Consider the following 57,671-nt stretch of genomic DNA (forward strand, 5'->3'; position numbering starts at 1 on the left):
GCGATAACACGCTCGTAGTCAAGACGCAACACAAGCGGTTCACAGTCGTGCCGAGACGCGGGCAGGGCGGCCCGTCCCCGCCCGCCGGACGCGGGCAGGGGCGGACCACCCCGTCACGGATGCGGCGTGGCCGGGCCGGTCAGAGGCCGCGGGACAGCCGGTAGTATGCCTGGTTCCAGCGGATCTCGTCGGCGAACCGGCGGGGCTCGGTCTCGGCGTCGATGACGACCAGTTCGGTCCGGCTCATCTGCGCCAGGTCGTGCAACTCCTCCACTCCGACCGCCTGTGACAGCACCGTGTGGTGCGGTGCGCCAGCGGTAATCCACGCCTCCGCCGAGCTGGGCAGGTCGGGCCTCGGGCGCCACACGGCGCGGGCGACCGGTAGCCGGCGCAGCGGCTGCGGCGGAGCCACCACGTCGATCTCGTTGGCCACGAGCCGGAAGCGCTCCCCCATGTCGGCCAGCCCGAGCACCACCGCCGGGCCCGGCGCGGCGTCGAACACGAGCCGGACCGGATCCTCCCTGCCCCCGATGCTCAGCGGATGGATCTCCACGTTCGGCACTCCGGCCGCGATGGTCGGGCAGACCTCGAGCATGTGCGCACCGAGCACCAACTCCTCGCCCGGGGTGAGGTCGTAGGTGTAGTCCTCCATGAACGACGTACCGCCATCCACACCCACCGACATCGCCTTGAGGGTCCGGACCAGCACGGAGGTCTTCCAGTCACCCTCACCGCCGAAACCGTAGCCGTCCGCCATCAGCCGCTGCACGGCGATGCCGGGCAACTGGCGCAGCCCGCCGAGGTCCTCGAAGTTCGTGGTGAAGGCCCGGAACCCGCCCGCGTCCAAGAAGGCGCGCATGCCGAGTTCCAGGCGTGCGGCGTACCGCAGCGAGTCGTGCCGCTCGCCTCCGGCAAGCAGCTCACCGACGATGCGGTAGGTGTCCTCGTACTCCTTGACCAGCTCGTTCACCTGCGCGTCGGTGACCTCACCGACCACCTGGACCAGATCGTTGACGCCGTACGTGTTGACCGACACCCCGAAGCGCAGCTCCGCCTCGACCTTGTCACCCTCGGTCACCGCGACGTCACGCATGTTGTCGCCGAAGCGGGCCAGGCGCAGCGACCGCATCGCCGACCAGCCGAGCGCGGCACGGGCCCACGCCCCGACGCGGGCGGTCACCCGCGGGTCGCTGACGTGCCCGGCCACGGTCTTTCGGGCCACACCGAGACGGGTCTGGATGTAGCCGAACTCGCGGTCGCCGTGGGCCGCCTGGTTCAGGTTCATGAAGTCCATGTCGATGTCGGCCCACGGCAGCACGACGTTGGCCTGGGTGTGCAGATGCAGCAGCGGTGTCTGCAACGCGTCCAGGCCGGCGATCCACATCTTCGCCGGCGAGAAGGTGTGCATCCACGCGACAACCCCGATCGCGCCCTGCGCGGCGGCGTCGCGGCAGACCCGCAGAATCTCGCCGCTGTTGGTCAGGACCGGCTTCCAGACCACCCGGGCGGGAATCTGCGGCGATTCGTCGAGCACGGCCGCGATCAGACGTGACTGCTCGGCCACCTGCCGGAGAGTGTCCTCGCCGTACATGCCTTGGCTGCCGGTGAGAAACCAGACCTCGGGTTCGGTGTGTGATGCCATGGGGCTGCCTTCCGCGAGAGGGACGGTCACTTGTAACGGATTCCGATGAGTCGCTGGAAGAGGATGAACACGAAGAGCAGACCCCCGATCACAATTTTGGTCCACCAGGAGCTGAGACTTCCATCGAAAGTGATGAGAGTCTGGATCACGCCCAGGACCAGCACGCCGAGCACCGTGCCGAAGACGTACCCCGAGCCACCGGTGAGCACGGTGCCACCGATCACGACCGCCGCGATGACGTCCAACTCCATGCCGACGGCGATCAGTGGGGCGCCGGAGAGGGTGTAGAAGGACAGCAGGATCCCGCCGATCGCGGAGCACAGGCCGCTGATCGTGTAGACGGCGATCCGGGTCCGCCCCACCGGCAGGCCCATGAGCAGCGCCGACTGTGGATTACCGCCAATGGCGTACACGTTGCGGCCCAGCCGGGTGTAGGCCAGCGTGTACGCGGCGATGGCCACCACCACCAGGGTGATCAGCACGCTGATCGAGACGAAGTTTCCGCGGGGATCACCGATCCGCTCCTGCGACATCCTGGTCCAGAACCCATCGGTGATCGGGATGGACGAACCGGAAATGAACGTGCACATCCCTCGGGCGAAGAACATCCCGGCGAGCGTGACGATGAACGGCTGGATCTCGAAGAAGTGGATGGCGCAGCCCATCAGCAGGCCGAGCGTCGGACCGATGAGCAGCGCGATGACGAGGACGAGCCCCGCCGGCAGGCCCTCCTGGAGCAGCCAGGCCGACACCATCGCCGTCATGGCGACGACGGAACCGACCGACAGGTCGATACCGCCGGTGAGGATCACGAAGGTCATACCCACCGCGACAACGAGCAGGAAACCGTTGTCGATGAAGATGTTGAAGATGACCTGCACGTTGGAGAACGCCCGGTACTGGGACACGCCGATGCCGTACATGACCAGCAGCAGGGCGAGCGTGGCCAGGACCGGCACCTGTTTCCTCGGCAGCCGGATCCAGGACGGACGCGCGGTGATCGATCCGCTGGTCATGCCGTCACCTGCTCCTTCGGCTCGGCGGCGATGGTGCTCGGCGGTGGCGCGCTGGTCCTGCGACGACTGAACCGAGCGCGGAAGGCCGGCGCCTGGATGAGACAGACGGCGATCACGACGACCGCTTTGAACAGCAGCGAGGTCTGCGGTGAGATGTTCATGGCGTACACCGTGGTGGTCAGGGTCTGGATGATCAGCGCGCCCAGGATGGTGCCGCTGAGGAAGAACCGGCCGCCCGCGAGGGACGTGCCGCCGATGACTACCGCGAGAATGGCGTCGAGCTCCACCCAGAGTCCGGCGGCGTTGCCGTCGGCACTGGAGACGTTCGCCGTCATCATGAAACCGGCGATCGCGGCGCAGCCGGCGCTGAGCACGTACGCGAGGAACACGACCCGGCCGGAGCGGATGCCGGACAGGCGGCTGGCCTCGGCGTTACCGCCCACCGACTCGATGATCATGCCCAGTGCGGTGCGGCGGGTGAACGCGGCGACGAGCAGGGCCGCCGCCAGCGCGATGAAGATGGCCAGCGGCAGGGTCAGCACGTGGCCCAGCCCGATCGCCCGGTACGGCTCGGAGTTGATGGTGATGATCTGGCCCTCGGTGACCAGCTGCGCGAGTCCTCGGCCGGCCACCATCAGGATCAACGTGGCGATGATCGGTTGGATCCCGATCACGGCGACCAGCACCCCGTTCCAGGCGCCGAGCACGAGCGCGACCCCGAAGGCCATCGCGAGGGCGGTCAACACCACGGCGAGGCTGTTCTGGTCGGGTTGCCGGCTGATGTACATGCAGGCGATCGCCCCGCTGATCGCGCACAGTGAGCCGACCGACAGGTCGATTCCTCCGGTCGAGATGACCAGGGTCATGCCCAGGGCGACGAGGATCAGCGGCGCGCTCAGCCGCAGGATGTCGATCGGGGCGCCGTACAGGTGCCCGTCCTTGAGCTCGATGGACAGGAACCCCGGCCGGTAGATCGTGTTCGCGGCGAACATGACGACCAGCACGGCGGCGGGCCAGAACAGCCGGTGACCGATCATCGTCCGGTAGCGGCCCATGGTGGCGTTCATCGGTCTGCCTCCTCCCGGTGGGATCCGTTGGCGATGGTCTGCATGATGCGATCGGCGTCGAGGCTGTCGTCGTTGGCGAGCTGCGCGACCATCTGCCGGTCACGCATCACCACCACCTTGTGGCTGAGACGCAGCACCTCCTCCAGCTCGGCGGAGATGAACAGCACCGCCATGCCGCCGTCGGACAACTGCGCCACGAGCTTCTGGATCTCCGTCTTCGCGCCGATGTCGATGCCCCGGGTCGGTTCGTCGAGGATCAGCAGTCTTGGCTCGGTGATCAGCCACCGGGCCAGGAGCACCTTCTGCTGGTTGCCGCCGGAGAGATTGCGTACCGGCACCTCCGGGTCGGACGGCCGGATGTTGAGCGCCTTGACGTACTTCTCGACCAGCTCGTCCTGCCTGCGACGAGGGATCGGCCGCAGCCAGCCGCGGGCGGCCTGCATGGCGAGGATCATGTTCTCGCGGACCGACAGGTCGGCGACGATGCCCTCTGCGCGGCGGTTCTCCGAACAGAAGCCCACGCCCTGCTCGATCGCCCGCGCGGGGGTACGCAGGCTGCTCGACGTGCCGTTCACCGCGACCTGACCGCCGTCGGCCCGGTCGGCACCGAACAACAGCCGGGCCACCTCGGTGCGGCCGGAGCCCAGCAGCCCGGCCAGTCCGACCACCTCCCCCGCGTGAATGGTGAGGTCGAACGGCTCGACCGCCCCCGAGCGGCCGAGCTTCGACACCGCCAGCAGCGGGCTGCCCTGCTGTCGGGCGGCCACGTCGAGCCGCGAGTGCTCCTCGATCCCGTCGAGTACGTCGAGTTCCTTGCCGATCATCTTCTCGACGAGGGTGAGCTGGGGCAGTTCGGCGGTCGGATACTCACCGACCAGCCCGCCGTTGCGCAGCACGGTGATCCGGTCGGCGATGCCGTAGACCTGGTCGAGGAAATGGGTCACGAACACGATCGCGATGCCCTCGTCGCGTAGCTGCCGCATGATGCGGAACAGCTGGGCGACCTCACCGGCGTCAAGACTGGAGGTCGGCTCGTCCAGGATCAGCACCCGGGCCCGGATGTCGATCGCCCGGGCGATGGCGACCATCTGCTGGATGGCGAGGGAGTACGTCCCGAGCGGCGCGCCGACGTCGAGATCGAGGTCGAGGCGGGCCAGCAGCGCGCGGGCGCGGCGGCGGAAGTCACCCCACCGGACGGCACCGAGCAAGCGGGGCTCGCGTCCGATGAAGATGTTCTCCGCGACCGAGAGGTTGGGGCAGAGGTTGACCTCCTGGTAGACGGTGCTCACACCGGCGGCCGTCGCCTGCATCGGCCCGCTGAAGGACACCGGCTCGCCGTCGAGCGTGATCGCGCCCTCGTCGGTGTCGTAGACGCCGGTCAGCACCTTGATGAGGGTCGACTTGCCGGCGCCGTTCTCGCCCATCAGGGCGTGCACCTCGCCCGGAAAGAGCCGGAAGTTGACGTCGTGGAGTGCGCGCACCCCGGGAAAGGACTTGGCGATCCCGGTCATCGTCAGGACCGGACGGCTATCCGTCATCCCATCAGACCTCTTCTGGGTTGTCGACAGGGAAGGGCCGCTGCGCTCCCGTACGCCCGCCCGGTCGTCGCTGCGGATCGCCCGGGCGGGCGTGGTACGGGGGTGATCGCGGGCCACGCCCGGTCCGTTGCGGGTAAGGGGGTGACGCAGCGGGGCCGCCACGCGAGCGCGGCGACCCCGGCGTCGGTCAGTACTTGCGGTTGGGCAGTGCCTCCTTGGCCTGCTCGGAGGTGAAGGTGGTCTCCTCGGTCTCGATTCGAGCCGGCACCGCCTCGCCTGCGTGGACCTTCTTCGCCAGGTCCATGAGCTGTGGGCCGAGCAGCGGGCTGCACTCGGCGATGAAGTTGAACTTGCCGTCGGCGAGGGCCTGCATGCCGTCCTTGACGGCGTCCACGGTGATGATGGTGATGTCCTTGCCGGGCACCTTGCCGGCGGCGGTGATCGCCTCCAGCGCGCCCAGCCCCATGTCGTCGTTGTGCGCGAACAGCACGTCGATCGTCGGGTTCGCCTTGAGGAACTGCTCCATCACGGCCTTACCGCCGGCCCGGGTGAACTCACCGGTCTGCGAAGCGATGACTTTCAGGTTCGGGTTGGCGGCGATTGCCTCGGCGAAGCCCTTCTTGCGGTCGTTCGCGGGCGCGGCACCGGCGCTGCCCTGCAACTCGACGATGTTCACCGGGCCCGAGGCGGTCTTCTTCTGCTCGACCAACCATTCCCCGGCGAGCCGGCCCTCCTTGACGAAGTCCGAGCCGAGAAAGGTCTTGTAGAGGGACTTGTCGGCCGAGTCGACCGAGCGGTCGGTCAGGATGACCGGGATGCCGGCGTCCTTGGCCTCCTTGAGCACGGTGTCCCACCCGGATTCCACCACCGGCGAGAAGGCGATCACGTCGACCTTCTGCTGGATGTAGTTGCGGATGGCCTTGATCTGGTTCTCCTGCTTCTGCTGCGCGTCGTCGAACTTTAGGTCGATCCCGGCGGCGGCAGCGGCGTCCTTGATCGAGGTGGTGTTCGCGGTACGCCAACCGCTCTCCGCGCCGACCTGCGAAAAGCCCATCGTGATCTTGCCGTCGTCGGTGGACCCGCCGCCGGTGTCGCTGTTGCCGCAGGCCGCCATGCTGCCGACGAGCAGCACACTGGCGACGACCGAGGCGGTACGCCATGCAGCGGAGTGCGTTCGCATCTTTCTCATCGGATCTCCTTGGGCTCGGTGTGGTGGATGCACCGCGCCTACCGCCGACGTGCGGGAAGTGGCATACGCGGCTGGTGCGTGCTGGTAACTCCGTGGTGCAGACCGGCGGGCTTTCGACCCGACCGCTGGCGGTCAGGAATCCGCCGGTGCCGCCGGTTGTTGGCCGTAGACGTTCTGGTACCGGTGGTAGAGGGCGTCGATGTCGGCCTGCGCGATCGGCACCGGCTGCCCGAGTGCGCGGGCCAGGTGCGCGGTACGGGCCACGTCCTCGCACATGACCGCCGCCTTGACCGCCGCGCGGGCGTCGGGGCCGATGGTGAACACGCCGTGGTTGCGCATCAACACCGCGGGCGAGCGGTGCCCGACGAGCGTGCCGACGATGCCCTTGCCGATGTCGTCGCCACCGATCAGGGCGAACGGGCCGACCGGGATCTCTCCACCGAACTCGTCGGCCTGCGCCGTGAGATGGCAGGGGATCGCCTCCCCGCGGGCGGCCCAGGCGGTGGCGTACGAGCTGTGCGTGTGGACGACCCCGCCGACCTCGGGCATGGCCCGGTAGACGTAGGCGTGGGCGGCGGTGTCGCTGGACGGCGCCAGATTTCCCTCGACGAGTACGCCGTCGAGGTCGCACACCACCATGGTTTCCGCGGAGAGGTCGTCGTAGCCCACTCCGCTCGGCTTGATCACCATCAGATCCCGGCCGGGGACCCGCGCGGAGACGTTGCCGGCCGTCCAGGCGACCAGGCGATATCGGGTCAGCTCGGCGTGCAGGCGGGCGACGATTTGCCGCAGCTCGCCGATCTGTCGGCGCACCTCGGCGTTCATCGGATCACCTCCAGCGCGGTCTCGGGCGTGACGGCGGCGGCATCGACCGCCTCGTTGCGGATCGCCCGGAGGCGGAGCATGACGTCGTTGCCGCCGCGTCCAAACTGGTCGTGCAGTGTCCGGTACTCGGCGTAGAGGGCGTCGTAGGCACGCACCCGCTCGGGATCGGGTCGGTAGACGGCCTCGTGCACCCGGCCCATCGCCTGCGACGCCTCGTGGATCGACGGGTATTCACCGGCGGCGACGGCGGCATGGATCGCCGATCCCAGCGCGGGACCCTGTGCGGAGCCGATGATGTTCAGTGGCCGGTTGGTGACGTCGGCGTAGATCTGCATCAACAGGGCGTTGGAGGTCAGACCGCCGGCGATCACCAGGTCGTCCACCGCCACTCCGGACGCCACGAACGCCTCGATGATCATCCGTGTGCCGTACGCCGTGGACTCCAGCAGCGCCCGGTAGATGTCCTGCGGCCGGGTGGCCAGGGTCATCCCGACGATCATCCCGCTCAGGTCGTGGTTGACCAACAGCGAGCGGTTGCCGTTCCACCAGTCCAGCGCGATCAGGCCGTGCGCACCGACCGCCTGGCTCGCGGCCAGTTCGCTGAGACGTTCGTGCGAAGCGACGCCGGCCGGGGCCGCGTGCTCGACGAACCAGCCGAAGATGTCGCCCACCCCGCTCTGCCCGGCCTCGTACCCCCACGCCCCCGGGCTGATGCCGCCGTCGACGACGCCACACATCCCGGCGACCTCCGCGAGGTGTGCGCCGTTGACCACGTGACAGGTGGAGGTGCCCATGATCGCAACCATCCGACCGGGCTTCACCGCCTGCGCGGACGCCGCGGTGACGTGCGCGTCGACGTTGCCGACAGCCACCGCGATCCCCTCCGGCAGACCGGTCCACGCTGCGGCCCGGGCGGTGAGCCCGCCGGCTCGGGCGCCGAGGGGTGACAACGGACCGTCCAGCTTGCTCACGAAGTCGCCGAAGTCCGGGTTGAGCGCGGTCAGGAAGTCCCGGGAGGGATGGCGACCGTCCTGCAGGATGCCCTTGTAACCTGCCGTGCAGGCGTTCCGGGTTTCGGCGCCGCCGAGCTGCCAGACAATCCAGTCGGCCGCTTCGACGAAGCGCTCGGCCCGGTGATAGACCTCGGGGTCCTCTTCCAGCATTTGCAGGCCCTTGGCGAACTGCCACTCGGCTGAGATTTTGCCGCCGTACCGGCCGATCCACGGCTCCGCACGCTCGTGTGCCAACGCGTTGATTCGGTCGGCGTGCGGTTGCGCGGCGTGGTGCTTCCACAGCTTGACCCAGGAGTGTGGACGGTCGCGCAGCTCGGGATCCTCGCAGAGTGGAGTGCCGTCGGCGAAGGTCGGGAGCACGGTGCAGGCGGTGAAGTCGATGCCGATCCCGACCACCGCCGAGGGATCCACCTTCGCGGCGGACACCGCCGCCGGAACCGCGTACCGCAGCACGTCGCGGTAGTCCTCGGGATTCTGGAGAGCCCAGTCCGGAGGAAGCGGTCGGCCTGCCGGAAGCGCCGTGCTGATGACCCCGTCGCCGTACTGGTGCACCGCGGTCCCCAACTCGACACCGTCACCGACCCGAACCACGAGAGCTCGTCCGGACAGGGTGCCGAAGTCGACACCGACGACGTAGCGGTCGCCAGCTCCGTCCACACGGTTCATGTTCACCTCCACCGTTGACGGGGATAGTGTTAACGCTCACATCCAAACTCGTCAAGACATCTGTACGCAACGGCTCCGTAACGGAGCCGAACAGTCGCCCCGACTCGGGCGCAGCGACATCGCGACGGCGCAAAGGATCCGTTCCGTCCCCTTTCCGAGGGACCGGGTCGACCGCCGCGCAGACCGGCGCCGCGAATGCGCGTTCGCCGGGCAGGGTGGCTCACACCGAGCGACAGCACCGCCGAGGAGACACGCCGCGCAGTCCGCCGACCCCGGCTGTCCAATCACGACCATCTGTCGGCAGTCCGCGATGTCAGCGATAACATCGGCGAAGCCAGCTATTCATCGCGGTCGAATCGATCGACCCGCCAGTGCGGCACCTCGCGCGATGCCAGGTTCGCGATTGGAGGACACCACGGATCGCCGGCCGCCGCGACCGTCCTCGTTTCAGGTACGCAGGGATTCATTTCCCCCGCGCCACTCAACCGGCCCAGGACCGACGGCTCCTCCCGCCGCCGAACGCTCGCAGCAGCCGACACCAGGGCCTTCCGGTCGGAACGGAGTCCTCCGTGCGCCACGGCCGGCACCGCGCACCCCATCTGCCGCGACGATCGACACCCGATCCGGCTCATTTCCGCACGACCGAATCGACCGCTCCGCAGGGCTGATGCCGACCTGGATCGAACGCACCACCGGGAGCGGCACACCAATGCGCAATTTGATTGTTATCGATAACATCCGCGTTTCCCGACCCGCGTCGTCGGCGCCCCTACGGTTCCGCGCGACACACGGATAAGGGCGGCCTCCAGGGACGGAAGTTACCGGTACGTCCCGTCCGGGGCCCGCCCCGAGGAGTCGGTCGGAGGGCCGGGCAGTTCGTCCCGGTGCGGCGGGTCGGCTCCCGGGCGGGCACAGGTGGCGGCGGCCACCGCGACGGCGTACCGCAGGGCGGCGCCGATCTCGTCGTCCGACCAGGCGGGCCCTGCGCCGGACCGGGAGAGTACGGCGAGCAACCCGGCGGTGAACGCGTCGCCGGCACCGATGGTGTCGACCACCTCGACGGCGGGGGCCGCCTGCCGGAGCAGCCGGTTGCCCGAGCGGGCGACGGCGCCACGCGGGCCGAGGGTCACGACGCCGAGTGTCACGCCCCGGTCGTGCCAGTGATCGAGGACCTGCTCCTGCGATCGCCCCGGGTAGAGCCAGCCGATGTCCTCCTCGCTGGCCTTGACGACGTGGGCATGGCGCACCAGCTCGTCGACCCGGGTGTGGGCCTCGGCGGGGGTGCCGAGCAGGCCGGGCCGGACATTCGGGTCGAGGCTGACGATCATGCCGTTGTCCCGCGCGGCACGCAGGGCGGCGCCGACCCGGTCCGCGCCGGGCGGCAGGAACACCGCCAGCGAGCCGGCGTGCACGATGCCCCGCCGGGCGAGTGCGACGTCCAGCTCGCCCGGCCGCCAGGCCCAGTCCGCCGTGCCTTCGACGTAGAAGTCGTACCCGGCGTTGCCGTCGGCGCCCAGGGAGACGATCGCGAGCGTCGCCGGCTCCTCGGCGTCGACGGCGTACCGGAGGTCGACGCCGTTGGCCGCCGCGTGCCCGCGCAGCCGGCGGCCGAGGGCCGTGGTCGAGAACCGGGCGAGCAACCGGGTCGGCACACCCAGTCGGGCCAGGCCGACGGCCACGTTCAGGGGGCTGCCGCCCGGATGTGCGGCGTACCGGCCGTCGGGCTCCGGTACGAGGTCGACGACCGCCTCGCCCAAGACGGTGACCGGTGTCGGGTCCGGGCTGACGGATCCGTCCCCCTGCTCCCGTGCTGTCCTCATGGCCGGTGGCCGACGGTGGCCCGCACGGTGTCGGCGTCCGGGCCCGTCCACGGGGGTCGGAACGGGACGGGGTCGGTGATTTCGCCGACGAACGTGCCGTCGACGTGGTCGAGGAACCCGATGAGCGCCCAGCCCCGGTCCCCGTCGGGGACCAGGCGGGGTGCGTAGAGGTGCGGGTGCGCGACCGGCCGCGCGCGGGATACGTCCCAGGGGCCGCGCACGCTCGGTGCGTCCACCACCCAGATTCGCTGGTCGCCGAGGCGGGGGTCCGCCACGGCGTTGGTGCAGAAGAGCAGGACGGGTTGGCCGTCGACAACGGCGACCTGGGGCACTTCGAGGTGGCCGAATCCGGCGGGCGTGGACAGCGGCGGCCGGGCGGTCCAGGTGACCAGGTCCGGGGAGGTCGCGTGGCCGACGACGCCGCGCTCGGACGCCAGTCCCTGGTTGGCGCGGGCGGTGACGAGCATGTGCCAGCCGTCCCCGGAGGGGTCGGCGAACACCCACGGGTCACGCCATGCCTGCTCGTACCACATGTCCCGGTCGAGCAGCTCGTACCAGGTCGGGTCGGCTTCGACGACGGGTTCGGTGCCGTGCCGGTGCCAGGTGGTCAGGTCGTCGGAGACCGCCCGACCGATCCGCTGGACCAGCCCGTCCTCGGCGCGGCTGACTCCGGTGTAGAACATGTGCCACCGGCCGTCCGGGCCGCGGACGGTACACCCCGTCCAGGTGGCCAGATCGTCCCAGCCCGGTGAGTCGGCCGGCACGAGCGCGTCGGCGACCAGGGTCCAGTCGCGTAGGTCGGTGGAGACGGCGTGCCCGATCGTGGCCCGCTGGTGGCGGCGGTTCGGGTCGTGCAGGGCGCGGGAGGCGCGCAGGAAGAAGACATGCCACCGGCCGTCGTCGTCCTGGACGTACCAGCTGTCCCACACCCAGTGGTCCGGCAATCGCAACATGCCGGCAACCTACCAGTGAATCGGTTTAGCTAGCACATCCCCTACCTCGGTGAGTGGGTTGTGCCGGCCGGCGCGGCGGTGGACCTGCGTCGACGCAGCGGCATGGGAACGTACGACGGCCCGGCCGCGCCGCCGTCGAGCACGAGTTCCACGGCACGGCGCCCCATCCGCTCGTGCGGCAGGGCGGCGCTGGTCAGGCTGGGACGGAGCCAGGCGGCGATGGGATCGTCATCGAAGGAGATCACGGAGATGTCGTCGGGGACGGTCAGCCCGGCCTCGTTGAGCGCCTGGTAGGCACCGAAGGCCAGGCGGTCGTTCATGCAGATGACCGCGGTCGGGCGTGGTGACCTGGATAGGAGGGTGCACATGGCGGCGTACCCGTGTTCGGGTAGCCACTCCACGCAGTGACACTCGGCGAACAGGGTGACGTCGGCGGCGGAGAGGGTTTTGCGGATACCGCGCAGGCGGGCCCGCGCGGCGATGGAGACCTCGGGGTCGTCCTCCTTGAGCCGGTTGCGGCCGATCAGCGCGATGCGGTCGCGATGGCCGTGTGCGAGGAGGGTCTCGGTGACCGTCACGGCGGCCTTCTCGTCGTCGGGCAGCACGCAGGGCAGGTCGTCCGAGCTGGTGGCGTTGAGCAGCACCACCGGGCCGCCGAGGATGGCGGGGGGCACCGTGAGCCGACGGGTCGCCATCGCCGCGTAGACCACGCCGTCGACCTGGCGATCGAGCATCGCCTCGATGGCGTACCGCTCGAACGCCGCGTCGCCCTGGGTCTCCGTGATGAGCAGTACGTGGTCGCGTTCCCGGGCGGCGTCCAGCGCGCCGCGGATCAGGTCGCCGGCGAACCTGGTGGTGGCGACGATGTCGGAGACGAACGCGATGGTCGCGGTCTTGCGGGTGCGCAGACTGCGCGCCGCCGTGTTGGGTCGGTACCCGAGCTCCTCGGCTGCGGCGAAGACGCGCTGGTGGGCCTCTGCGGAGAGCCGGGTGCCCTCGCGCCCGTTGAGCACCATCGAGGCGGCGGTCTTGGACAGGCCGGCCAGTCGTGCGACATCGGCCAGGGTCGCCCTGTTGCTGCCCATGACTCCTCCGAATCCGCGGTGCGTCACATGCGCCACCACATCTCATTCATCATCCGCGAGTCGCCGTGTCCGGCGCAGCCGGGACGGGCGACGGGCGCGCTCGGCCGTGTGGCCGAGCCGTTTCCAGGTCGTTACAGATCTCATCCTTGACAGGGTTCATGGGCCACGCGCATGCTCTGCTAAATCATTTTAGCGACGTCGTTCAGTGTTACGGAAGGGAAACAGCCCCCTTTCCCGTGATCGTGTCGGCCGACGTGGTCGCGGCCCCCGGGCCCCGGCCGCGCGACCGGGGCGAGGCGGTCGGGGCTGTGCCGCCCGACCGTCGGCGGCGTGACGCGGCATGAATCAAGGAGTGGTTGACGTGCCGGATTTTTCGACCAGGTTCTCGCGACGCCGGCTGGCACTGCTGGTGCCGGCCCTCACCGCCGGCCTGGTGATGACCGCCTGTAGCGCACCAGGATCGGACCAGCCGTCGTCGGCCGGGTCCGACGCCCCGGTCAGCACCGAACTCGGCACCGGGCCGATCACCCTGGAGCTGTACGCGGAGACCGGCTTCCCGCTGGTCAAGGCGCTGGCGGACGAGTTCACCAAGCAGCACCCGAACGTGAAGTTCAACATCCGCGAGGACCAGTTCACCGTGATCACCGAGAACGCACCCCGCGTGCTGGCCTCGGACAACGCGCCCGACATCATCCGGCTACCCACCATGGTCGACCTGGTCAAGGACGACCTGCTGAAGAACCTCGACCCTTACGTGACCGCCTACGGCTGGGACAAGTTCCCGGCCTCGCAACTCGTCCAACTACGGCTCGCCGACGGGGGCGCCGTACGGGGCTCGGGCTCGCTGTACGGGCTCGGCCTGGGCTACAGCGTGACCGGGGTGTTCTACAACAAAACCCTGGCCACGCAGGTGGGCATGGCCAAGCCCCCGACCACCATCGCCGAGTTCGAGGAACTGCTGGCCAAGGCGAAGGCCGCCAACGTGCAGCCGATCATGCAGTTCAACAAGAACACCGCCGGCATCAACTTCCCGCACCAGGCGCTGCAGAACCAGTTCGGGGACCCCACCCAGGTGGCCGACTGGATCTTTCAGAAGCCGGGCGCGACGTTCGACACCCCCGCCGCGCTGAAGGCCACCCAGACCATCCAGCGGTGGGCGCAGGCGGACTACTTCCCGAAGGACGCGAACGCCCTGGACTACGCGTCCATGGTCGGCGAGTTCCAGAAGGGCAACGGCCTGTTCATGTTCAACGGTGACTGGGAGTCCGGCAACCTCGACAAGAACATGGCCGGCAACGTGGGCTTCTTCCTGTTCCCCGGCGAGGCCGCCGGCAGCAAGCACGTGGCGATGTCGGCGCCGAACACGTTCGGCGTCGGCGCCCGGGCGAAGAACCCGGACGCTGCCGCGTTCTTCCTCAACTGGACGCACACCGACCCCAAGGCCCGGGAGATCTCGGTGACGGTCGGCGGCTCGCACCCCGGTGGCCCGTCCGACCTGCCGCTCCCGACCATCGCCGAGGGCACCGTGTTGTCCGAGACGCTCAAGGCGTCGCAGCAACTCGGCGCCGAGAACGGCGCGGTCGACTTCACCGCGAACGCGACCGGTGGGATCTTCGCCGCCGCGATCACCCCGGAGATGCAGAAGCTCGTCGCCGGGCAGCAGACCCCCGAGGGGTACGTGAAGGCGGTCCAGGCCGAGTACGAGAAGGAACTGTCCCGATGACCTCTGCCGTCGGCAGCACTCCCTCCGGCGCCCCGACCCGGGCCGGCGGCGAGGATCGGCAGGCACCCGTACGGCCTCACCGGAAGCGGTGGGGCCGTACGGCCGGCTGGCTCGGCTGGCTCTGGGTCCTGCCGGCCCTGATCATGTACGGGTTCTTCGTCCTGCGTCCGCTCGTCACCACGGTGCAGTACTCGCTGTACCGCTGGAACGGCATCGGTCAGGCCGAGTGGGTCGGCCTGCACAACTACCTGACCGTGGTCACCGACAGCGACCTCCTGAAGATCATCTCGAACGCGTTCATCCTGATCATCTTCTTCAGCTTCGTCCCGGTCTGCCTGGGGCTGCTGGTCGCCAGCCTCGTCCGCCGGCTCAGCGCCGGCCCCTTCGGCACCGTCGTGCGCACCGTGCTGTTCCTGCCGCAGGTGATCCCGCTGGTCGCGGCCGGCATCGCGTGGACCTGGCTGCTGTCCACCGACGGCCTGGTCAACCAGATCCTGCGGGCCGTCGGCCTGGGCGGGATCACCCGCGCCTGGCTCGGCGAGTTCGACACGGCGCTGCCCTCGGTGGGCGTGATCGGTACCTGGGTCATGCTCGGCCTGTGCACGATCCTGCTCGTCACGGGCATGAGCAAGATCGACCCGGCGCTGTACGAAGCGGCCCGCATCGACGGCGCCGGACCCGTACGGGAGTTCTTCGCCGTCACCCTGCCGAGCCTGCGCCAGGAGATCGGGGTCTGCCTCACCGTGACCATCATCGCCGCCCTCGCCAGTTTCGACATCGTCTACATCTCCACCAGCGGTGGGCCCGGCATCCAGACCACGGTGCCCGGTCTGGAGATCTACCGGCTCGCCTTCTCCCAGCGGCAGGTCGGACTCGCCTCGGCGCTGGCGGTGGTGCTCATGGTGCTGGTGCTGGCGTGCGTGCTGCCGATCCAGCGGCTGACCCGGGAGGACAAGGCATGAACCTCACCAGCCGCGGCGAACGCCTGACCGGACGGATCTTCCTGATCGCGCTCGTCGTCGTCACGCTCCTGCCGTTCCTGAGCATGCTGTCCGCGGCGTTGCAGCCGCGCGGCACCGTCCCCACCGGACTGGCCTGGCCGTCCGACCCGCAGTGGGGCAACTTCGGCGCCGCGTTCACCGCCGCCAACATGGGTGTGTTGTTGCAGTCCAGCCTGCTGATCGTGGTCGGGGTCGTGCCGATCGGCGTGGTCATCGCGACCATGGCCGGGTTCGGACTGGGTCACCTGCGGGTGCCCGGCGGTCCGATCGCCTTCGGTCTGCTCCTGCTCGGGCTGACCCTGCCACTCGAAGCCGTGGTCACCCCGCTGTATTACCAGATGCGCGACCTCGGCCTGCTCAACACCCGCTGGGCGATCATCCTGCCGCTGATCGGCCTGTACATGCCGTTCTCGGTGTTCTGGATGCGGGCACACTTCACCACCGTGCCGAAGGAACTCTCCGAGGCGGCGCGCGTCGACGGCAGCAACACCTGGCAGTTGTTCTGGCGCATCCACGTGCCGCTCGCCCGACCGGCCATCGCGTCGCTGACCATCCTGCTGTTCCTGTGGACCTGGAACCAGTTCCTGCTCGCCATCGTGCTCGTCGACGACGCCACGAAACGCACGATGGCCGGCGCGCTCGGCGCTTTCCAGGGCCAGTGGGGGACCGACCTGGTGCTGCTGTGCGCCGGGTCCCTGCTGATCCTCACCCCCACGCTCATCGTGTTCCTGATCTTCCAACGCCAGTTCATCAAGGCCCTGATCCAGGGGTCGCTGAAGGGATAGTGCGTGACCACGCATCCATCGATCCGGGGGGATGCCGACGAGGGCTTCGGCCGGGTCGTCGACATCTTCCGGGACAACTTCTCGTCGCGCGACGAGGTCGGCGCCGCCGTGGCCCTCTACGTCCGGGGCCGCAAGGTCGTCGACCTGTACGGAGGGCTCGCCGATCCCCGGTCGGGACGCCCCTGGGAGGCTGACACCCCGGCGGTCGTCTTCTCCTGCACCAAGGGGATCCTGGCCATCTGCGCGTACCTGCTGGTCCAGCAGGGCCGCCTCGACCTGGACGCGCCGGTAACCCGGTACTGGCCCGAGTTCGGTCAGCACGGCAAGGCGGCCATCCCGGTGCGCTGGCTGCTCACCCACCAGGCCGGCCTGCCAGCCCTGGACCGGCCCCTCACCCGCGAGGACGTGGTCGGCTGGAAGCCGGTGATCGAGGCGATCGAGGCGCAGACGCCACTGTGGGCGCCCGGCACCGCGCACAGCTACCACGCGATGACCTACGGTTGGCTGATCGGCGAGGTGATCCACCGGATCACCGGTCAGCTGCCCGGCGCGTTCTTCCGCGACGTACTCGCCGCGCCGCTCGGCCTGCGTACCTGGATCGGTCTTCCCGACGAGGAGCGCGACTCGGTGGCCTGGATGCTGGCGCCGCCGGCCGGCTCCTCGGTGCCCATGCACCCGGTCGCCGAGAGCGGACTCACCATGGGCGGCGCCTTCGCCTTCCCCGCCGACAACGACGGTCTGGTCAGCTTCAACGACCCGGTGATCCAGGCCGCCGGGATACCCGGAGCCGGTGCCGTCAGCACCGCCGAGAGCCTCGCCCGTCTCTACGCCGCCACGGTGTCCCCGGTCGGCACCGAACGCCTGCTCACCAGGGCTTCGGTCTACGACGCGACCCTCCCCCGGGTCGCCGGCCAGCAGCGGTACGGGCCGGCCGACACCGGCCAGCGGTGGGGAACCGGCTTCCTCCTGGACTCCCCGCCGGCGCGCCCCCTGCTCGGCGCGCTCAGCTTCGGCCACGACGGTGCGGGCGGCCACCTGGCCTTCGGCGACGACGCCTACCAGGTGGGCTTCGCGTACGTCGTCAACCAGATGGGCGGTGTCGACGACGACCGGGGCGACCGGCTCACGGCCGCCGTGCGAGCCTGCCTCGGGGCCTGACCCGCCCCGGAGGCCCACGGATGTCGACCCTCCGAACGAGGGCGATCGGGCGCCCGTACCTCCCGCGGCGCAGGGCGGTACGGGCGCCCGCCACTCAACTGCGCAGCCGCCACTGCTGGTTCGTGCCACCGTTGCAGGACCAGAGGACGAGCTTCGTACCGTTTGCCGTCGCGGCACCGGTCGCATCCAGGCAGAGGCCCGACTGCTCGCCCGTGATCGTGCCGTTGGCGTTGATGTTCCACTGCTGGTTGGCCTGGCCGTTACAGTCCCAGATCACCACCGTGGTGCCGTTGGTGGTGCCCTGGCCGGAGGCGTCCAGGCACTTGGTGCCGTAGACCATGAGCTGCCGACCGGCGGTCTGGGTCCAGCGCTGGTTGGTACCACTGGTGCAGTCCCAGAGCTGGGCCTGGGTGCCGTTGGTCGTGCTGGACCCGCCAATCTCGGCACAGCGGCCCGACTGGCCCCCCACGATCTGCACGTTCTGCGGGTTGGTGCCGCCGTTCTGGACACCGGCCGCGGTGATCACCGCCTGGGCGCCCGACGGCCAGTTGCCGTTGGTGACCGTGATGTTGCCGGAAACGACGTTGCCGCGATCGCCGTTGGTCACGTTGGTGCTGCCGTTGGTCGACCAGTTGTTGGTGACGGTGAAGTTGCCCATGTTCTCCGCGTACCAGTAATTGGCGGTGGCCCAGGTACCGGTGGAGGAGAGAACGTTGTTGCGGGCGCCGTAGTAGCGGGAGCCCTCGTCGAAGTAGAGCCCGAACCAGCCGTTGGTCCGCAGACAGTAGTTCTCGTCGATGGCCCCGTTCGGGTTCGCCGAAAGGGTGTAGATGCACCCTCCGTCGGTCATCTGCTGCATGACGTCGTGCACGTAGTTGCCGATGACCCGGTTGTTGGACGCGGTGGTGGGTGTCGTGTAGCGCGGCTGGTAGTTGTACAGGCCCCGATTGGCGTAGTGCTGACTGCCGCCGGCGTCGTTGGCGCCCCAGCCGTACCCGACCGAGAGGCCGGTGTACGGCATGTTGTAGACCTCGTTGTGGGAGATGGTGGCGGTGTTGACGTAGGTGGTCAGGATCGACACGACGCCCCGGTACTCCAGGCCGAGGTCGTGGACCCGGTTGTTGCTGATGGTGATGTCCCGGTTGACCATCCGCTGGTCACCGGGGTGATGCGCGTCGGCTCGTACGCCGCCGACCACGATGCCGCCGGCCGAGTTGCGGGCGATCTCGGAGCGGGTGACCGTGATGTTGCTGGCGCCCAGGCCGACGCCGCTGGCGTGGGCGTTGGCGTCGTTGCCGATGCCGATCGCCGTCTGCCCGAGGTTGACGAACTGGGAGTCGCTGAAGGTGATGGTGTTGGCGGCGGAGACCTGCACGGCGGCGGGCATCTGGTACCAGTTCGGCCGGGTGGCCTCGAACTGGGGGCAGCCGGCCTGGCAGGAGGTCAGGGCGTCGGACGGGCGGGCCCAGGTGCCGATGATGTGGGCGCCGGTCTGCTGGTCGGCGAAGCCCTGGTTGCTGCTGGGCCCGAGCCAACTGGTGCCGGTGAAGGTGATGCCGCGCAACGAGATGTGGTGCGCGGGCGCGTCGTAGGTGCCGCCGACGTTGACCAGGGACTGCAACTGCGGCAGTTCCACGTTGACGGTGGCCATGTTCTGCCCGGCGAGCGGGATGTAGTTGAGCGCGCCGGTGCCGGGGTTGAGATACCACTCCCCCGGCGAGTCGAGGAACTCGTACGCGTTGGTCAGGTAGAACGGGCCCGCCCGGTGCGGGCTGGACAGGGTGTCGAAGCCGAAGGTGTTGTTGTTCCAGGCGGGCTGCTGCATCGTGAGGAAGTTGCCGCTGATGCTCTGCACCGGCGAGTACCGGTCGGTGAACGAGCCCACGCTCTCGACCTCGACCCGGTTCTGGTTGCCGAGGTTGTTGAGGTAGTTCAGTGCGCTGTTGCTGAATCGCATGCCGGTCGTGGTGAAGGTGAAGTCGGCCCGGTTGACGGCGGTACGCGCCCGGGTGGCGACGGCGCCGTTGACGTAGAGCTGGCGGGTGTCGAGCCCGGCTCCCACGTTGGCCCGCCAGATGTTTTTCCCGGAGTCGACGAGCGACCAACCGGTGACCGCCCGCGCGCCGCTGATCGTCGGACGGGCCGAGGCGGCCGCTTGCCAGATCACCTGGTAGCCGTTGTTGCCGGAGTCTGCCGCCGTCAGTCGCAGCGGCGTCGTGAGCCGGTACACCCCGTCGGCCAGTTCCACGACGATGTCACCGGACATCGTGCTGTTGCGCGCCCGTACCGCAGCCTGTGCGGCGGTGAGCGAACACGGCTGGGAGGCGGAGCAACCGGTGCCGGTGCCGGAGGGGGACGCATAGAGGGTGGTGGTGGCGGCCAGAGCCGGGGACGCCGAGGCGGTCACGGCGACCAGGGCGGTCATCGCCGTGGCGGCGGCGCCGGCCAGCAGCCGGCGGACAAGGGGTAGGGACACGGGACGGTCTCCTGACCTGGGAGGGGTGGTGGTGGAACCGCCTCAACGCGGCGGGGCTCGGTGACGCGGTGATCGCGTTAGCGCTAACAACATGGACCAGCGGACCGCCGCTCCCGCGCAGCGACCCACCGCGGACGGTTTCCTGCACGGCCACCGGTCATCTCATGGCCTTCCGCAGGTGGTGCAGGCCGTCCAGGGCGAGACGGTCCTGCGATACGGCCAGCGGACGCCAGATCGACGCGGCGGTGGCGATGGTCTCGTTCTCCGCCGTGAACGACTCGATGCAGACCGCACCCTGATAACCGGTGGCTCGCAGGGTGTCGAAGAATCGGGGCCAGTCGAAGTGGTCCCGCCCGGGGGCGCCCCGGTCGGTCCCGCTGACCTGGACGTGCTTGATGTGCCGTCCGGCGACGGCGAGTGCCTCGTAGGGATCGGCCTCCTCGATGTTCATGTGATACGTATCGATCATGATGCCGACGTTCGGGGGCAGACCGTCGATCAGTTCGATCGTCTGCTCGATGGTGTTGACGACGCTCGTCTCGTAGCGGTTCAGCGCCTCGACACCGATGCTCACGCCGCACTCGCCGGCCTGCTCGGCCACCGGCGCCAAGGCCCGCCGGAAGTCCGCGTAGCAGGCGGCGCGTGCGGTCGCCGACATCCGCCAGGTGCGGCCGACCGCGGCGTACACGGGACCGCCGACGCACGGTGCGCCAACGGCCGCCGCGCTCGCCACGCAACCCATCAGGTACGCCACGGTCGACTCCACGACGGCCGGCGCCGCGTCCACCAGGTCCCGACCGGGCGGGGTGACCGCGCAGACGCCGGCCGCGACGAGGCCGTACGCCGCCAACAGGTCCCGGGTGCGGACCGGGTCCCAGTCGCCGGGCTGCTCGATCGGCAGTTCGACCGCGTCGAAGCCGAACGAGGCGATCCGTGGGATCAGCTCGGCGAGAGCCTCGTCGTCGACCGGCGAGGTCCACACCCAGGGGTTGACGCCGACGGCGTACACCGGAACCTACTTCCAGCGCTGCGGGTAGCCGGGCAGGTCGGTGCAGCCGCACATGGCGTAGTGCAGCGGCGGCATGCTCGGATCGAGGTACCGGTCCAGGTTGTCTTCGGTGATGGTCGGCTGGGGCAGCTTCCACGGACTGGACACCTCGGAGCCCTCGAGGATGCGCAGTGCGGCGATGATCGGGGTGCGCCACTGGTAGGTCGGGTAGGTCGGGGCTATCGCGGTGAGTTTCTGGTCCTTCCACATCTTCAGGAAGTCGAGCTGGTCCTCGCCGTTGATCGGCGGCACGGGCTTGCCCGCGTCCTGGAACGCCTCGACGGCAGCGACGGCGACCGCCCCCGCGTCCATCCAGACGCCGTCGATCGTGCCGTACCGCTGGATGTAGTCGTTGACGATCTTCTTGGTCTTGGCCGGGTCCCCGTCGGTGAACTCGACCCCGACGACGTCGACCTTCGCCTTGTCGAAGGCCACCTTCGCCGCGGACCAGCGGGTCTCCAGGACGTCGACACCGGGCAGGATCCGCAGGGCGAGCACCTTGCCACCGGGCTTCATCCGCTGGCTGACGAACTCGGCTCCGACGTGACCGAAGCCGTAGCCTCCGATCGGGTTGATGAACGTCACCGGGCACTTCGTGTTGACACCACGGTCGAACACGACAACCGGCAGGCCCGCCTGGCAGGCCGCCTCGACGGCCGGGGTGAGCGTGGCGGTGGTGTTCGGCGAGACGATGAGTGCGTCGCAACTCTTGCCGAGCAGGTCGTTGATGTCCGCGATCTGCTTCTGGTCCTTGCCTTCGGCGTCGACGTGCACGAACTCCTTGATGCGGCTGCGCTGCGCCTCGACCTCGGCCTGCATGGTCTTGAATCCGACCTGTCGCCAGGGATTGTTGAGCGCGGCGTTGGAGAAGCAGATCTTGTACGGGCCGTTCTTCTTGAACTTCCCGGTGTCCACCATCGTGGGGTTGAGCACCTGTTCCCACGGCTTGTCGGCCGGCCCGGTCGGGGCGGCGTCCAGCAGCGAGAGCTCGGCTTGGTGGTCGGCCTCCACGAAGAACTTCGACTGGTCCCCGGTGCCCGACCCGGCGGCGGAGGCGCTGCCCGAGGGGCCCGCGGTCGGCTCGTCGGTGGCACAGCCGGCGAGGGACAGCAGAGTGACGGCCGCCAGCGCCGCCATGGAACGTCGTACCATGATTCCCCTTATCTCAACGAAGATCGTGTTGCTGAGACCGCCACGGCGAGCAGGATGATCGCGCCCTGGACGGTCGACCTGAGGGCGCCGGAGACGCCGTAGAAATTCATGAGGGTGAACAGGAGTTCGAGGGTCAGCGCACCGAGCATCGCTCCGACGACCGAGCCGCGCCCCCCGCCCAGCGCGACGCCGCCGAGGACGACGGCGGTGATCGCACCGAACTCCAGGCCGGCGCCGGCCTGGAACGACACGCCGCTGTAGCCACCCAGCAGGATCGCCGCCACCGCCGCCGCGACTCCGCTGAGGACGAAGGCGATCGTCCGGGTACGCCAGACGCGTACCCCGCTCAGCTCGGCGGTGCGCGGGTTGTCGCCCACCGCGACCAGCGTCCGGCCGAAGTCGGAACGCATCAGCAGCGCCGCCAGCGCCGCGAGGACCACCAGGACAACCAGGGCGTACGGGAGACGTCCGAGCACCGGGACGTCCTCGATCGAGCGCCGGCCGAACTGACGGAACTCCTCGGAGAAGCCGCCCTTCGGTGCGCCGTCGGACCAGAGGTAGACCGCGCCGACGAGGATCAGGAACATGCCGAGGGTGGTGATGAACGACGGCACCCGCAGTCGCGTCGTGATCAGGCCGTTGACCAGCCCGACGAGCGCGCCGCCGACGAGCAGCACCAGCACCACCGGCCACGTCCGCGACGGATCGCCGTCGATCAGCCGGGCGGCGACGACAACCTGGGCGGTGACCAGGGAACCGACCGAGAGGTCGAACTCGCCGGAGACGATCACGAAGTACTGGCCGGCGGCGAGCAGGATGACCGGCGCGCAACGGCCGAGGAAGGACATCAGCGACGGTGGGGCGAAGAAGTCGGGCTGCCGGACGGCGAGCAGGACCAGCAGCACCGCGAGAATCGCGAGGATCGGCAGGACGCCGCCGGGGCGTACCCGCAGGAGTCGCAGCGGCAGCGGACGGCGTTGGGCGATCTGCATGGCTATGACGCCGCCTTTCGTGAGGCCCGGCGGGCGTAGACGGCGACCGCGGCGATGATGATGGCGCCCCTGACCACCTGTTTGAAGAAGGCGTCCACCTCAAGCTGGTTGAAGATGGCGTCGATACTGGCGAGCAGCAGAACTCCGCCGACGGTGCCGATGACGCCGCCGCGCCCGCCGGCGAGGGCGGTCCCGCCGAGCACCACCGCGGCGATCGACTCCAGGTCGTAGAGGCCCTCGGTGCCCACCCGGGGTGCCCCCGAGCCGAGCCGGCTGGCGAGGTAGATGCCGGCCAGCCCGGCGCAGAGCGAGCAGAGCACGTGGGCGGTGACGAGAACGCGGTCGTTGCGGACGCCGGAGAGCCGAGCGACCTCCTGGTCGCCGCCGACGGCGACCAGGTGGTGGCCGAACCGGGTCCGTGAGAGCGCGAACCACGCTGCCCCGGTGACGACGAGCAGCAACAGGAAGGACAGCGGCACCGGTCCGACGCGCTGGTAGCCGAGGGTCTGCACGAGTGTGGGTGAGGTGGTGCCGGCCGGACCGTCGTAGCCGCTGTCGAGGTATCCCTTGAGCAGCAGGCCGACGCCGAGGGTCGCGATGAAGGCGTTTATCCGCACCTTGGTGACGAGCAGGCCGTTGAGCAGGCCGATGCCGGCGCTGAGGGTGAGTGCCAGGCCGATCGCCGGCAGCATCGCTCCGTCGCTGCCGTTCATGGTCTCGGCCGCGACGAGGGTGCTCAGGCTGATCACGTACGCCACGGAGAGGTCGAGCGAGCCACCGAGGATGACCAGGGTCTGGCCGACGGCGACGAGCCCCAGCCCGGCGGCGACATGCAGCAGACTCACCGTCGTCGACTGGTTGAACAGTTGACCGCCATCGATCAGGACGACCAGCCACCCGATCGCGAGAGTGAGGGTCAGGGCCACGAACACGCCCGGTACGGGGCGTCGGGCCGGCAGGAGCGACAGGACGCTCACGCGGCCGCCTCCCGTACGGTCCCGACCGCCAGGGCGACGACGTCCTCCTCGGTCGCACCGGCGGGCAGCTCGCCCGCGATGCGGCCGTCGCGCATGACGACGATCCTGTCGCTCATCCCCAGCAGCTCCGGCAGGTCGGACGAGATCATCAGAATGGCCGCGCCATCGTGGGCGAGGCGGCGGACGAGGTCGTGGATGGCCGACTTCGCGCCCACGTCGATGCCCCGGGTCGGCTCGTCGAACAGCAGGATCAGCGGGTTGATCGCGAGCCATCGGGCCAGCACGACCTTCTGCTGGTTGCCGCCGGACAGGAAGCGGATCTCCTGGTCGTCGCCGGCGGCGCGGACCTCCACCGCGGCGAGCAGTTCACGGACCCGAACGGTCCGGGCGGCGCGGCCGGACCGAGCCGCGAAGACGGCCCGGCTGGCGAGCAGCGCGTTGTCGAGCACCGACTGTCGGGCGACGATGCCTTCGCCCTTGCGGTCCTCGGTGACGTAGGCGACGCCGGCCAGCATGGCGGCGCGCGGCGAGCGCAGCCGGACCGGCTTGCCGCCGAGCGTGATCCCGCCGGTCGTGAACGGGGATACGCCGAAGAGCGCACGGGCCAGCGCTGATCGCCCGGAGCCCTGGAGGCCGCCGACGCCCAGCACCTCCCCCGCGCGCAGGTCCAGGTCCACGCCGCGCAACTTCCCGTTTCCCCCGCCGCGGACGGTGAGTCGGACCTGACCGAGGTCGTCGGGGCTGGCCCGGTCCGGGTAGTAACTGGACAGCTCCCGGCCGACCATGTGCCGCACCAGCTCGTCGGCGTTGGTGTCCGGGGTGTGCAAGGTGGTCACCCGGCGACCGTCCTTCAGGACCGTGATCCGGCCGGACAGGTCGAAGACCTCGGTGAGCCGGTGTGAGACGTACAGCAGGCCGATGTCGCGCTCCTGGAGCCGGCGTACCAGCCGGTAGAGCAGTTCGACCTCGTGGTCGGCCAGCGCCGCGGTCGGTTCGTCCATGATGAGCAGCCGCGCGTCGAGGGCGAGTGCCTTGGCGATCTCGACCACCTGCTGCTGCGCGACACCGAGGCGCCCCACACGGGCGTCGGCCGGCAACGCGGTCTCGCCGATCGAGGCAAGCAGCGCAGTGGTGCGGCTGAGCATCTCCCGGCGGTCGACCAGGCCACGCCGTACCGGCTCGTGCCCAAGGTAGACGTTCTCCGCGACGGTGCGCTCCGGCAGGAGGTTGAACTCCTGGTGGATGATGCCGATGCCGGCCCGCTGCGCGTCGCGTGGGCCCCGGAACGCGCGCGGAACGCCCGCGAACTCGACGGTGCCCTCGTCCGGGACGTACCCGCCCGAGACGATCTTCATGAGGGTGGACTTCCCCGCGCCGTTCTCACCGACGACGGCGTGGACCTCGCCCGGCGCGACCTCCAGGTCGACACCGTCGAGGACGCGTACCCCGAGGAAGGACTTGCCGATGCCGCGCAGGGCGAGCAGCGGCGCCGGCCGTGGATCTGACATCCCGAGAACCCTCACAGAAAGTAGTCACCGACGAGATCCGCGCACCGCCCTGAAGCCGTTCGGGGCGCTGGACGACGAGCTTCCGCAGATCGCCACAGAGGCTTACGTGCTCGTGTTGCAAACATTGCCTTGACATGGCCGAAACATCACACGTATGAAGATAGATGTTTGGATGCGGGTCCGCAATCCTCGACTCGAGCCGATCACCAGGCCCGTCACCGGACCGGCGGCGGCGCCAACCGAGGAAGCCGGGCGCCTTCGCCCGGCCCTCGGAGGAGAACCGGGACATTTGATCAGGCCATTGACACCCATCGATGCCTAGCGCATCCTGACCTCACAGACCACGGGACGAGAACACAGCCCATGCCACGCTGTGTGACGTCCTGCAGGGGCTGACTGCCGTTGCGGCGGACGGCACGACGACCAACCGGCACACTCGTGCCCCCTCGCGCGTCCAGGCACAACCTGACACGCCGTGGGGCCCGTGGTCGCAATCCCGTTGCCCGCCCACATTAGGAGACGGCATGCGTCGCAAGACATTGATCATCGGGTTGATCGCGGGCCTGTTACTCGCGCTCGCGCTCGTCCAACCGGCATCGGCGGCCCCGGCCTTCCGAGCCCTGCTGTTCACCAAGACCACCGGCTACCGACACGACTCGATCCCCGCCGGGGTCTCGATGTTCCAGCAGCAGGCGACCGCGAACAACTTCGAGTTGGTACACAGCGAGGACTCGAACGTCTTCACCGCGGCCAACCTCGCCACCTTCGACGTCCTCATCATGTTCCAGACCTCGGGCATGGTGTGGACCTCGGCGGCCCAACGCCAGGCGGTGGAGGGTTTCCTCGCCAGCGGTAAGGGAATCGTCGCCATCCACAACGCCACGGACATGGGCATCGAATCCGAGTACCCGTGGTGGGACCAGACCGTGAACGCCGGCGCGCACATGCCGGAACACTCCCCCGGCGTGCTGCCCGGCACCGCCATCGTCGCCGACAAGAAGCACCCGTCCACGGCCGGCCTGCCGGACCGCTGGAACCGTAGCGAGGAGTGGTACAACTTCGACCGCAACCCCCGCGGCGACGTCCACGTCCTGGTGACCGCCGACGAGCGGACGTACAACCCGGGCTCACGGGCGATGGGGCCGGACCATCCGATCTCCTGGTGCCGCAACGTCGCCTCCGGCCGGGTCTGGACCACCGCAATGGGGCACGCCGCCGAGTCGTACAGCGAGACGTACTTCCGCAACCACGTCCTGGGTGGAGTCAAGTGGGCGGCCGGCAACGAGGCCGGCGACTGCGGCGGCACCGTCTGGGGCAACTTCGAGAAGCGTGCCCTCGACGACAACACGGTCGACCCGATGTCCCTGGCCGTGGCACCGGACGGGCGTGTCCTCTACGTCCAGCGGGGCGGGCAGGTCAAGATCTTCAAACCCGGCACGAGCACCACCGTCACCGCGGGCACGCTCAGCGTCTACACCGGCGGCGAGGATGGCCTCACCGGGCTGGCGCTCGACCCGAACTTCGCCACCAACGGTCACGTGTACCTGTACCACTCGCCGTCGAGCAGCACGACCGACGTCAACCGCGTCTCCCGTTACACGCTCACCGGCGACACGCTCAACCTGTCCAGCGAGGTCCGGATCATCGACATCCCGGCGTACCGTGACCGCACGTTCCCGGAACCCGGCCACACCGGCGGATACCTCGAATTCGGTCCCGACGGAAACCTCTACATCGGCACCGGGGACGACACGCCGCCGAACCTCGACCCCAACTGGCAGGGCTACGCGCCGCTGGACTGGCGGTCGGGCAAGGCCAATCTCGACGCCGCCCGGACCGCCGGCAACACCAACGACCTGCGCGGCAAGCTGCTGCGCATCAGGCCCTCGACCAGCGGCGGCTACACCATCCCGACGGGCAACCTCTACGCGCAGGGAACGGCACAGACCCGACCGGAAATTTACGCCATGGGCTTTCGCAACCCGTTCCGCTTCTCGATCGACCCGGCCAACGGCTGGGTCTACCTGGCCGACTACGGCCCCGACCGGAACCCACCGACCACCAATCGCGGCCCCGAGGGGCTCGTCGAGCTCAACGTGATCAAGTCGGCGGGTAACTACGGCTGGCCGTTCTGCCACGGCGACAACCAGCCCTACGCGCCGTTCAACCCGGACACCGGCGTCGTCGGCGCCAAGTTCAACTGCTCCGCACCGGTCAACAACTCGCCCAACAACACCGGGCTGACCAGCCTGCGGCCAGTCGTCGCGCCCAACCTGTGGTACGGCTACGGCACCTCGCCGACCTTCCCGGAGCTCGGATCCGGCGGTTCCGGCCCGATGGGCGGACCGGTCTACCGGTACGACCCGGCTAACCCGTCCGCAACCAAGTTTCCGCCGTACTACGACGGCGTCCACTTCTTCTACGAGTGGTCGCGCAGCTACGTCAAGGAGGTGCACTTCGACTCCGCCACGGCGGTGACCCGCACCAACCCGTTCCTGCCGACGGCGAGGTTCAACAAGCCGATGGACATGGAGTTCGGCCGGGACGGCTCGCTCTACCTGCTGGAGTGGGGCACCAACTTCGGCGGTGGAAACAGCGATTCCGGGCTCTACCGGATCGACTACGTCCAGGGCGGACGGTCGCCGGTCGCCAAGGCCACCGGTACGCCCACCAGCGGCAACGCACCGCTCAACGTCCAGTTCAGCAGTGCCGGCACGGCCGATCCGGACCCCGGCAACACGCTCACCTACCAGTGGACGTTCGGCGACGGCACCACCTCGACGGCGGCCAACCCGTCACACGTCTACACCACCAACGGCAACTATGCGGCGCAGTTGAAAGTCACCGACAACACCGGCAAGACCGGCTTCGCCAACGTCCAGATCACCGTCGGCAACACCGCACCGGTGGTCACCATCACCACCCCGTCGAACGGCGGCATGCTCACCTTCGGTGACCGGGTCTCGTACCAAATCAGTGTCTCCGACCCAGGCGGCGACCCGATCGACTGCGCCAAGGTGGTCCTCAACCCGGCGCTCGGGCACGACGACCACGCGCACGAAACCACGGAATACCCGGGCTGCTCGGGCACCATCTCCACCGACCTGCTCGGTGGACATCCCGACGGCGCAAACCTGTTCTACGTGCTGAACGCGAAGTACACCGACAACGGCGGCGCGGGTGGCGCGGCTCCGCTCACCGGCTACGGACAGGCGATTCTCCAGCCCAAGCACAAGCAGGCCGAGTACTACAGCAGCCAATCCGGCACCCGGATCGTCGACCAGGCCGGCGCGGAGAGCGGCAAGCGCGTCGGGGACATCTCCAACAACGACTGGGTGGCGTTCACCCCGATGAGCCTGTCGGGCATCACGAACGTCAGCTACCGGCTGTCGTCGCCCTCCGGTGGCGGATCGATCGAACTGCGCGCCGGCTCGCCGACCGGCACCCTACTGGCCACCACACCGGTGCCCAGCACCGGTGGATGGGACAACTATCAGTCCACGGCACCGGTGAACGTTGCCGCCCTCGCCGGAACCCAGACGCTCTACCTGGTGTTCAAGGGCAGCGCGAGCAACTGGTTCGATCTCGACTCGCACACGTTCGGCGGCGCCGGTGTCGGCGTGCCCAACACCGGCGGCGTAGCGGGCCGGACGTGGACCCTCACCGCGTTGCACAGCGGCAAGCTGATGGACGTCAGCGGCGTGTCCACCGCCGACGGCGCCCAGATCCACCAGTGGGCGGCCACCGGCGGCAACAACCAGAAGTGGCAGGCCGTCGACGCCGGCAGTGGTGCGATCTACCTGAAGGCGGTCCACAGCGGCAAGTGCGTCGAGGTGACCGGCGGCTCCACTACGGCGGGGGCCTTCCTCCAGCAGGCCACCTGCAACAACAGCAACCAGCAGAAATTCACCGCCGGGACGACGGGGACCGCCGGGGTGTACACCCTGACGAGCGCGCCGAGCGGGCTCTGCGTGGATGTCGCCAGCGCCGCCACCAGCGACGGCGCCCGGCTGTTGCAGTGGAACTGCCTCGGGTCCACCAACCAGCAGTGGCGGTTCAGCCTGGCCTGACCAACCACGGCTACCGCGGTAGCCAGTGACGGTCCCGTCGGGACCGGCGTCCGACGAAACGGAGCCGGTCCCGACCGGGACGTCGCCGTCAACCGAGACGAGTGCGGGCGGAGCTGACCCGCCCCGGACAGGTGTGGCCGGACGCGCCGAAGCCCGGTTCGGTGCGGCGTACCGCCGGGCGGCGTTTCGGTGCCCACTGCTCGCTCGTCATCGGCCGAGCCAGCCGCCGTCGACGGGCAGCACGACTCCGTTGACGTAGTCCGATGCCGCCGATGCCAGAAACACCGTGGCGCCGCCGAGATCGTCGGCGCGGCCCCAGCGGGCCGCCGGAATCCGGGCGAGGATCGCCCGTTCCCGGTCGGGGTCGTCGCGCAGCGCCTGGGTGTTGTCGGTGGCGATGTAGCCGGGGGCGATGGCGTTGACGTTGACCCCGCTGGCCGCCCACTCGTTCGCCAGCGCCTTGGTGAGCCCGGCCACTCCCGACTTCGACGCGGCGTAGCCGGGAACGGTGATGCCGCCCTGGAAACTCAGCAGCGACGCGGTGAAAATGATCTTTCCTCGGCCACGCTCGACCATCGCCCTGCCGATCTCCCGGCTCAGCACGAACTGGCTGCTCAGGTTCACCTCGATCACGTGGTCCCACATCTCGTCCGGGTGGTCGGCGGCCGGGGTACGGGCAATCGTGCCGCCGTTGTTCACCAGGATGTCGATCGGCCCGAGCGCGGTGAGGTCGCGGGCCAACCGGTGCACGGCCGCCCGGTCGGCGAGATCGGCCCGCAGCGCGGTGAACCGGCTGCCGGCCGCCCGGACCCGGCGTTCCACCTCGCTTCCATGCGCTTCCATCTGAGCGGAGACGCCGACGACGTCGGCACCGGCAAGGGCCAGGGCCTCGGCCATGGCAAGACCGATTCCGCGCCGGGCACCGGTCACGACGGCGGTCCGCCCGGACAGGTCGAACAGGGTCATCACCGGTTGCCCTCCCGCAGGTCGAGCAGCACCTTCATGACGCCGCCACCCTCCAGGGCCGTGAACGCGGCGGCGACCGCCTCGACGGGTTCGACCCGGGAGATGAGCTGTCGCACCGGGATCGCGCCGGAGGCGACCAAACGGATCGCCTCCGCCATGTCGTCGCGCTGGTACAGGCGGGCACCGAGCAACTCCAACTCCCGCCAGAAGAACCGGTGCAGGTTGACCTCCCGGGGTTGAGGGTGAATCGCGACCATCACCAGTCGGCCGCGAGTGGTCAGGACGTCGACCGCCGTGGCGACCCCGGCGGCGGAGCCGGACACCTCGAAGGCGACGTCGGCGCCCGCGCCCTCGGTGCGGTCGTTCACCAACGCCACGACGTCGGTCGTACCCGGGTCGACGACGTCGATCCCGATTTCTCCCGCGACCGCACGCCGGAACGGGTCCGGCTCGACGAGGAGCACCTGCGCGCCGCGGCCCTGCGCGACGGCGGCGATGAGAACCCCTATCGGCCCGCCGCCGACCACGACCACCAGATCGTCGGCGGTCACGTTTCCCCGCCGTACGTCGTGCACCGCGACCGCGACCGGTTCGATGAGCGCCGCGTGGTCGAGCGGCAGTTCCTCGGGGAGCGGCAGGACCAGTTCCGCCGGCACGTTCCAGAAGGACTGCATGGCGCCCGGCGAGTCGATGCCGAGAAAATTCATGGCGTGGCAGACGTGGGAGTTCCCGTTCCGGCAGGCCGCGCATCGTCCGCACGACCGGGTTGGCATCACCGTCACGGCCTGTCCGACCGTCCAACCGGTGGCGTACTCGCCTACAGCCGCGATCCGCCCGGACATCTCGTGCCCGATGATCGCCGAGGGGCCGACCCGGGCGTCCATGTCCCCGTGGTAAATGTGCAGGTCGGTGCCGCAGATCCCGGTGTACGCCACCGCGATCCGCACCTGGCCGCGACCCGGTGGTTCCGGTTCACGTTCCTCGATCCCGAGGTGCCGCGCACCCCGGTAGACGACTGTCTTCATCGATCCTCCGTCTCGCAGTCGGTACATCGGTCGTCCCGACCGGGCATGGTCGTGGGTGCACCACCGTGGCGGTGCACCCACGATCCCCTTGGTCTGTCGGTACCTCGCGCTGAAACCGGCACCCCGGTACCGGAGCCGACCGGGCGGACCCCGGGCCCGCGTCCGGACCCGGGCGGCCCCGCCGGACGAGTCCGGGTAGCCGTGTCCAGGTCAGTGGTGCGCGGTAGGCGACACCGCGTTGTGGGAATTCAGCGGCCCGACGGGAACCTGGCGTACGGGCGCGATCCCGTCGACCCCGGCGAGCAGCCGTCGTCCGGCTCGCTCCGGCCGGACGTTGGGGCCCTCGGTCGTCTGCGTCTGCGGGCGGCGGGTGGCCTCCCGGATCCGGTCCTCGTCGACCAGGACGCCCAGTCCCGGCGAGTCTCCGAGGACGAAGGCCCCGTCCTCGACGTGAAGGTCGATGGAGACGCCGGCCGGTGGACGCAGGTCCTGTAGCTCGCTGGTCAGGTGATTCGGCACCGAGGTCGCGGCGTGCAGCAGTCCGACCGGGCTGTTGCCGATCGGGCTGACCGGCAGGTCGTGGGCGTGCGCCAGGGCGGACGCCCGCAGGAAGTGGGTGACCCCCCATACGGCGGCCATCTGGACGATGTCGACCGCGCCGGCGGCGATCAGCGGGCGGTACTGTTCGAGCCCGGTGAGGTTCTCTCCGGTCGCGACCGAGGCGCGAATTCCTCGGCCGACCGTGGCGAGTCCCTCCGCGTCCCAGCGCCGGACGGGCTCCTCGATCCAGATGAGGTCGAGGGTGCGTTCGAGTTCGCAGACGTGCCGTACGGCCTGCTTGCGGGTCCATGCCTCGTTCACGTCGAGCATCAGGCCCGGCCGCAGTCCGTGCCCGGCCTCGGTCAGAACCTCCCTGACCAGGCAGAGGCGGTGCCGGTCGCGCTCGATGTCGAGGCCGCCCTTGAGCTTGGCGGCCCGTAGGCCGTGCCGGGCGTAGACCTCGTAGGTCGAGACGAGTTCGTCGTCGGTCAGCCCGATGTCCAGGCCGGACGCGTAGGCGGGGACCCGCCGATCGCGTCCGCCCAGCAGCCGCCACAACGGCTCGCCGGCGGCCTGCGCCTTGATGTCCCACAGGGCGGTGTCGAGCGCGCCGATGGTGCCGAACACCGGACCCGCGTGCCCGGCCTTGAAGGTGTGCCGCAGCATGCGGTCGTAGAGGGTTGTCACCGCGCGGGGGTCTTCGCCGTCGATGGCCGCGAAAATACGCTCGATCTCGACGTGCGGTCCGAGTCCGACCCCGGAAATACCCGCGTCGGTCTCGACGATGACGATCGGCACCGGGACCACCCCGTCGACGAACACGCCGTTGGCGTCGCCGACGGGCCGTCCCCATTCCTGGACAGTGGATAGTGTCCGATATCCGGTGATCCGCATGTCAACCCTTCGTGGAACCGGCGGCGACGCCGTCGGCGATTTGGCGCTGGAGGAAGAGGTAGACGACCAGAACGGGTATCGCGGCGATCAGCACACCTGAGGCGAAGGTGGGAATGTCGTCGGAGTACTGCCCCCGCAACGAGGTGACACCCACCATCAGTGTCCGGTGGTCGGCCGAGGGCATCATCACCAGCGACATGAGGACGTCGTTCCAGCAGAACAGGGCGTTGAGGATGCCGACCGACAGCAGCGCCGGGGTGCCCAACGGCAGCATGATCCGGCGGTACACGCCGTACACGCTGTTGCCGTCGATCCTGGCCGCGTCAATGATCTCCGGCGGAATGCCCCGGTAGTAGCTCGTCATCAGGAAGACGGTGAAGGGCAGGAACTGGGCCACATAGACGAGGACCAGCCCGGGGTACGTGTCGATGAGCGCGGTGTCGGCCATGATCCGGGCGAGCGGCACCATGATCACCTGAAACGGGACGAACAGTCCCGCGAGGCAGCCCAGGAACAGCACCGACGAACCACGGAAACGCAGCTGACTCAGGGCGAAGCCGGCCATCGATCCGAGCAGCAACAGCAGAATCACCGACGACGTCACGACGAGCAGGGAGTTGGCGAAGTAGCGGCCCAGGCCGACGCTGTTCCACGCCGTGCTGATGTTCTCCCAGCGCAGGGCATCGGTCAGGGAGAACCGGTCGAGGATGTAGTCACGCCGCGTCTTCATCGCGACGTTGGCGGTGAACAGCAGGGGGTAGATCGTTGCCAACGCGAGCAGCGACATCGGGATGGCCACCACCCAACGGCCCAGACGAAGGCGAGACATCACTTGTCCCTTCCCGCTCGCTCGAGCAGCTTGATCTGCAGCATTCCCACGACGAGCATGATGACGAAGAGAACCGTCGACGCGGCCGACGCGAGGGCCGGCCGGTTCATCTGGCCCTGTTGGATCCAGATGTAGTACTCCGGCAGGTACGTCGATCCCTCCGGGCCACCGCTGGTCATGACGAACAGCAGCCCGAACATGGAGGTCAGCATCCCGATCATCGTGGTAACGAAGACGAACTGAATGGTGCGCGTGAGGCTCGGGATGATCACGTGCCAGACGACCTGGGGTAGTGACGCCCCGTCCACCCGGGCCGCGTCCAGAAGCGCGGCGTCCAGGGTCGCGAACCCGGCGAGGAACACCACCAGGCTCATTCCGAAGGTGGCCCAGATATACACCCCGACCACCATGAACATCGCAAGGTCCGGGTCGCCCAGCCAGTCCACCGGACCGACCCCGACCGCCCCGAGTACGGCGTTGAGGGGACCGTCGAAGGCGAGCAGCAGGTTGAAGATCGCGCCGACGATGACCGGGGAGAGCACCGCGGGAAAGAAGTAGACGCTGCGGTAGAACCGGTGGCCGGGCACCCTCAGGTAGATGAATGTCGCAAGCAGCCCGGGGATCGCCACCGCCACCGGGAGCAGCAGCACCAGCAGCCCGACGTTGCCGAGCGCGGTCTGGAACAGCGGATCCCCGAGCAGCTCGCGGTAGTTGTCGAAACCAACCGCCCGCCCGTTCTGCTCGCCGTCGCCGGTAAAGGAGAAGTTGACCCCGAGGAGCAACGGATAGAGCCGCAGCGCCACGATTATCAGCACGGCCGGGGCAACCAGGACGTAGGGAGCGAAGCGCTCGGCGCGCGAGCCACGACCGGCGCGCCGGGTGCGGGCACCGTCCCGCTCAGCCGATGATCCAGCCACCGCCCGGTCGGTCCGTCCGGTTTGAGCCGGACGGACCGACGGGTGTGCATTTCCGATCGGCACGAGTTCAGCCCGCCTGGTCGGAAGCGGCCAGTTGCTTCACCACCTCGTCGACGGTGATCGAACCACTGAGCAGTTGCTGGGAGAGCCGCCCCATCAGGTCCAGGGTCTTCGAGGACAGCGCCACATGCAGGGCGGGCTTACCGCCCTTGAGCTCGGAGACGATCGTGGCAACAGCCGGGCCGCCCTGCGACACGTCGATCGTGGTGTCGGCGGCGATCGCCCCGGCGTCGGCGTAGAAGGCCTTCAGCGCATCGGTCGAGGTCAGGGATCGCACAAGGTCGGCGGCCACCTTCGGGTCCTTCGTCCATTTGGCGACCCCGTAGCCGATACCACCGTCGTAGGCGAGGCTCGGGGTGGTCCCGGCGGTGACTACCGGAGCGTCCATCACACCGAGCTTGTCGGCCGCCAGGAACTCGTTGAAGTCCTTCCAGTGCCCCACGTCCGACATCAGCCCGATGACGTGGGCCGCCTTGGCCGACTGGAAGAGGGCGAAGGAGTCGTTGAACATCGCGGTCGAGTTGGCCCCGTCGTTGTTCAGTCCCGCGTCGCCGGCCTCCTTCCAGAGTTGGAAGACCCGCTTGACGTTGGCGGAGTTCCAGTCGCGCTTCCCGGCGATCCAGTCGTCGTACTCCTGGGCGGTGAGGATGCCCGATGCCAGGCCCGAGAGCCAGAACTGAATGCCGGCGCCCTCCTTGTTGCCGAGGGCGAAACACTTGGCACCGGCCTTCGCGATGGCGGTGCAGTCGGCGACGAACTCGTTCCACGTCGTGGCCGGGCTCGCCGGGTCGAGCCCGGCCCTCTCGTAGAGCGCTTTGTTGTAATAGATGGGGTGACCCTGCAGCGTCACCGGGCCCGCGTAGATCCTGCCGTCCTTGGTGAACGCGTCCCACCCGGCCAGCCGCTGCTTGTCGTCGGCCACGTACTCGTCCAGCGGGACCAGCGAGTCCGTCCGGTCGCGGATCTGGCCTCCGCCGTTGAACAGGATGACGTCCGGGCCCTTGCCGGACTGGATCGCCGCACCGAGCAGCGTGTAGTACTGGTCGAACGGCTGCGCGACGAACTCGACCTTGACATCCGGGTGCTTCTTCGCGAAGTCGGCCTTCGCCTCTTTGAGGTAGGACGCGGCGAACGCCTCGCCGGACTTCCAGTCCCACACCACCAGCTTGCCGTCCGATCCGCCCGAGGACGAGCCCGAATCGGCGGCACTCCCACAGCCGGCCAACGCCAGCCCCGCAACGAGGACGGCCGACCACATTGCTCGCTGTTTCATCGCTGTCACCTCTGAGAGTGGGGTGGCCGACGGACGCGCCCGTCGCGCCATCATTGACCGGAACGTAACCCGTATGACGTGTGACGTCAATAGTCGGTCGTACACTGACCACGGACGTCGTGCCACGGCGATTCATTCGGAGGGGGACATGACGCCACCGCAGGAGAAAGCCCTGAATGCATCGGCGACCCCGGCATGGGTACGCCGACCCGCCAACCTCGCCAGGGCGGTCACCGCCGAGTTGGTGGAGCGCATCGTCCGTGGGGTCCACCCCTCCGGAACGTCCCTGCCCCCCGAGCCGGTCCTCTGCGAGACCTTCTCCGTGAGCCGGACGGTCGTCCGGGAGGCGGTGAAGATCCTTCAGGAGAAGGGGCTGGTGCAGGTCCGCCAGGGGGCCGGCACCATGGTCACTCCGCCGTCGAACTGGGACATGCTCGACGAACTCGTCCTCGCCGCCACCATCGTCGGGGACGACAGTCTCGCTGTACTCGACGACCTCGTCGTCACCCGGCGGGTGCTGGAATCCGACATGGCGAACGTCGCCGCCCGCCTCGCCGACCAGGAGACTCTCGACCGGCTGCGCGCTCTGGTGGACCGGATGGACGGGCTCGTTGACGACCACGTCACGTACCACGAGCACGACCGGACCTTCCATGACACCGTCATGCAGGCGTCCGGGAACCGCATCGCTCGCGGTGTCGTACGGTCGTTGGAAAGTCAGGTCATGAACACCGCCCGCTACATGGGCCGGACCGAACGCGCCCTGTGCGTGGCTTCGAACCGCGGACATCGGCGCATCTACGAGTTCATCGCCGCCCACGACCCGAACGGTGCCGCCGAGGCGATGTTCACCCACATCACCGAGGCATGGCTGGTCCGGCGCAGTGGTTCGGGGGAGCCGGTCCGCCTGCAACGCTGACCGGACGCACAACGGATCATCGACGCGCGAAGGCGGACGGCGGTGCCTACCCCGGCGTACGGGAGCAGGCGCCGCCGCTCGACTTCGGCGTCGGCCAGGGCGTCGACCGGCGTCACGAGAACTGGGCGAAGAACCTCCAGATCTCACCCTTGGTCCAGGTCGTGATGCCACTCTCGGCGTAGGTCCCGTCCACCGGCCCGGGCATGTGACCGTTGTCGAACGCAGCCCACTGCATCGGATAGCCGGCCCTGCACCCCGAGTAGCTGGTCGTGAGGTGCGTACGGCTGCCCGCTCCCGGCTCGGGCGGGTTCTGCGCGGCACAACCGTTGTTCCGTACGAACGTGTCGCGTAGCGACCGCCCCTGGGAGATGTTCAGGACGTTGTCCGAGATGCCGTGCAGCCCGAAGTACGCGATGGGCTGCGTACCGCCGCTGCACCCGCTGATCTGCGCCCCGGAGATGACCGCGACGGCCCGGAAGACGTCGGCCCGCGCACAGGCGAGGGCGTAGCTCATGCCCCCGCCCCAGCTGAAGCCGAGGGCGAACCGCTGCCTCGGGTTGACACAGAGGTCGCTCTCGATCCGCCTGATCATGTCGTCGACGAAGGTGACGTCCTCACCGCCGGCATTGCCCCAGCCGTTGCCGAACCCCTGTGGCGCGACCAGGATCGCAGTGTTGTTCGACTGCTCCTGCTGCCCGTAGTACGACCAGGCGGTCCCGCTGGTGCCACCCGAGGAGATCTCCTGCATCGTGCCGCCCCGCCAGTGGAAGGCGAAGATCAGCCGGTAGGGATTGTTGTTGTTGTAGTTGGCGGGCACCCGCAGGATGAAGGAGCGGCTCTTGCCGTTGCTCTGAATCGTGTGCGTACCGCTGGACAGCGTCGGCGCCCTGCCGCACCCGGTGCCGCCCGACGGCGGGTTGCCACCGTCCACTCGGGCGAGTTGCCACTGCTGGTTCGCACCGTTCCAGTCGGAGTACTGCACGATGTTCGCGCCGTCGGCGGTCGAGGCGCCCTGCACCTCCACGACCTTGCCGCTGTGCCGGCTGATCAACCGGACGTGACCGCCGTCCGAGTCGGCCAACCGGAACTGCTGGTTCGTCCCGTTGAGGTCGGACCACTGCGCGATCGCACCGCCGTCGGCGGTCGACCAGTTCTGCACGTCGAGGACCTTGCCCGAATGCCGTGACTTCAGCCGGTAGTAACCGCCACCCGAGTCCACGAACTGCCACTGCTGGTTCGCACCGTCGTTCCGCGTCCACTGACTGATCCGCGCGCCGTCGTTGGTGGCCGAACCGTACAGGTCCAACGCCTTGCCGCTGTTCCGGTTCACCAGGACGTACCAGGCGTTGGTGTCCACGGTTGCCGCCGCTGCGGGCGCAACATCCACCGCGACGAACGTGCCGGCCGCCATGACCGCGGCCGCCGCCGCGGCCAACCCTGACCGCCAGCGACGTCTACCTGGAGAGGCGGGACGAACCTCACCGATGACCTTCATGATCTACTCCTTCGATCGGGGGTCACCCACGGGCAGAACGCACGCGCGGGCCCTGACATGTGTGCCGGCGTCTGGTGGTGGCGTCGGCGTGTTGGGATGCCGCGAGAGGGAACGTGCTGTTCACGGGTCCGCCACGGCAGCGGTGCCACCGGCGTGCGAGGTCCGGCCACGACGACGAACCCATGCGATCGTGATGGCCCCCGGCAGATCGTGCGGTACGTCACCGGGCTCCCGGCGGCCACGTGAACCACGAGTGAGAAGTTGGCGTTCGCATCGTCGTACATCAAATGATCGTCGTCACGGTCATTCCCCTCCGGTGGCCCGGGCGGACTCGGCCTTTGGCCAAGCCCGCCCGAACCAGACCCACTCGGTCCTGATCGCGACCGTGAACGGTCACCCGATTCGGCGTACGCCGTTGCCCGGAAAGGTCAGGAACACCTGGGCCGCCTGCGTCATGCCATTAGCGCTGCAGTGTCAACAGACCCGGGCGGTAGGGCAGGAGGCCGTAGTCGCCGCCGGAACTGGGGGAACGCCCCTGGTAGAGAAACTGCAGATTGCAGGGATTGATGGTCATGGTCTGGTCGGCGTTGGTGCGGATCAGTTCGCCGTGGCTGATGTCGTTGGTCCAGGTGGCGCCGCTGTTGGCCTTTCCGGCGAAGGGATTGCTCTCGGTGGCGGCCTGCGGTGTCCACGAGCCGCCCAGGCTGGTGGCCGTGAACGAGCGGAAGTAGCGGCCCTGGGAGCCGATCGCCTCGACGATCATGAGGTATTGGTTCTGGCCCTGGATCTTGTAGACCTGAACGGCTTCGAACAGGTTGTTCGTCGTGTCGCTCATGATCACGGTCGAGGTGGAGCCGAAATTGCCCGGGAAGTTTCCGATGGGCATGCTGGCCCGGTAGATTTTGCCGTTGTCCCCGGCGAAGAACAGGTACATGTTCGTGCTGTCACCGATGAGTGCCTGGTCGATGGGACCCGTGCCGGAGTCGGAGATACTTCCGGTGAAGAGCGCCTGCTGCGATGACCACCCGTTCGCATTGGTGGGATCACTCGACGTCCGGTACGAGAATGCGGTCCCACCCCACTGGTAGGCAAGCACCCAGATGTTTCTCGGGGCGAAGTAGAAGAGCGAGGGCGCAACGGTGGAGGACGACATCGCGTTCTGACTGGCCGAGGCCATGTCGGACCAGTTCGTGAAGAGACCGAAGTTCATCGACCCCCACGACGTTCCCGTGTTGTGTGTCGTCGCGTAGACGAGGTGCCTGCCGTTGTAGGGGACGGTGGTGAAATCCTTGAGCGAGACCCACCCCGACCTCGGGTTCGCCAGCGATCCCGTCGACGTCCAGCGGTACGTCGAGGGAAGTGCGCAGCTGCCGGGTGGCGTAGTCGGAGGCGTGGTGGGGTTGCCCCCGCCGTCCACGCGTACGAGTTGCCACTGCTGGTTGTTGCCGTTCCAGTCGTCGTACTGCACGATGTTCCCGCCGTCGGCGGTCGATGCGCCCTGCACCTCCACGACCTTGTTGCTGTTCCGGTTGACCAGCCGGACGTAGCCACCGTCGGAGTCCGCCAGCCGGAACTGCTGGTTGGACCCGTTGGTGTCGGTCCACTGCACGATGCTTGCGCTGTTGGCTGTCGACCAGTTGTAGACGTCCAGCACCTTGCCCGACAGCCGCGACTTCAACCGGTAGTAGCCGCCGCCGGAGTCGACGAACTGCCACTGCTGCTGGTTGCCGTCGTTCCGGGCCCACTGGGTGATCCGTGCCCCGTCGTTCGTGGCCAGGTTGTACACATCCAACGCCTTGCCACTGTTGCGATTGATCAACACGTACCACGCGCTCGTGTCGACCGTCGCCGCGGCCGCCGGCGTCGACACCACCGCGGCGGCAGCGGCACCGACCACCACCGCCGTGACGCCAGCGGCGACGATCCGCGGCAACCACCCACGCCGCCGCGACGGCGGCGCGATCGATGGAGACCTACCAAATGCAGACATGATCCTCCTTCAATGACCAAGGGCCAAACGGTCCACCCGGTGATGAGCACCCGCGGCACGTGGGCCGGGGCGCATGCGCCAGAAATGTCAGCGTTAACAAGAGCCCTTGGCGCATGCCTAATCCAAGGTCCGACGAAGCAGGCTTGCCCGGTAAGCCACAGGCGCCGTCGTCCTTAGCCATCGACTGTGAGCGATAACATGCCGTTCGTCAAGTCGTAACGTCATGGGTCTATCGGCCGGTGGCGCATCGTCCCCCTGGCGCAGCCGCGTACCCCACCGATCCCCGCGCGGGTGCCACCCACCCACTGACACGGAGCCGCAGCGCCGTCGCCCACCGGCGGACGGACGTGTGGCGGCTGTCCGCCTGGGGCAGGGACGCCCGGAAGAGCTGCACGACGCACTGCTGGTGCATGGCGTGGAGCCACACCTGCTCGATTGCGTCGGTCACCCTTCACGCCGTCCGAGTAGTCGGAGACGCCCTGCCCACCCCGGCTGCGTAACTCGGTGTGGTGGGCCACCCGCTGCTGGCACCTTGCCTGCCTGCGCCGGCCCACATCCCGAGCACGTCACGTTCCCGTCGAGGCTGATTCCCGTCCACGACGTACACGGGCCGGCGCGCGAGCGGGCCGTGCCGAAACCCCGGGGCTTCGCCCCGGCCCACCGCCCTGCGACCCGGAGCCAAGTGGCTCCGGGCCCTGGATGTGGCAGGTTCAGGGGCTGGTGCAGGTGATGTTGCTGGGCGGGAGGTTGCCGTTGCCAGTCGCGGTAAACCCGAAGGTGGTCGAGGCGTTCGGGCTCAATGTGCCGTTGTAGGGGGCGTTCTGGACGGTGACGTTGCCGGTGGTGCCCGTGTGGGTGCCGTTCCAGAGACTGCTGATGGTCTGACCACTGGCCAGGGTCAGGCGTACGGTCCAGCCGTTGACTGTGGTGGCGGTGTTATTGGAGACGGTGACCTCACCCTGGAAGCCGCCGGGCCAGCTGTTGACCGAGTTGTAGGTGGCGGCACAGTTGCCCGGCTCACCGGTCGGCGGCGGGGTGGTCGGCGGTGTCGTCGTGGGCGGTGTCGTGGTCGGCGGTGTCGTCGTGGGGGGTGCCGTCGTGGGGGGTGTATCGGACGGGAACTGGGTGAAGAATCTCCAGATCTCCCCCGAAGTCCAGGTCCTGGCGTCGTTGGGGCTGGAGGATCCGTCGACCGGGCTGGGGGTGTGGTCTCCGTCGAACGCGGCCCACTGCACCGGGTAACCGGCTCGGCAGCCGGAATAGGTGGTGGTGATGTGGGTGAGGCTGCCTCGGCTCGGCTCGCGCGGGTTCTGCGCGGTACAGCCGTTGTTCCTGACGAACGTGTCGCGCAGCGACCGACCCTGGGAGATGTTCAGCACGCTGTCGTAGGTGCCGTGGATGCCGAAGTAGGCGACGGGTTGGCTGCCACCGTTACATCCGCTGAGGTTGGCGCCGGACAGGACGGTGACCGCGCGGATGACGGTGGGCCGGGCGCAGGCAACCGCGTAGCTCATGGCCCCGCCGTAGCTCCAGCCCAGAGCGAAACGCCGGGTCGTGTCCACGCAGAGGTCGTTCTCGATCTGCCGGGAGATGTCGTCGAAGAGGGTCAGGTCCCGACCGTTGGTGTTGGCCCAGCCGGCGTTGAGGCCTTGGGGCGCGACGAAAATCGTGCTGTTGTTCGACAGCGGCGCAAGCCCGTAGTAGCCGGCCGAGGCGACGTTGCTGGCCGAGCCGTTCAGCCAGTGGAAGCCGAAGATCAGCCGGTAGGGGCTATTTCTGTCGTACCCGTCCGGGATCCGGAGGATGTAGCTGCGACTCTGCCCACTGCTCTGAATGGTGTGCGTCCCGCTGGTCAGCGTGTGGGCCTTGCCACAGCCTGCGGTCGTCGCGAGGGTGCCGTTCGTCGCGGCCACCGCGGCTCCGCGGAAACCGCCGCTCAGCATGCCGCTGGCGGTGGCGATGGTCGCGAGGAGTACCGCCGCGACCGCGATGGATGAGGTGAGGTGTCTCGGGTTAGCCATTGCTCGCCTCCTTGTCACCGGTGGTACTGCGCGAACTCGACCCGGCCACCGCCGGCCGCGCCCCGCTGCCACCGCAGGATGCGGATAGCGACTTGTCCCGTCTCCTTGCCGTCGACGATTCGGTTCCTGGCCGATGGAGCCGCCGTTCAGCGCGGCCGGAACGACGGTTCGGCCGTTCCGTGACGTGTGGGCGGATGTTTCTGGCACTGCCTGGTGGAGGCATAGCGGCGATCCTTCCGATGCGGGCCGGCATGCTCGCGCAGGCCGGCGCGGCGTACACAGGTTGGTCTGCGGGCCGTCCATCGGTGCCGGTGGTTACCTGCGACGGGGCATCGGAAGCCGAGCATGCGGCCGGACCGAAGTCGTCCGGCGACCGCGTGCGGTCGCCTGGCATCGGCGGAGCGGCCCGGACTGGTCACCGACCGGGAAGGCGGCGGGAGGGCGTGCCCTCGGGCTTGCCTCTGCCGGCTGACTGAGGTGACCGGGAGCGTGCCCTTCGCTCCCGCACCAAAAAATAGCATGTTATCGATAACATGCTCAACCGGCCGAGTGGGGCGAGAGATGCTGCAGCAGGCCATCAGCCCCTGCCCGCGCGACCGCACCGTTCGCGGGCATCCGGGATGACCTAGCCCGGCAGGGCGACCAGGTGACCGTCACCAACGCCAGCTACAACGACTTGCCGCGGGAGCATCCCCCACCGTGGGCCACATCGGCAGCACCGCCGGCGGCAGCCGATCACCGACCAACCTGAGCTGTACGGTCGCATGACGGTCGCGGCGGCCCGCCCCATCGGGGCGGGCCGCCATCCCACCATCCGCCCCGACAGCTTCCAGCCGGATGCTGGCCTCCGCGAGCGCCATGATCAGCTGCAGTGGGGCGACCAGCACCGCCGGTGGCGGGACGGATGCCGCCCGCACCACCGGAGTGCTGGCCCAGCGGATGTACCCGCTGCCGGAGCCGGGTTTGATCCCTGCTACAGGACCTGCAACCGGCGGAGACCGATGGTCATGGTCCGGTCGTTATCCGATGCGGACCAGTTGCCACTGTTGGTTGTTGCCACCCCAGTCCGTGTACTGAACGATGTTCCCCCCATCAGCGGTGGACGCTGCCTGCACCTCGACGGCTTTGCCGCTGTTGCGGTTGATCAGTCGCACGTAACCACCGGTGGATTCGGCGAGCCGGAACTGCTGGTTCGTACCGTTGCCGTCGCTCCATTGGACGATCGCCGCGGAGTCCGAGGTGGAGAAGTTGTAGACGTCCAGCACCTTGCCGGAGTGTCGGGACTTCAGCCGGTAGTAGCCACCACCCGAGTCCACGAACTGCCACTGCTGGTTCACCCCGTTGTTCCGGGCCCACTGCGTGATTCGCGCACCGTCAGTCGTCGCCTGGTTGTACACGTCCAGCGCCTTGCCGCTGTTCCGATTCACCAACACATACCAGGCGCTGGTGTCCACCGGGGAACCCGGCGTGTTGGAGCCGGCGTTGAGGGCGTCGAGGACGGAGGTGTACGCCGCCTTCTTGTTACCCGACCGATCGAAAAGCAGGGCGTTGTCGGTGCCGCGCCAGGAGTCGCTGTCGCGTACGCCCCACACCGTGATGCCGGTGCAGCGCGAGACGGCCAGGCAGGCGCGGGTGACCGAACCGAAGATGTTGGCCTGGTTGCCGCCGGTCATCACGTCCAGCTCGGTGATCTGCACGTCGACGCCCAGGTCAGCGAAACGCTGCAGATTCGCCTGATAGTCCCCCGCCAGCGAGGTGCCCAGGTGCGACTGGAAACCCACGCAGTCGATCGGCACGCCACGGGACTTGAAGTCCCGAACCATGTTGTAGATGCCGGTCGACTTCGCGTTGATCCCGTCGGTGTTGTAGTCGTTGTAACACAACTTCGCACCCGGGTCGGCCGCCCGCGCGGCACGGAACGCCGCCTCGATCCAGTCGTTGCCGGTACGCTGCAGATTCGAGTCACGTCGCCCGCCGCTGCCCCCGTCGGCGAACGCCTCGTTCACCACGTCCCAGGCGTAGATCTTGCCCCGGAAATGGGTCGCTACCTGGGTCACGTGGTTGATCGCAGCGTTGCGCAGCGCACTGCCGGACATGCCCTGCGCCCAACCCGGCTGCTGCGCGTGCCAGAGCAGGGCATGACCCCGCACGCTCATGCCGTTCGCCTGCGCGTGACTGACCAGACGATCACCGCCGGTGTAGGTGAAACGGCCCTGCTGAGGCTCCGTGGCGTCCCATTTCATCTCGTTCTCGGCCACGACGCTGTTGAACTCGCTGTTGAGGATGCCGACGTACTGGCTGTCGGAGAGCTTGCCCGTCGCGACGGCGGCACCGAAGTATCGGCCCTTCTCGGCCGCCGCCGCCTTCAGGGTCGTGCCAGCAGTGGCCGCAGAGGCCAGCGTCACCGTCATGCCCGCGGTCAGTGCGACCGCGAGTGTTGCCGTCGCTAGCAGACTTTTCCTGGGTTTCATCTCGATCCTTCTCACTGGTGGCATCGATGGTGGCGAGGTGCTGTTTCCGCTCAGGACCAACCGTTCGGGGCGGCCGACACCGGCTCGGCCGAGGAATCCGGGACGGTCATCCTCGGCCGCACCGCACCGTCGCAGAAGTCCGGCAGGCTGTCCCCGGCACAGCCGGGAGTCCTGAGGCGACGTCCGCATGCCCTGGGGGACGTCATGATCCGAGGCGCGACCTGTCGGGCTCGCCCGGTGAGCCACAGGTGCCGTCAACCTCTATATCGAGAGTGAGCGATAACATGTTCTTCGTCAAGACGTAACGAACCGTCCACACCAATCCCCCGAATCACATCGATGCACCCAGGACGGCCTCGCCCACCTACCGTCGGCTCCCGCAGGCCAACCACCGATGAGCCGCACCACCTCGACGCCAAGGATCTGACGACGGTCTTGTTATCGCTCACAGCTGATGCCGACACCGACGTCGACGGCGTACCGGACGGCCTACGAGGTCCCCGGCCGGCTGGGCTGAACGCCCCTCGACACTTGCCCGTTCGAGGGTGACGGTCGGGCGCACGCTCCGACGTGGAGCGCACCTCGCCTCGGTGCCGGACGTGGCACCCGACTGGCCGGGAACCTTGCCACGCTCCTCGTCGCCGCCGCGCTGACGGTTGGTGGCGCGTTCGGCTACGAGCGCCGCGACCTGCGGGGGTGACCCGTCCACGGTCCCAGCGTTGCCGGTGCGGGTGACACCCCCGGGCGTTGACCTCGTCAGGCGGCAGTCAACCGGACCACGAACTGGCAGCCCTCGGCGGTGTTGCGCACCTCGACCCGACCTCCGTGGGCCTCGACCAGCCCGTGGACGATGGCCAGGCCGAGTCCGCCGGAGGCGTCACCGTTGCCGTTACCCGGTCCGGGGGTGCGTGCCGGTTCGCCTCGGAACGCGACGTCGAACAGCCGGGGAAGGTCGGCCGGGGGGATGCCGCCGCAGGTGTCGGCCACCGACAGCCAGGCGTGGTCCCGCTCGCGGCCCGCCTCGATCCGCACCGTTCCGTCTTCCGGGGTGTAGCGGACAGCGTTGAGCAGCAGGTTGGCCACCACCCGGGCCAGTTCCGGTTCGCTCCCGGCAACCGTCGGCCACCCCGACTCGCTGGCGACCAGCTTGATCCGGCGGGCTGCGGCGAGCGGGATGGTGCTCGCCAGGGCGTCCGAGACCACCTCGCCGAGCGGCACCGCCGTCAACGACAACCGCAGCGCCCCGGCGTTGATCCGGGACAGCTCGAACAGGTCGTCAACGAGGCGGGTCATCCGGTCGGTCTCCAGTCGGATCCGGCGGTGGTACTCCTCGACCGTGTCCGGGTCGTGGACCACCCGGTCCTCCAACGCCTCGGCCATCGCGCGGAGTCCCGCGAGTGGGGTCCGCAGGTCATGGGAGACCCAGGCGACCAGGTCGCGGCGGCCCTTCTCCAGCTGCCGCTCCCGCTCGCGGGCCTGATCACTCCAGACCGCGGCGAGCGCCAACCGGCGGCCGAAGTGCCCGCCGACGACAAGGCTGACCACCGCCGCCGCCGCGACGGTGATCAGGACCACTTCCAGGTCGTGCGGGGAGAGGAACATCGCCTCCGCGACCGCCATAACCCCGACGACGACCGCCACCACCGTGGTGGTGAGCAGCACGCTGAGGTGCACGGCGATCGAACTGCGCCGCAGTACGCGCAGCAGGAGCGCGCCGGCGAGTCCGATGGCAAGGGCCGCACCGAGGGAGATCGCGAAGATCAGCAGCAGGTCACGCATCGGCCGGCTCGTACCGGTAGCCGACGCCCCAGACTGTGACGATCCGCCGCGGATCGGCCGGGTTGTCCTCGATCTTTTCCCGTAGCCGGCGTACGTGCACGGTCACGGTCGACTGGTCGCCGAAGTTCCAGCCCCAGACCTGCTCGAGCAGTTCGGCCCGTCCGAACACCCGGGACGGATGCCGCAGCAGGTGGACGAGTAGGTCGAATTCACGCAGGGTCAGGGCGAGTTCCGTACCGGCAAGGCGAGCGGTTCGGGACGTGGTACGCACCACGAGGCCGCCGTCGGTGATCGTCTCCGGTCGCTCGGCCGGCGGCTCGCTGCCGGCGCGACGGAGCACCGAACGGACCCGCAGGACCAGTTCCCGAGGGGAAAAGGGCTTGGTCAGGTAATCGTCCGCACCGAGTTGCAGCCCGAGGATCCGGTCGGACTCGTCGCCGCGTGCGGTCAGCATGATGATCGGTACGCCGTCCGGCCGGGCCCGCAGTTCCCGGCACACCTGCAGGCCGTTGATCCGGGGAAGCATCAGATCGAGGACAACCAGGTGCGGCGCCTGCTGGGCAACCGCCGCCAGTGCCGACTCCCCGTCGGCCGCGTGGGTCACCTGGAAGCCGTCGTGTTCGAGGTAACGACAGATGACGTCGCTGACCGTCCGGTCGTCGTCGACCACCAGCACCCGCTGTGTCACGAACGTCCCCCGGTCCGGCCCGTCGACCTGTCCGCCCGCGTGTCCATCGGCCCAGCGTAGCCAGGCACCGGGGTCCGACCTCGTCGGCGAAACCTAACGAGGTTCTTACGGCTGGGCCGGCCACCGGGTGTGGGCGTACGCGGGGTCATACGGTGACCGGAATGCGGATACTTGTCACTGGTGCGGCCGGGTTCATCGGCTCGCACGTCGCCGACCTGCTCGACGAACACGGGCACGAGGTGGTGGCCCTGGACGCGTTGCTGCCGGAGGCGCACGGGGCGACGCCACCGCCCCGGGCGAGGCGGCACGATCTCGTGGTCGGCGACGTACGCGACGCCGACCTGCTGACCCGGCTACTCGGCGGGGTCGACGCGGTCTGCCACCAGGCGGCCATGGTCGGCCACGGCATCGATCCGGCGGACGCCCCCCGGTACGCCGCCCACAACGACCTCGGCACGGCCACCCTGCTCGCGGCGATGCACGCCACCGGGGTACGCCGCCTGGTGCTGGCGAGTTCGATGGTGGTCTACGGCGAGGGCCGTTACCACTGCACCACGCACGGGGTCGTCCGGCCGGCCGCCCGCCGGGCCGCCGACCTGACAGAGGGCCGGTACGAGCCGCCCTGCCCCCGCTGCGGACAGATGCTCGCCCCCGGCCTGGTGTCGGAGGACGCACCGCTGGAACCGCGCAGCACGTACGCCGCCACAAAGCTGGCCCAGGAACACCTCGCCGGCGCCTGGGCCCGGCAGACCGGCGGCTCGGTCTGGGCGCTGCGCTACCACAACGTCTACGGTCCGCGAATGCCCCGCGACACCCCCTACGCGGGGGTCGCGTCGATCTTCCGGTCTGCCCTGGCCGCCGGGCAACCGCCCCGGGTCCTGGAGGACGGCCGGCAGCGGCGCGACTTCGTCCACGTGAGCGACATCGCGGCGGCCAATCTACTAGCGCTGACCACACCGGCACCGGACCCGCTGGTTGCGGTGAACGTCTGCTCGGGCGAGCCGCACACCGTCGGCGAACTCGCCCACGCGTTGGCCGAAGCGATGGGCGGCCCGATGCCGATCGTGGTCGGGGGCGGACGGGCAGCGGACGTACGGCACGTGGTCGCCGATCCGGCGCGGGCCACCCGGCTGCTCGGCTTCACCGCCCGGACCGGTTTCGTGGCCGGCGTCGCCGACTTCACCACCGCGGTGATGCGAGAGCCGGCAACGGTCAGGACACCGTCCACAGTAGATGGTTGACGGCGAGCGCGGTCGCGGCCTGGGCCGCCAGCCACCACCGCCGGTGGCCGGCGGGCAGGTGCGCGGTGGCGACCAGCAACCAGACGGCGAACGGTAGCCAGATCCGCTCCACCTCGGCCTTGCTGAGCGCGGACAGGTCCGCCGCGAGCACGGCCACCGCCGCCGCGATGGGCAACCACACGGTCGGTCCGGCGGATGCGAACCGTTGCCGGAGGGCCACCGTGACCGGCCGGCGCGGTGGTCGGATCGGTACGGCGGCCGCCGCCCGCCGCAGCGCCGGCCCGATCGCCGGGCCGGCCGAGAGCAGCAGGGCGGCCAGGTTGGCCCAGATCCAGTAGCCGTACGGGCGCTCCGCCGCCCACCCCTGGTAGTAGCGGCGTGCCACCAGGTGGTAACCGTCCAGCCACCAGAACCCGGACAGGGTGAACCCGGCGACAACCGCCCCCACGCCCGCCGCCGCGAGCAGCAACACGCCGAGGCGATCCCGGGCCCGGAGCAGCACCACGGTCAACGCGAGCAGCCCGACGAGGACGAACCCGTACGACAGGTAGAGCGCGAAGCCGAGAACCAGCCCGCCGAGTACGGCCAAGGCTCGGGCACCCACCGCCAGCAGCGCCAGCCCGGCCGCGACCACCGCGGCGAAGATCCCGTCGGCGGACGCGCCCACCCAGACCGCCCCCGGGAAGAGGATCAGGAACGGCCATACCGCCCGAGCGGCGTCCTCGGCGCCGAGGGCCCGCAGCGTCACCGGAACCGACACCGACACGGTGGCTCCGAGCAGCACGCAGGCGAGCCCGGCGGCGGTGCCGCCGCCCAGGCCGATCCGATCCAGCCAGACGAAGAGCAACAACGCGCCCGGTGGATGACCAGCGGTGTGGGTGGACCACGAATCGGGCTGGAAGTCGAGAATCCGGCCGGCGAAGCCGGACAGCATCACCCCGACGTCCGTCACCCGGGGCACCTCGTGCAGGTACTCGGCCTGCACGGTCAACCGCTCGGTCAACCCGGCCGACCAGCCGTCGACCAGGGCAAGCGACAGCGTCCAGAGCACCGAGGCGAGATAACCGCCGACCAGCAGCCGCGGCCAGGACGTGCCGGTCCCCCAACTCGTCCCGCGCCAGACGAACAGCACCGCGACGAGAAGTGCGACCGGGGTGCCGAGGCCCAGATGGGGTCCCCAGGCGGCGTAGAGCGGAGCGGCGTCGGCATAAAGGCGCACCCCCCGATGGTTGAGCAGCACGCCGACGGCGATGGCGGCGGCGAGCAGCGCCGCCTCGGCCGCGAGGACGATCAGATCGGCGGACCGGGAGCGTCCCGGCCGGGTCGTCGAAGTCATGATGACGGCCGACGTTACGACCTCCGACCAGGGATCCGACAGCCGATCGGCGACCACGTCAGGGACTCGTAAGATCCGCTGCCACGTAAGCGATCCGTAAGACGGAGCAGCCGTCCGAACGGCCCGTGGCGGGCCTAGCGTCCCCGGTATGCGGACAACGATCGACGTAGTGCTGCCCTGCCTGGACGAGGCAGCCGCACTCCCTGCCGTACTGAGCGGGCTGCCGTCCGGCTATCGGGCCGTGGTGGTCGACAACGGCTCCACCGACGGGTCACCCGAGGTCGCCGCGGCGTACGGTGCCCGGGTCGTCCACGAGCCGAGACGCGGGTACGGCGCCGCCGTACACACGGGCCTGCTGGCGGCCGACGCGGAACTCGTGTGCGTCCTCGACGCGGACGGCTCGTTCGACCCGGCCGAGTTGCCCGGGCTCGTCGCGGCGGTGCTCGACGGCCGGGCGGATCTCGCCGTCGGTCGCCGCCGGGCGGTCTCCGCCGACGCCTGGCCGTGGCACGCCCGTACCGGGAACGCGTTGGTCGCCGCGCTACTGCGGCGCCGGGGAGTGCCGGTGTACGACATCAGCCCGATCCGGGTGGCCCGCCGGGCGGCGCTGCTGCGGCTCGGTGTCGCCGATCGCGCGTTCGGCTACCCCCTGGAACTGCTGCTCCGCGCGGCGGGGGCGGGCTGGCGGATCCACGAGTTCGACGTGGCGTACGCACCGAGGGCCGCCGGCACCCGGTCGAAGGTCTCCGGGTCGGTCCGGGGCACGTTGCGGGCGACCCTGGACTTCGCCGGAGTGCTTCGCAGCGGCGTCGGCGGTGCCCGGTGAACGTCCTGCTGGTGGTTGCGAAGGCACCGGTCCCGGGGCTGGCGAAGACGCGCTTCTGCCCGCCGGCGACCCCCGCCCAGGCCGCCCGGGTCGCGGCGGCGGCACTGCTGGACACCCTCACGGCGGTGGACGCCACCGCGTCGACCACCCCGGTGCTGGCGTACACCGGGCGGCTGGTCGATGCCGAGTACGGCGCGGAGCTAACCGCCGCGCTTGCCGGCTGGCACCTCCTCCCCCAGCGGGGCGACACGTTCGCCGACCGCCTCACCAACGCGCACGCCGACGCCGGCGCGGCATTTCCCGGCCGACCGGTGCTGCAAATCGGCATGGACACCCCGCAGATCCGGCCCGCCGTGCTCACCGCCGCGCTCGGACGACTCGCCGAACACGACGCGGTGTTCGGGCCGGCGCTCGACGGCGGCTGGTGGGCACTCGGGCTGCGCGATCCGGCGTACGCGAGCGTGCTGCGCGGCGTACCCATGTCAACCGGCGACACCGGTCGACGGACCCTTGCCGCCCTTCGCCGGCGTGGTGTAGACCCGGTGATCCTGCCCGTCCTGCGTGACGTCGACGACTGGCCGACCGCGCTGGCGGTCGCGGCCGATCTACCCGGAACCCGGTTCGCGGACGAGGTCGGGTCGGTGGGCCGCCGGCTGGTGGGCGGGGGCCGGGCGTGATTCCTACGATCACCCTCGGCGGCGGCTTCGACGTCGTACTGGGCGGGCCCGACGATCGGCCCGCCAATCACGGCGAGTCCGGGACGCCGGTCGCCCTGTTGGCCCCCGAGCGGCACGAACACTGGCTCGTGCACGCCGACGGGCGCCGTGACCCGTTGCCGATACGGCGGTGGCACGGTCCGCCCGAACCGGCAATTCAGTCCGTCGCCGCACGATGCACCGGGCCCACGATCGACCTCGGCTGCGGGCCTGGCCGGCTCACCCTGGCGCTCGCCCAGCGTGGCCTGGTCGCACTGGGGGTGGACATCTCCGCCGAAGCGGTACGCCTGACCCGGAACCGGGGTGTGGCAGCCCTACGACGCGACGTCTTCGACCCACTTCCCGGTGAGGGAAGGTGGGCACACGCCCTGCTCGTCGACGGCAATATCGGCATCGGCGGCGACCCGGCCCGACTGCTCCGCCGGTGCGCCGCACTGATCGCGGCGGACGGGACGCTGGTGGTCGAGGTGGAGCCCCCGGGCGCCGGGCTGTCGCGGGGGCAGGCGTACGTCCTGTCCGGCTCGTTGCGCGAAGGGCAACAAGCCGGACCCGCGTTTCGCTGGGCGCGGGTCGGGGTGGAGGCACTGGATGCCACCGCCAACGCTGCCGGCTTCCGATCCGTGCACAGTTTCCGGTCCGGTCCGCGCTGGTTCGCCGAGTTGGTACGCCGATGATGCGCCGGCCGCGCGTACCCGCCCCCGAGGACTTCACCGCGCCGTCGCACTCACCGCTGGTCGCCGCCCGACTCGGCCTCTGGCTCGCGGTGGCGTTCGCGCTGTGCTTCGTCACCGGACTACTCAGCCACTACATCCAACACCCGCCGGGCTGGTTCACCTGGCCGACCCGACCGGTCAACCTCTACCGGATCACCCAGGGCATCCACGTGCTCTCCGGGGTCGCGGCGGTCCCGTTGCTGCTGGCCAAACTGTGGAGCGTCTACCCCCGGCTGTTCGCCCGTCCGCCGCTGCGCCAGCCGGTCCGGTTGCCCGGACACGCGCTCGAACGGCTCTCCATCCTGGTCCTGGTCTGCGCCGCGTTCTTCGAACTCGTCACCGGCCTGTTCAACGTCGCCCAGTCGTACCCGTGGGGGTTTTTCTTCCCGGCCGCGCACTACGCGGTCGCCTGGCTGGCGGTGGGCGCACTGCTGCTGCACATCGCAGTGAAGCTCCCGGTCGCCCGTGCGGCGCTGGCCAGGTCACTGCGGCAGACCACCGTGACAACCGGGGCCGCGGCCCCCGGACACGACGACCGGGACATGTCCGGGCGACGGGCTTTCCTGCGTACGTCGGTTGGCGCCGCCGGCATCGCCGTGCTCGCCACCGCCGGGGTCACCGTACCGTTCCTGCGCCGGGTGTCCCCGCTGGCCTGGCGCTCGGCCGCCGGGCCGCAGGGGATACCGATCAACCGTACGGCGGCTGCCGCCGGCATCGTCGTACCACCCAACTGGCGTCTGGAGATTGTCTGGCGGGGCGGGCAACACACCCTGTCTCTGGCCGACCTCGCGGCCCTGCCACAACACACAGCGGAACTGCCGATCGCGTGCGTCGAAGGGTGGAGCGCCTCCGCGCACTGGACCGGAGTGCCCATCGTCGACCTGCTCCGACGCGCAGGCGCGCCGACCGGCCGCCCGGTCCGGATCTCATCACTGGAAACCAACGGCCTGTATGCCGCGAGCACACTTCCGGCGGCCCACGCCAGCGATCCGCTGACCCTGCTCGCACTACGGATCAACGACGAGGAACTGTCCCCCGACCACGGCTACCCCTGCCGCCTCATCGCCCCGAGCCGACCGGGTGTCCTCCAGACCAAGTGGGTCGCCCGGCTGGAGGTACTGACGTGAGAACCGTCCGACTGCTACTGCTCGTGCTCGGCGCCGCCGCGGTCGCGTACGGCAGTTGGCTGCTCCTCCCCCAACTCGGCACCACTCTGCCGTGGCTGATCGGCGGCCCACTGCTGCACGATGCCCTGGCGGCACCGCTGATCGGGCTGGTCGGACTGGCGCTGGGCCGCCTGGTGACCGACCGGGTACGCCTGGCCTGGATCACCGCCGGCCTGATGGTCAGCGCGACGCTGGTACTGATCGCGGTGCCTCTGCTGTGGCGACCGCCGTCAGCACCGCCAAACCCCGGCCTGCCGGACCGTAACTACCCGCTGGGCCTCGCTGCCGCACTGGCCACCCTCTGGGCCGCCATCCTGATCGTCCTCTCGCCGTTGACGCACCGGAGGCCGCGCACAAACGAACAACCGCCCCGAGTGGTACGGCCGGGCACTCCCACCGACGACATCACCCGGTAGTCATGGCCCCGGGTGGCCGGGCCGGAAGGGGCCCACCGGAGGCCGAACCCGGCGGATCGACTTCGGCGATGCCCTGCATTCACCGATTCAGGGCGAGCTGGTCGAGGCGCTGCCCGCAGACGACGACGGCGGATCGCCGTGCTCAACGCCGACGACGCCCGCGCGGAGGGGATGGCTGCCCGAACGCGGGCGCGGGTCCTGACCTACGGGCTGAGCCCCAGCGCCGACGTGCGGGCCATCGACGTCAAGCTTGACGCGCAGGGGCGGCTCGGGTTCCGGCTCGTCGCCCGCGGTGCCGAGGCACGGGTCCGGCTGCGGATGCACGGAGAACACCAGGTCGGCGACGTCCTCGCCTCGGTGGCGGTCGGTCTCGGCTATCCCCTCGACGCGGTCGCGCAGGCCCTCTCCGATGCCGAGGCGCTGTCCCGTGACGCATGCACGGACGCACGCCGCTCGCGTACGCGAGCCGCAAGCCATCCTGGTTTGGCCGTACGCCGGATGTTTCGCCCCCGCGGTCCGGGGTAGGCGGCCCGAACGGACATCGGTGAACGCGGGAGGCGATCGTGGCATACCAGGCACGCGACGGTGAGCAGCCCGCACCCGCCGAGAACGATGCCGACCGGGTCGCACTGCCCCAGGCGACGGCGGACACCGACGTGCCGGCGCCGGACGACACCGACGAACAGCCGGACATCGTCACCGAAGACGACGGCGCGGGCATGGCCGGCGGATCCTCCGGCAGCAGCAGTGGCGGTTCCAGCATGCCGGGACATCCGGACGCGGCCGACTGACTTCTCGCACGGCAGGCCGCACGACCGAACCCGGCTCACATGGCGGCGGCGAGGACGGATTCGGCCACGGACGTGCGCGCGTAGAGCACCGAGCGGCCGGCGCGGTGGGCGCTGACGAGGCCCGCGTCGCGCAGCGCGCGCCATTCGACTCATCAGCGCCTCCTTCAGACCAGAAAGTGATCAAATTGGCGACAGCCTATGGGCGGCGGCTGGACGGCGGCTGGATTGCCGCTGGCACATGAACCGGGGCGGGGATCGTGGCCCAACGCGTAGCCGCGAAGCGGGCCAAGTCCGGAAGATCTTAGTAGCCCGATTCATCCAAAACCCCGCCGCTCGGCACGGGCGAGTTGAGCCACGATCAGGAGCTACCAAGTCGATCTGCATGTCGGGCAGCGCACGCGAGCAGTCGCCTCCGAGGCTGCCGCGCCTTGACGGTTGCAGAGAGCGCGCCGTGGGGGCGGATCGCCGACCCGGACGCGCTGGTGACCGGGACCGCGACGCAACCGGGTCAGGGGTTGTCAATCTTGGTCAGCGTGGTGACCTCGCCGTTGGTGGTGGTGACCGCGACCAGGCCGCCATCCTTCCCGGACAGCCACTTGGTGAAGTCGGACGCAGAGATGGAGTGACCGGCGCCGGCGTGCACCGAGACGATGCCGTCCCCGCCGCCGACGTTCCTCCACGACGTCAGTTTCGGCGCGGACCGGACCGGGATCGTCACCTTCGTGTGGCTCTCGACGATCTGGAACGGGTCGCTGCACCTGATATCGCTCGAGTCAATCTTGAACTGCTTGCAGTAGTCCGCACTGGCCATCACGAGCACCGGCTGAGCCACCGCGGAGTGCGCGACCGGGTCGTACGAGTAAAGCTCCACCATCGACTGACTGGAGCCAGTTGTCGGATCGGTGAATTGCGCCGGCTGACCCACCACCGGTGACCGGAAATCGACGTTCGCGAAGGCCACCGTGGCGTCCCCTTCGGTCGCGTCGTTAAGCGCCCCGAGCACGACCCGGCCCGCGACCAGCTGCGGGTCGGTGACCGGCATGCTCAGAGCGGGCGTGCCGTCGACCGTCACCTGGGCCGTGCCGTCGTGCACGGTGATGCCGGTCCGGTGCGTCTGCCCGACCTGGAACGCGCTCGAGGCGACCCGCTGCTCCGAATTGAACCCATTTCCCGAGCTCTCGTCGATCCCCAGCCGGATCTCGTTCTCGCAGAACGAGGCTACGTAGCCGTGCTGGTCGACGACCCGGAACCAGATCGCCGCGCAGGCGCCCTTGGTGACGATGCCGACGTCGGCCGCGATCGTCTGGTCGCCGGCGAACGAGTCCTGCGGCCCCTTGCACTGATAGAGGGTGGACATGTGTGTTGTCGCCAGCATCCGCCGGTCGAAGGTGCACCACCCGGCGGCGCTGTCGGCAGCCTGGTCGGCCTTCCACAGGCCCCGCCGGTCGAGTCGGTCGGACACCCCCGGCCCCTGGATCCGTGACGTGTCCGAGACGGCCACCGTCGACTTGGGCGCGGCCGACGCCGACGGCGACGTGCTGGGCACGACGGACGCCAGCGTCTCACCCGGCTCGTTGCGCGACAACGCGAATCCGATACCGGCACTCACGACGGTCGCGGCCACGGCCACGGCCACCAGGCGGCTCACCCGCCGACGAACGGGTGTGGCCGGCTCGCGTACGGCGGAAGGCCGCACCCGACCCGTGTGCTGGGCCGCCTCGGCGGCCTCGAGCAGCTCCGGCCGCTGGGCGAGCGCTCCCCCTGTTTCCGCCTCCAGCAGCAGATCGAGCAGTTGGTGTGCGGTCGGCCGCTCGGTCGGATCCTTGGCTAGCGTGCGGCCCACCAGGTCACGCAACGACCCGCCGAGCCCCGTCAGGTCGGGGGGCTGGGTCAGAATGCGAGCCGCCGTGGCGGCCGGGGAATCCGCCCAAAACGGGGTACGTCCGGTCGCCGCGTAAGCCACCACCACACCCCACGCGAACACGTCAGCCGCCGGCCCCACCGTACGATCCGAGTCGTTGTCGAACCGCTCCGGCGCCATGTACGCCACCGTGCCGACCATCTGGTCCGTCTTGGTATGCCGGCTGGTCGCCTCGAGCGCCCGCGCGATCCCGAAGTCGATCACCTTGGGCGTACCCAGCGAGAACAGCACGTTCTGCGGCTTCAGGTCCCGGTGGATGACCCCCACTCCATGGATCGCCGCCAGCGCCGTGGCCACCCCGACCGCCACGCTGTGCAGTGTGCCGCCGTCCAGCGGCCCTCGCTCCCGGATCACCTCGGAGAGACTCGGCCCGTCGACGTACTCGACCACCAGATACGGCGTTTCGTGATCCGGGTCGGCGTCGAGCACCGCCGCCGTGCAGAAGCCGGGCACCTCGCGGGCCCGGTTGACCTCGCTGCGGAAGCGCCCCCGGAACTCGGTGTCCCAGGCGTGCTCGGCCCGCAACATCTTGACCGCCACCAGCCGGCCATCCGGCGACCGTCCAAGGAAGACGGTGCCCATGCCGCCCTCGCCAAGACGACCGAGCAGCTCATAGTTACCAAGCCACCGCGGGTCGTTCGGCATCATTGGATAGGTCACACGCGGCAGGATACCGGCTTCCCGCTCGACCCCCTCGTCTCGATGCTCACGAGATGGCCTCCCATCAAACGAAGCAATCGCCCGTTGAGCGCCGTCCCGGCATCGTCGCCATAAGGAGCGCCGCCGACGGTCCGACGCACTACTTTCGGCACGAGCGCTCCCGCTGGCCGACCAAGACATCGAAAAGAGACCCCTCGCGTTCGCGCCTGGCGCGTCCGATCGTGGATGAGCGAGTGAAGGCCACGCGATCCCATCTACGCTCGCTGTACAGCGCAAGCAGGAAAGTCCCCTCGTCGCTGGCAAACTCGCGACGC

44 protein-coding genes are annotated in these 57,671 nt (G+C 69.2%); 14 read left to right on the forward strand and 30 right to left on the reverse strand.

All coding sequences use genetic code 11. The annotated features are described in order from the left end of the window. Positions 1-139: 139 nt before the first annotated feature. The 10 genes from araA to OIE47_RS37640 form a co-directional block, all read right to left on the reverse strand. Entirely contained in the window at positions 140-1,642 is a 1,503-nt protein-coding gene (gene araA / locus OIE47_RS37595) for an L-arabinose isomerase (RefSeq protein ID WP_326559318.1), read from the reverse strand. A gap of 26 nt (positions 1,643-1,668) precedes the next feature. Further along, the gene (yjfF, locus tag OIE47_RS37600) at positions 1,669-2,658 is read right to left on the reverse strand and encodes a galactofuranose ABC transporter, permease protein YjfF (protein ID WP_326559319.1); all 990 of its coding nucleotides are present in this window, start codon (positions 2,656-2,658) and stop codon (positions 1,669-1,671) included. Continuing rightward, positions 2,655-3,725, reverse strand: a complete 1,071-nt coding sequence (locus tag OIE47_RS37605) for an ABC transporter permease (RefSeq protein WP_326559320.1) — start codon at positions 3,723-3,725, stop codon at positions 2,655-2,657. Before OIE47_RS37605 ends, yjfF begins: the two co-directional genes overlap by 4 nt. Continuing rightward, positions 3,722-5,263 (reverse strand): sugar ABC transporter ATP-binding protein, encoded by a 1,542-nt coding sequence (locus tag OIE47_RS37610; protein ID WP_326559321.1) that lies wholly within the window; start codon positions 5,261-5,263, stop codon positions 3,722-3,724. Before OIE47_RS37610 ends, OIE47_RS37605 begins: the two co-directional genes overlap by 4 nt. A gap of 187 nt (positions 5,264-5,450) precedes the next feature. Next, a complete protein-coding gene (locus OIE47_RS37615) occupies positions 5,451-6,443 on the reverse strand; it encodes an ABC transporter substrate-binding protein (protein ID WP_442792207.1) in 993 nt (330 codons plus the stop codon). 141 nt (positions 6,444-6,584) lie between these two features. Further along, a complete protein-coding gene (locus OIE47_RS37620; RefSeq protein ID WP_326559323.1) occupies positions 6,585-7,277 on the reverse strand; it encodes an L-ribulose-5-phosphate 4-epimerase in 693 nt (230 codons plus the stop codon). After that, entirely contained in the window at positions 7,274-8,956 is a 1,683-nt protein-coding gene (gene araB / locus OIE47_RS37625; protein ID WP_326559324.1) for a ribulokinase, read from the reverse strand. Before araB ends, OIE47_RS37620 begins: the two co-directional genes overlap by 4 nt. Positions 8,957-9,774: 818 nt before the next feature. Further along, entirely contained in the window at positions 9,775-10,776 is a 1,002-nt protein-coding gene (locus OIE47_RS37630; protein WP_326559325.1) for a carbohydrate kinase family protein, read from the reverse strand. Next, positions 10,773-11,729 carry a glycoside hydrolase family 68 protein gene (locus tag OIE47_RS37635; protein WP_326559326.1) on the reverse strand — a complete coding sequence of 319 codons (957 nt, stop codon included), beginning with the start codon at positions 11,727-11,729 and terminating at the stop codon, positions 10,773-10,775. The genes OIE47_RS37630 and OIE47_RS37635 overlap by 4 nt, the downstream gene beginning before the upstream one ends. 41 nt (positions 11,730-11,770) lie before the next feature. Continuing rightward, a complete protein-coding gene (locus OIE47_RS37640) occupies positions 11,771-12,814 on the reverse strand; it encodes a LacI family DNA-binding transcriptional regulator (RefSeq protein ID WP_326559327.1) in 1,044 nt (347 codons plus the stop codon). A 361-nt stretch (positions 12,815-13,175) separates the two neighbouring features. On the opposite strand from OIE47_RS37640, the gene OIE47_RS37645 reads away from it, so the two are divergent. From OIE47_RS37645 to OIE47_RS37660, 4 genes are read left to right on the forward strand one after another with little or no spacing between them, the layout of a single operon-like run. Continuing rightward, positions 13,176-14,537, forward strand: coding sequence for an ABC transporter substrate-binding protein (locus tag OIE47_RS37645; protein WP_326559328.1), 1,362 nt, complete (start codon positions 13,176-13,178; stop codon positions 14,535-14,537). Continuing rightward, entirely contained in the window at positions 14,534-15,499 is a 966-nt protein-coding gene (locus OIE47_RS37650; protein WP_326559329.1) for a carbohydrate ABC transporter permease, read from the forward strand. Before OIE47_RS37645 ends, OIE47_RS37650 begins: the two co-directional genes overlap by 4 nt. Further along, a complete protein-coding gene (locus tag OIE47_RS37655) occupies positions 15,496-16,323 on the forward strand; it encodes a carbohydrate ABC transporter permease (protein WP_326559330.1) in 828 nt (275 codons plus the stop codon). The genes OIE47_RS37650 and OIE47_RS37655 overlap by 4 nt, the downstream gene beginning before the upstream one ends. 3 nt (positions 16,324-16,326) lie before the next feature. Then, on the forward strand, positions 16,327-17,481 hold the full coding sequence (locus OIE47_RS37660; RefSeq protein ID WP_326559331.1) for a serine hydrolase domain-containing protein: 1,155 nt from the start codon (positions 16,327-16,329) through the stop codon (positions 17,479-17,481). A gap of 94 nt (positions 17,482-17,575) precedes the next feature. On the opposite strand, the gene OIE47_RS37665 is transcribed toward OIE47_RS37660, so the two are convergent. From OIE47_RS37665 to OIE47_RS37690, 6 genes are all read right to left on the reverse strand, one after another. Further along, positions 17,576-19,957, reverse strand: coding sequence for a ricin-type beta-trefoil lectin domain protein (locus OIE47_RS37665; RefSeq protein WP_326559332.1), 2,382 nt, complete (start codon positions 19,955-19,957; stop codon positions 17,576-17,578). 157 nt (positions 19,958-20,114) lie between these two features. Then, positions 20,115-20,966: a sugar phosphate isomerase/epimerase family protein gene (locus OIE47_RS37670; protein ID WP_326559333.1), complete on the reverse strand. Its 852-nt coding sequence runs from the start codon at positions 20,964-20,966 to the stop codon at positions 20,115-20,117. Positions 20,967-20,972: 6 nt separating this feature from the next. Beyond that, a complete protein-coding gene (locus OIE47_RS37675) occupies positions 20,973-22,157 on the reverse strand; it encodes a substrate-binding domain-containing protein (RefSeq protein WP_326559334.1) in 1,185 nt (394 codons plus the stop codon). An 8-nt stretch (positions 22,158-22,165) separates the two neighbouring features. Next, positions 22,166-23,149 carry an ABC transporter permease gene (locus OIE47_RS37680; protein ID WP_326559335.1) on the reverse strand — a complete coding sequence of 328 codons (984 nt, stop codon included), beginning with the start codon at positions 23,147-23,149 and terminating at the stop codon, positions 22,166-22,168. Between the two features lie 2 nt (positions 23,150-23,151). After that, a complete protein-coding gene (locus OIE47_RS37685) occupies positions 23,152-24,126 on the reverse strand; it encodes an ABC transporter permease (RefSeq protein WP_326559336.1) in 975 nt (324 codons plus the stop codon). Next, the gene (locus tag OIE47_RS37690) at positions 24,123-25,634 is read right to left on the reverse strand and encodes a sugar ABC transporter ATP-binding protein (protein WP_326559337.1); all 1,512 of its coding nucleotides are present in this window, start codon (positions 25,632-25,634) and stop codon (positions 24,123-24,125) included. Before OIE47_RS37690 ends, OIE47_RS37685 begins: the two co-directional genes overlap by 4 nt. A 524-nt stretch (positions 25,635-26,158) precedes the next feature. On the opposite strand from OIE47_RS37690, the gene OIE47_RS37695 reads away from it, so the two are divergent. After that, entirely contained in the window at positions 26,159-29,704 is a 3,546-nt protein-coding gene (locus OIE47_RS37695) for a ThuA domain-containing protein (RefSeq protein ID WP_326559338.1), read from the forward strand. A gap of 207 nt (positions 29,705-29,911) precedes the next feature. Here OIE47_RS37695 and OIE47_RS37700 read toward each other — a convergent pair whose 3' ends face one another. The 6 genes from OIE47_RS37700 to OIE47_RS37725 all read right to left on the reverse strand — a co-directional run bounded on the left by OIE47_RS37700 (position 29,912) and on the right by OIE47_RS37725 (position 36,208). Further along, a complete protein-coding gene (locus OIE47_RS37700; RefSeq protein ID WP_326559339.1) occupies positions 29,912-30,670 on the reverse strand; it encodes an SDR family oxidoreductase in 759 nt (252 codons plus the stop codon). Next, positions 30,670-31,695 carry a zinc-dependent alcohol dehydrogenase gene (locus tag OIE47_RS37705; RefSeq protein WP_326559340.1) on the reverse strand — a complete coding sequence of 342 codons (1,026 nt, stop codon included), beginning with the start codon at positions 31,693-31,695 and terminating at the stop codon, positions 30,670-30,672. The genes OIE47_RS37700 and OIE47_RS37705 overlap by 1 nt, the downstream gene beginning before the upstream one ends. 210 nt (positions 31,696-31,905) lie before the next feature. After that, entirely contained in the window at positions 31,906-33,129 is a 1,224-nt protein-coding gene (locus tag OIE47_RS37710) for a mandelate racemase/muconate lactonizing enzyme family protein (RefSeq protein ID WP_326559341.1), read from the reverse strand. A 1-nt stretch (position 33,130) separates the two neighbouring features. Next, positions 33,131-33,958, reverse strand: a complete 828-nt coding sequence (locus OIE47_RS37715; protein WP_326559342.1) for a carbohydrate ABC transporter permease — start codon at positions 33,956-33,958, stop codon at positions 33,131-33,133. Further along, positions 33,958-34,875 carry a carbohydrate ABC transporter permease gene (locus OIE47_RS37720; protein ID WP_326559343.1) on the reverse strand — a complete coding sequence of 306 codons (918 nt, stop codon included), beginning with the start codon at positions 34,873-34,875 and terminating at the stop codon, positions 33,958-33,960. The genes OIE47_RS37715 and OIE47_RS37720 overlap by 1 nt, the downstream gene beginning before the upstream one ends. 67 nt (positions 34,876-34,942) lie before the next feature. Continuing rightward, positions 34,943-36,208 (reverse strand): ABC transporter substrate-binding protein, encoded by a 1,266-nt coding sequence (locus OIE47_RS37725; protein ID WP_326559344.1) that lies wholly within the window; start codon positions 36,206-36,208, stop codon positions 34,943-34,945. A 148-nt stretch (positions 36,209-36,356) separates the two neighbouring features. Between OIE47_RS37725 and OIE47_RS37730 the strand changes: the two genes are divergently transcribed. Further along, positions 36,357-37,127, forward strand: a complete 771-nt coding sequence (locus OIE47_RS37730) for a FadR/GntR family transcriptional regulator (RefSeq protein ID WP_326559345.1) — start codon at positions 36,357-36,359, stop codon at positions 37,125-37,127. 112 nt (positions 37,128-37,239) lie between these two features. Here the strand turns inward: OIE47_RS37730 and OIE47_RS37735 are convergent, their stop codons facing one another. From OIE47_RS37735 to OIE47_RS37760, 6 genes are all read right to left on the reverse strand, one after another. Next, positions 37,240-38,622, reverse strand: coding sequence for an RICIN domain-containing protein (locus OIE47_RS37735; RefSeq protein WP_326559346.1), 1,383 nt, complete (start codon positions 38,620-38,622; stop codon positions 37,240-37,242). A 460-nt stretch (positions 38,623-39,082) separates the two neighbouring features. Next, positions 39,083-40,612: a non-reducing end alpha-L-arabinofuranosidase family hydrolase gene (locus OIE47_RS37740; protein ID WP_326559347.1), complete on the reverse strand. Its 1,530-nt coding sequence runs from the start codon at positions 40,610-40,612 to the stop codon at positions 39,083-39,085. A 710-nt stretch (positions 40,613-41,322) separates the two neighbouring features. Further along, a complete protein-coding gene (locus OIE47_RS37745; RefSeq protein ID WP_326559348.1) occupies positions 41,323-42,633 on the reverse strand; it encodes a cellulose binding domain-containing protein in 1,311 nt (436 codons plus the stop codon). Positions 42,634-43,652: 1,019 nt separating this feature from the next. Then, positions 43,653-45,104, reverse strand: coding sequence for an endo-1,4-beta-xylanase (locus OIE47_RS37750; RefSeq protein WP_326559349.1), 1,452 nt, complete (start codon positions 45,102-45,104; stop codon positions 43,653-43,655). A 756-nt stretch (positions 45,105-45,860) separates the two neighbouring features. After that, positions 45,861-46,883, reverse strand: coding sequence for a sensor histidine kinase (locus OIE47_RS37755; RefSeq protein ID WP_326559350.1), 1,023 nt, complete (start codon positions 46,881-46,883; stop codon positions 45,861-45,863). Continuing rightward, positions 46,876-47,571 carry a response regulator transcription factor gene (locus OIE47_RS37760; RefSeq protein WP_326559351.1) on the reverse strand — a complete coding sequence of 232 codons (696 nt, stop codon included), beginning with the start codon at positions 47,569-47,571 and terminating at the stop codon, positions 46,876-46,878. The genes OIE47_RS37755 and OIE47_RS37760 overlap by 8 nt, the downstream gene beginning before the upstream one ends. A gap of 161 nt (positions 47,572-47,732) precedes the next feature. Between OIE47_RS37760 and OIE47_RS37765 the strand changes: the two genes are divergently transcribed. Beyond that, on the forward strand, positions 47,733-48,812 hold the full coding sequence (locus tag OIE47_RS37765; RefSeq protein ID WP_326559352.1) for an NAD-dependent epimerase/dehydratase family protein: 1,080 nt from the start codon (positions 47,733-47,735) through the stop codon (positions 48,810-48,812). On the opposite strand, the gene OIE47_RS37770 is transcribed toward OIE47_RS37765, so the two are convergent. Beyond that, complete coding sequence (locus OIE47_RS37770; RefSeq protein ID WP_326559353.1) at positions 48,784-50,148, reverse strand: hypothetical protein; 1,365 nt, start codon at positions 50,146-50,148, stop codon at positions 48,784-48,786. The genes OIE47_RS37765 and OIE47_RS37770 overlap by 29 nt on opposite strands. A gap of 148 nt (positions 50,149-50,296) precedes the next feature. Between OIE47_RS37770 and OIE47_RS37775 the strand changes: the two genes are divergently transcribed. The 7 genes from OIE47_RS37775 to OIE47_RS37805 all read left to right on the forward strand — a co-directional run bounded on the left by OIE47_RS37775 (position 50,297) and on the right by OIE47_RS37805 (position 54,776). Further along, positions 50,297-50,974 carry a glycosyltransferase family 2 protein gene (locus tag OIE47_RS37775; RefSeq protein ID WP_326559354.1) on the forward strand — a complete coding sequence of 226 codons (678 nt, stop codon included), beginning with the start codon at positions 50,297-50,299 and terminating at the stop codon, positions 50,972-50,974. Beyond that, a complete protein-coding gene (locus tag OIE47_RS37780; RefSeq protein WP_326559355.1) occupies positions 50,971-51,651 on the forward strand; it encodes a TIGR04282 family arsenosugar biosynthesis glycosyltransferase in 681 nt (226 codons plus the stop codon). The genes OIE47_RS37775 and OIE47_RS37780 overlap by 4 nt, the downstream gene beginning before the upstream one ends. After that, entirely contained in the window at positions 51,648-52,364 is a 717-nt protein-coding gene (locus OIE47_RS37785) for a methyltransferase domain-containing protein (RefSeq protein ID WP_442792030.1), read from the forward strand. The genes OIE47_RS37780 and OIE47_RS37785 overlap by 4 nt, the downstream gene beginning before the upstream one ends. Further along, a complete protein-coding gene (locus tag OIE47_RS37790) occupies positions 52,361-53,530 on the forward strand; it encodes a molybdopterin-dependent oxidoreductase (RefSeq protein ID WP_326559356.1) in 1,170 nt (389 codons plus the stop codon). The genes OIE47_RS37785 and OIE47_RS37790 overlap by 4 nt, the downstream gene beginning before the upstream one ends. Then, complete coding sequence (locus OIE47_RS37795; protein WP_326559357.1) at positions 53,527-53,985, forward strand: hypothetical protein; 459 nt, start codon at positions 53,527-53,529, stop codon at positions 53,983-53,985. Before OIE47_RS37790 ends, OIE47_RS37795 begins: the two co-directional genes overlap by 4 nt. 138 nt (positions 53,986-54,123) lie before the next feature. Beyond that, positions 54,124-54,510, forward strand: coding sequence for a Mur ligase family protein (locus OIE47_RS37800; protein WP_326559358.1), 387 nt, complete (start codon positions 54,124-54,126; stop codon positions 54,508-54,510). A 38-nt stretch (positions 54,511-54,548) separates the two neighbouring features. Next, positions 54,549-54,776 (forward strand): preprotein translocase YidC, encoded by a 228-nt coding sequence (locus OIE47_RS37805; protein WP_326559359.1) that lies wholly within the window; start codon positions 54,549-54,551, stop codon positions 54,774-54,776. A 508-nt stretch (positions 54,777-55,284) separates the two neighbouring features. On the opposite strand, the gene OIE47_RS37810 is transcribed toward OIE47_RS37805, so the two are convergent. Beyond that, entirely contained in the window at positions 55,285-57,633 is a 2,349-nt protein-coding gene (locus OIE47_RS37810) for a serine/threonine protein kinase (RefSeq protein WP_326559360.1), read from the reverse strand. Positions 57,634-57,671 lie beyond the last annotated feature (38 nt).

This window comes from Micromonospora sp. NBC_01796 (genome assembly GCF_035917455.1).
Taxonomy (GTDB): Bacteria; Actinomycetota; Actinomycetes; order Mycobacteriales; family Micromonosporaceae; genus Micromonospora_G.

What these genes read in the sequence shown, in the direction of transcription:
- OIE47_RS37790 (WP_326559356.1), top strand. Translation starts at nt 52,361, where the DNA reads ATGATGCGCCGGCCGCGCGTACCCGCCCCCGAGGACTTCACCGCGCCG.
- OIE47_RS37690 (WP_326559337.1), bottom strand. Translation starts at nt 25,634, where the DNA reads ATGTCAGATCCACGGCCGGCGCCGCTGCTCGCCCTGCGCGGCATCGGC.
- OIE47_RS37770 (WP_326559353.1), bottom strand. Translation starts at nt 50,148, where the DNA reads ATGACTTCGACGACCCGGCCGGGACGCTCCCGGTCCGCCGATCTGATC.
- OIE47_RS37710 (WP_326559341.1), bottom strand. Translation starts at nt 33,129, where the DNA reads ATGCGGATCACCGGATATCGGACACTATCCACTGTCCAGGAATGGGGA.
- OIE47_RS37650 (WP_326559329.1), top strand. Translation starts at nt 14,534, where the DNA reads ATGACCTCTGCCGTCGGCAGCACTCCCTCCGGCGCCCCGACCCGGGCC.
- OIE47_RS37715 (WP_326559342.1), bottom strand. Translation starts at nt 33,958, where the DNA reads ATGTCTCGCCTTCGTCTGGGCCGTTGGGTGGTGGCCATCCCGATGTCG.
- yjfF (WP_326559319.1), bottom strand. Translation starts at nt 2,658, where the DNA reads ATGACCAGCGGATCGATCACCGCGCGTCCGTCCTGGATCCGGCTGCCG.
- OIE47_RS37630 (WP_326559325.1), bottom strand. Translation starts at nt 10,776, where the DNA reads ATGAGGACAGCACGGGAGCAGGGGGACGGATCCGTCAGCCCGGACCCG.
- OIE47_RS37755 (WP_326559350.1), bottom strand. Translation starts at nt 46,883, where the DNA reads ATGCGTGACCTGCTGCTGATCTTCGCGATCTCCCTCGGTGCGGCCCTT.
- OIE47_RS37635 (WP_326559326.1), bottom strand. Translation starts at nt 11,729, where the DNA reads ATGTTGCGATTGCCGGACCACTGGGTGTGGGACAGCTGGTACGTCCAG.
- OIE47_RS37740 (WP_326559347.1), bottom strand. Translation starts at nt 40,612, where the DNA reads ATGTCTGCATTTGGTAGGTCTCCATCGATCGCGCCGCCGTCGCGGCGG.
- OIE47_RS37695 (WP_326559338.1), top strand. Translation starts at nt 26,159, where the DNA reads ATGCGTCGCAAGACATTGATCATCGGGTTGATCGCGGGCCTGTTACTC.
- OIE47_RS37730 (WP_326559345.1), top strand. Translation starts at nt 36,357, where the DNA reads ATGACGCCACCGCAGGAGAAAGCCCTGAATGCATCGGCGACCCCGGCA.
- araA (WP_326559318.1), bottom strand. Translation starts at nt 1,642, where the DNA reads ATGGCATCACACACCGAACCCGAGGTCTGGTTTCTCACCGGCAGCCAA.
- OIE47_RS37675 (WP_326559334.1), bottom strand. Translation starts at nt 22,157, where the DNA reads ATGGTACGACGTTCCATGGCGGCGCTGGCGGCCGTCACTCTGCTGTCC.
- OIE47_RS37745 (WP_326559348.1), bottom strand. Translation starts at nt 42,633, where the DNA reads ATGGCTAACCCGAGACACCTCACCTCATCCATCGCGGTCGCGGCGGTA.
- OIE47_RS37700 (WP_326559339.1), bottom strand. Translation starts at nt 30,670, where the DNA reads ATGACCCTGTTCGACCTGTCCGGGCGGACCGCCGTCGTGACCGGTGCC.
- araB (WP_326559324.1), bottom strand. Translation starts at nt 8,956, where the DNA reads ATGAACCGTGTGGACGGAGCTGGCGACCGCTACGTCGTCGGTGTCGAC.
- OIE47_RS37735 (WP_326559346.1), bottom strand. Translation starts at nt 38,622, where the DNA reads ATGAAGGTCATCGGTGAGGTTCGTCCCGCCTCTCCAGGTAGACGTCGC.
- OIE47_RS37655 (WP_326559330.1), top strand. Translation starts at nt 15,496, where the DNA reads ATGAACCTCACCAGCCGCGGCGAACGCCTGACCGGACGGATCTTCCTG.
- OIE47_RS37765 (WP_326559352.1), top strand. Translation starts at nt 47,733, where the DNA reads ATGCGGATACTTGTCACTGGTGCGGCCGGGTTCATCGGCTCGCACGTC.
- OIE47_RS37605 (WP_326559320.1), bottom strand. Translation starts at nt 3,725, where the DNA reads ATGAACGCCACCATGGGCCGCTACCGGACGATGATCGGTCACCGGCTG.
- OIE47_RS37725 (WP_326559344.1), bottom strand. Translation starts at nt 36,208, where the DNA reads ATGAAACAGCGAGCAATGTGGTCGGCCGTCCTCGTTGCGGGGCTGGCG.
- OIE47_RS37750 (WP_326559349.1), bottom strand. Translation starts at nt 45,104, where the DNA reads ATGAAACCCAGGAAAAGTCTGCTAGCGACGGCAACACTCGCGGTCGCA.
- OIE47_RS37775 (WP_326559354.1), top strand. Translation starts at nt 50,297, where the DNA reads ATGCGGACAACGATCGACGTAGTGCTGCCCTGCCTGGACGAGGCAGCC.
- OIE47_RS37680 (WP_326559335.1), bottom strand. Translation starts at nt 23,149, where the DNA reads ATGCAGATCGCCCAACGCCGTCCGCTGCCGCTGCGACTCCTGCGGGTA.
- OIE47_RS37615 (WP_442792207.1), bottom strand. Translation starts at nt 6,443, where the DNA reads ATGCGAACGCACTCCGCTGCATGGCGTACCGCCTCGGTCGTCGCCAGT.
- OIE47_RS37610 (WP_326559321.1), bottom strand. Translation starts at nt 5,263, where the DNA reads ATGACGGATAGCCGTCCGGTCCTGACGATGACCGGGATCGCCAAGTCC.
- OIE47_RS37640 (WP_326559327.1), bottom strand. Translation starts at nt 12,814, where the DNA reads ATGGGCAGCAACAGGGCGACCCTGGCCGATGTCGCACGACTGGCCGGC.
- OIE47_RS37705 (WP_326559340.1), bottom strand. Translation starts at nt 31,695, where the DNA reads ATGAAGACAGTCGTCTACCGGGGTGCGCGGCACCTCGGGATCGAGGAA.
- OIE47_RS37620 (WP_326559323.1), bottom strand. Translation starts at nt 7,277, where the DNA reads ATGAACGCCGAGGTGCGCCGACAGATCGGCGAGCTGCGGCAAATCGTC.